The sequence below is a fragment of the Saccharopolyspora sp. 6V genome (assembly GCF_020176785.1).
GTDB classification, from domain to species: domain Bacteria; phylum Actinomycetota; class Actinomycetes; order Mycobacteriales; family Pseudonocardiaceae; genus Saccharopolyspora_C; species Saccharopolyspora_C gregorii.
In genome coordinates this window covers 1-55,150 of record NZ_JAIUKB010000105.1, presented here as the reverse complement: position 1 = coordinate 55,150, position 55,150 = coordinate 1, and the positions used below count along the sequence as shown (strand labels likewise).

Below are 55,150 nucleotides of genomic sequence, written 5' to 3'. Positions count from 1 at the left end.
GCCACCAGACACCTCCACAACGACAACAAGACCAACCTACGACCACCGTGCCACCAAGATCAGTTTTGTTACAAGTAGTAAGGCTGATTGCGACGATGCGCAGCGCGATCCGCAGGTGGCGTTGCTGAACGCGGCGAGCACGACGGACTGCGTGAGGAACTGAGGCGATCAAGGAGTACAGCAGGCCGGAGACCGAGCAGAGCTGGAACAGTGCACCGTGCATGACGCCGTCCCCGGCGGCGTTGCGCGGGGAGGCCTGAACCGCGGTGGGCGCGGTCAGCCAGATGAAACACAGCAGCATCAGTAGCGCGAACACGATGGCGCGATGCCAGCGCATTTCACGGTATGCCGTGCCGTGGCCGTGGCTGCTGTAGACGAAGAAGGCCAGCAGTGCGAGGAACGCGAGATTCATCCCGACGTTTTGCAACAGGCTGGGGAGGCCGACCTTGATCGCGTTGAGTCCGGCCTCGATTGGTGCTCGTCCGACGGTGAAGGCCAACGCCGCTGAGGCGAGGCCGCCGGTCACAGTCCGGAGCAATGGGTCATCAGGCGCTCTGAACAGCTGGAACGCCTTCACGGCGGTCGTTGTCCAGAGCAGCAGCGTGAAGACCAGCATTATCGCCAGCCTTGGTGGTGCGACAAGCTTGCGCTGATCCGCTGAACGGCGGGTTCCTCGCTCACCAACGGCGCTGTGGTGAGCACCGATCCCCATTCTTGAATGATCGTGGCGTGTAGTTCGGCCTCGCGTTCGTAGCGGTCGTCGTAGCAGGAGCGCCGCCTTCGGTGCTCGTCTTCTGCAACGTCCCAATCGAGTCCGGCGGGAGGATTTTGCCGAATCGCTGAAGTCGCGGGATCGAACACCTCGGCGTCGCTAGGGTGATCACCGAGGACGTGGCCGAGTTCATGCAGGATAATGTGATCTTGATGCCAAGCCACGTCTTCTTGCTGGAAGAAGATCGCGTCTCGATCCCGCAGTCGAAACCACAGCCCGAACGGGCCGGGAACCTCGATAGGGTACGGGTACAGCTCGATGGGACGACCTCGTGCCTCACCGAGTCGGTGGCAAAGTTCCCGGACGTCCAAGGGTGCGGATACGTCGAGCTCGCGCAAGAGGCGACGGCACTGCCATCTCAGCTGCCATTCCCGTCGGACTACTCCAAAAGGGGTAACCATAGGACCTCCTCTTGGCAGTGTAGAAGGGCCGGGCCAAAGCGCAAGAACATCGCGAGTGCAACCGGTACGGTTCCACCCGTGCAGCAGATCCTCACCGCACCCCGGCTGTTGACCGGGCGTCCTGATCGACATTTTTCGCCAGGAGCGCTGCTGATCGATGGCGGAACCATCGCCGCAGTGGGAACGCCCTCCGAGGTCGAGTACCAAGCTTCACCCAAGGCTGATCGATACGACTACCCGAATTCGACGATCCTTCCCGGCCTGATCAACTGCCACGTGCACCTGGCCTTCGATGCCAGCCCCGACCCAGTCGGAGCACTTCGAGCCGTGCCCGACGGCGAGCTACTCGAAGCCATGCACGAGCGGGCGCACCAGCATCTGCGTGCGGGTGTGACCACGGTCCGAGACCTGGGCGACCGGGGCGGGCTGTTGGTACGCCTCCGTGATGCGATCGCACGCGGTGAGACCGTCGGCCCCCGCATCTTGGTCTCCGGTGCACCGCTGACGCCGCGAGGAGGTCATTGCTGGTTCCTCGGTGGCGAAGTCGACTCCGATGCGGAGATCCGCGCGCGAGTTAGGCATGACGCTCAGGTCGGCTCAGACCTGATCAAGGTCATGGGCAACGGGGGGCAGATGACCCCCGGCGGTCCGGGCATGACCGACGCGCAGTTCACACCGGAACAGCTCCGCCTGATCATCAGCGCGGCCCGGTCAGTCGGTCTTCCGACAGCGATCCACGCTTACACCACCGGCACCATTGCTGCCGCCGTAGCAGCTGGAGTCGCCACCGTCGAACACTGCACCTTCCTCGGCGATGACGGAGCTGCCGCCCTCGACGATGACTTGGCCGACCGGATGGCGGCCGAAGGCATCGCTGCTTCACCGGCATTGCCGAGCGGGTGGCGACGCATGTGGGACATGCTCGGCCCAGAGCGCGCCGAGGCCATTGCCGACCGCCTGCGGTGGCTTCGGCATCACGAGGTGCCGCTGCTCTTCGGAAGCGATGCGGGGGTTCCGATCTCACAACACGGCGACCCCGTCAGCACGCTTGAGCTCTACGAGCACATCGGGGTGGCCCACGCTGACATCATCCAGCTCGCCACCACCACCAGCGCCCGTTTCCTCGGGCTCGGTGAGATCACCGGTGAACTTCGCCCCGGGCTCGATGCAGACGTCGTCGTGGTGGACGGTGACCCGCTTCGCGACGTGCAGTCACTGCGCCACCTGCGGCGTGTGCTGCGTGCAGGGCGCGAGCCTGACGGGAACAGCTGATGGTCAGTCGGCGTCGGTGGGCGGGTATTCGCGGAGGGCTTTTTCGGTGATGTCGAAGAAGCAGATCTGGCCGGGACCCAGCAACGTCGAGTGCTGAAGCTCGGCGGCTGCTTCGGCATGGAGGCGGGCGGGCGCTGCTTCGGTGGAGAGGTTCCACGGGTGGAACTCCGGATCCAGGGTGCCGGGCACGAGGAGTCCGCGGCGGACCAAGTCGACGGCGATCTCCGCCGCGCGCGTGTAGCCCTTCCGGGCCGGCACCGGTAGCGAGGATCAGGAGCTGACCGATGACGGTGATGTCGATGTAGTCGAGATCGCCTTCCGCGACGACGTCGGCGATCAGCTTGACACTGATCGAAGGCTCCGGCTCGTTCCTATCCTTCGTAGTTGTGCGTTCTGAACCAGCAGACGTCTCCCGGAAGGAACCGGCCCGTTTCCCTGAGCGCGTGATGAGCACCTTCTCGGATCCTGCGCTCGGCGGTGTCGCTGTCGACCGTCCAAGGGGTGAACTCGTAGTCGACCATATCACCGGGAATGATCACGCCGTCCTTCGTCAGCTGAACGGTTACCTCGATGGTGCGCTCAGCGAGGTCCTCCTCGGGTTCTTCGTCTTCCTGCACGAAGTAGTAGATATCGGCCAACTGGATCTCGTCGTCTTCCCCCGATTCTAGGATCCAGTGCAATAGTTGTTTCGAGTACATGTGGGTCTACTTCCTCGGTGGTTCGATGTGAATTTTCAGTGGGTTGTTCGAGGCGTCCCGGATGTCCAGCGTATTTCCCGTGGGGCCCTGGCTGGGTTTCAGGCGATATCCGATGGTACTTCCGTCGGGCATCTGTACTATTTTGTCGTATCCGGGTCGTTGAATCGGTCGTCCGCCGCGTGACAGGTCCGACCACACCTTGTCGAGGTCGTCAACGCTGTCGACGAGGCGGATGGGCATTTTCTTGTTGCGGTCCGGTTTACGTCCGATATCGGCGCCTTTGTTGGCGACGTGGTCGGTGATTCCTTTGCCGTTGTGGGTGGCTTTGGCGAGGATGCGGTCGGCGCGGCCGGTGGTGGTGACGCCTTTGAGGAGGGTGCCACCTTTTTTGATGGCGCCTGCGCCGCCGGCGAGGGTGAGTACGGCGTCGGGCAGGACGTGTCCGGCCCAGCGGGCTGGGTTGGTGTGGAACTGGTCCCAGCTGACGAGTTGTTTCGCGAAGGCGGTGGGGTTCGTGGCTGCGGCGGCGAGGGTGGCGGGGATTTGGTCGAGGTTGCCGAGGATGTCGCCGATGTCGGTGAACCAGTCGCCGATGCCGGCACCGACGTCGCCCAGCAGCTCGCCGGCTTGCCCCCACGCACCGGGTTTCCGGGGTGCGTCGGCGGCGAGGTCGAGGACGGTGGTGCGGGTGCGCTCGCCGGCCTCGGCAAGCTGGTCGCGGGCCCGGTCGAGGAGGTCTTGCGCGGCGGCACGTTTCTCCGCCCCCGGGTCGGTGAAGGGGATCGGTGCGACGGGGTTGCCTGTGGTGGCGGCGCGGTGCTGTTCGCGGGTGACGGCGTTGTCGTGGTCGGTGCGGGCCTGGGCGGTGGCGGCCTCGGCTTCGGTCCACAGGGCGAGGGCTTCGGCGGCTTGGGCTTGGGCCCATTCGAGGACTTCGACGTAGCCGGTGAGGACGTCGGCGTGGTCGCGGAAGGCGTCGGCGGCGTTGAGCCAGTCGAGGGGATGCCTGTCGAAGGCGTCGTGGAAGGCGTCGGCGGCGTCGCCTTTCCAATCGGTGGTGTCGAGGAGTTTCAGCGCGTCGCCCGCGCGGCCGAGTCCGGCGGCGTAGCGGTTGCACAGCGCGATCTCGCCGCGGACGGTCTCCGGGTTGCCGGGGATGAGGGCGTGGGGGTCGGTGGTCTCGCCGAGTTCGGGCACGGGTCATCGTCCTTGCTGGAACAGGTCGATGTTGATGTGCTCGGTTTCGGCATAGGTCTGGGCCGACTCGTGGAGCGATTCGCTGAGGCCGGTGGCGTCGCGCATGAGCCGGTGCAGGCCGTGGCTCCACGCGTCGGCGAATGCGCGGACGGCGAGGGCCAGGGGTTCGTGGCCGTAGTCGCGGCCGGTGTCGGCGGCGAGGTCGGTGACGTCGGCGGTGCCGAGGGTGCTCATGTCGTCGATGACCTGGTCGATGCCGGTCGAGGCGTCGATCAGCGCGGACAGGACGACTTCGACGTTCTCGCTCATGCTCTGCTCACTCCGAGTGCCGCGGCGGCCTGGTCGAGCAGGTGTGCCGGGAGCGGGAAGGTGTGCGGGGTGCCGGGATCGAGTAGGAGTCCGACCCCGGAAGGGGTGTGTTCGAGGTAGTCCGCGCCGGGCATCCCGATCGCCTCGCACTCGCCGTGCGCATGGGCCAGTCGTTCGCGGGTGCTGAACACCGATACCCACCTGCCGCGGTCGCCGAGGTCGGCCACGTGCAGCGTGGGCGCTTCCGGGCTGGTCCGAGCGTAGAGGTAGGAACGGCCCCACGCCTCGAACACCGCTCGCGCACCGACCTCGCCACGACGCGCCAACCCGGCGATCAGTACCAGTTCCGGCTCTGCCGACATCATGATCCCTTCCACTGCCGTCGGCCAGGTTACCGAGACCGACAGCGCCCCGGGCCCGTTCGTGCAAGAAGTCCGGAAAGAGGACGTGCCCCGCGCCGGTGATGCGGCGCGGGACACATCAGCGGCCCCGGGCGAACGCCTGCGCGGTGCCGAAGTACTAAGCGTTGGTTTCGGTGGTGAGGCCAAGTCCGGTTCGTAGTGCGTTGACGGCGAGGCGTCGGTGGGAGAGCTCGTTCTTCTCCTCGGGAGTCATCTCTGCGTAGGTGCGATCGTGGCCGTCGGGGACGAAGATCGAGTCGTAGCCGAACCCGTTGGTGCCTCGTGGTGTGCGAGTCAAGGCTCCGTGCAGGTTGCCGGTGAAGACCTGAACGCCGTGGGCGTCGGCGTAGCCGATCGCTGTGGTGACGGTGGCCGTGCGGTCAGTTTCCTCCGCGGCCATCGTGAGCAGGCCTTCGACGCCGCGGGCTTTGAGGAACCACACGATCAGAGCGCCCGGTAGCCCGTTCCAGGCAAGCAGCGTGAGGGCGGTGTCGTCGACCAGGACGGGGGCGCCGTGGGCGAGGTAGGCGTCATGGGCCTTGTGGCGGACGACTTCCTCGACATCGAGCGACTGAATTTCCAACAGATCTTCCTGGACTGGTGTGACCGGCATCCCGAGCAGCTCGGCGTACTCGGCGGCTTTGCCCGCGTTGCCGGTGATCAGCGACAGGTGGTCAATCATAGGGGTTCTCCTGGTGTCGTCTCGTGAATGTTCAGATAATGGAGATCGAAATGCGTGATTCGAATGAATTGGTGCTTCCGTGAGGATGGAAGGACGCTACCACGGGCGGTGATGGCGTCTCCTTTTCGTACTGGTGTCGCGAATTTCCACCAGAACACCGATATCTCGACCTCGCCGGAGTTGGTGGTAACGGTGAACGTGGGAGGGAAGGTGGCAGTGTAGGGGGCGTGAGTGACGATCCCGGTGATTGTCTCCTCGTCAAGTTCCGAGGTGGGGGTGGTGGCCACGTCGAACGAGAGGAGATGGGTCGGGTCTCGGAAGCGGATGGTGGTGACGATGTCGCGGGAGAGCTGCAATCCGGCCCATCGGCGCGCGATGATGGCCGCGAGGGAGTTGTGGGGGTTGCGGAAAACGGTGCTGTAGCGGCGTTGCTGGCGATGTTGCCGCTCCGGTGTGATGGTGGTGAATCCGAGTTTGCGGCGAATGTGAGGGAGGTGATCGGCGAGTGCGGGAACGGTCGTAGCGAGGTCGCCGTGGATGAGGTAGTCGACGTCTTTGCGAACCTTCCCTTCAGCGTTCAGATGCATTCCGAGCAGTGCGGACCCGAAAATGCCCACTGCCTCGTGTCCGAAGAGGCCCGCGAGCTCGTCGTGCAGTCGGGCCCAGACGGTGCCGTCGAGCGTGGCGTGGAGCTCGGGCGCGACGCGAAGAGGATCGTGGTGTTCGAAGATCTCGTCGCGGTCGATGAGTTCGTAGGTGTCGAGCACGTCATCGGGAAGCCGGGTGTCCTCCAAGAAGTTCTTCAGGTACCGGCGTCCTCGATAGAGCCGGTCGCCGTCCGAGGCCGGCGAGTACACGTTGTAGCCGAGGAAGTGAGTGGAGCTGTCGAGGTTGCCGAGTACGCGAACGATGCGGCCGTCGTGGAGCACGACGTGATCGCCGTCTAACAGCAGCAGGGGTTGTGCGGGCTGCATGTGAGGAGTCCTTCGGACGTGGTGACGGGAATACCGTGGGAACGGGCATCGGCGTGCAGCAGGTCCTGCAGCATCATCAGCACGGGCACGTGCTCAGCCCAGGCTTTTCGCTCAGACACGGCAGCCCGGGTGCGTTCCTTCGCTGCGATGCGCTGGCGTAGCTCGTCGGCGGAACCGACGGCCAGCACCGTCGCGTGCAAGGCCAGCTCGGGGTAAGCGGTACGCAGTTCCCCGATGAGGTCGCCGTGAAAATGCGCGCCTTCGAGGACGGCGTCGAAACCGTCCCGGGCTAGCTTCGCGACAACGGCATGTATGGCCGGGGCGACAGCGGCAACGTGCTCGCGGAATCCGGTGGCGATGTTGTCCCGAGTTGGTGGGCCGTGCCGTTGCCACGCGGTATGCGTCACCATCCGCAGTGCCGGTGCTTGCTGGGGCGGAGTCAGTAGCCGCTGGACCTCGCGGAGGTAGTCGGTGCCGATGACCGTGCGCAGCCCGTGGTGGGTGGCCACCGAAATGGCGGCCGTGGACTTGCCCGCGCAGGGGATTCCGTAGAGGATCCGCAGCGCGGCCCGGCGTTCAGCGTGGGCCATAGCGATGCTTCCTGCCCGTGTCCACGACGAGCTCCAGCTCGGCGGCGGTCAATCCCGAAAGAGCGAGGTTCGCGCGCAAGGTCGTGCCGAACAATGCGGGATCGTCGGTGTTGATCGTGACCGGCAGGCCCAGGTCGAGTGCCCGTTTGGCGGGGCTGGAAGAAGCCCAGTCGATGACGTTGAGCACCGTGTTGCTGACAGGGCACATGTCCAAGCAGACGTCGTGCTCGCGCAGCACTGCGATCACTTCGAGGTCGTCGAGCAGCAGCACGCCGTGGCCAATGCGGTCAGGCACCAGGCGCTTGAGCACGTAGCGCGACACGTCGTTGTCGAAGAGCTCGCCCAAGTGGACATTGATCTTCCACCCGTCGGCGCGCAGCTGACGCAGGACGGGCAGCAAGCGGTCGAACTTCGCCAAATCCGCAGGGAGCAAGTTGACGTCGACTCCGGCAAAGAGTTCAGCGGCAGGATCGCTCCCCTCCGCCAGCCCGGTGACGACCCGCTCGACCTCGTCGAGAGGTTTGGTGAAGTCGAGCCCTGCCACGAAGGACACCGACAGCTCGGCCTCCGACCGCGCCACGGCTTTCCGAAGGATCGCGATGGCGTCCACTGCACCGCGCAGGTCCCGCCACCGGCGCAGCGACGTACCGATGCGCACGTCGACGTGCTCGACCTGGTCGGCGACCATCTCCTCCACGAACGCGTCGGCGACCCGGTGGAACGTCTCGACGGTAAACAGGTCCGGTTCGCTTGCCGCGGTGTGCTTCACCGTCCGCCACAACATCAACAACCGCTCGGCCGGGCCGACCAGACCGAAGGCGGACGACGACGCGACCGCCCGCACCTCGCCCAGCGTGCCCGGCTTGTGCACAGCCAAAGCTCGCAACGCCGATTCGAAATGGCAATGCAATAACGAATACACCGGATCTCCTTCAAGGTGAGGTACGGGAGAGTGGTGACTGGCAAAATGATCAATCGAAAACGGTAATGCGGAGAACTTCGTCGGGGTGATCCGAAGTAAGCTTCCGGGCTGCATCCGCGTTGCCGGTCATTACAGCGATCACCGCATCGCGCACGACAGGCGCGAAGGCTTTCACCCCTGCTTGGGCGTCGTGTTTCGTTGCGGTGGGAATGAGATGTGTGTTGCGCAGGACGATGTCGTAACGGGATCGATCGGTGAACAGGTCGAACCGATGTCGACGTGAGAACGCATCCCGGTTGAACTCGTCTTTGGCTTTGACCAGATCGCGGCACTCCGCAAGATCCAGCTGGCGCTGGTGCTGCTGAGATACCAGGCATTTCCGGGCGCGCGACGGCAGATCCGACTCGATCCACACCCGCACCAGCGGGTCGGCGCCGATCCAGGCCAGCGCCCACGTATCCATGATCGTCCGACTTCGAAGCCCATGTTCGTGCAGAATCCGCCGCTCCAGGGCGTCATCGATTCCCCCGTCTTTTCGGTATTGATTGATCTCCTTCAACTTTGAGAACCACACCTGATCCCCGGGCTCCTCGATGCCCAGAATCTGCAGGAGAATATCGGTGGCTGAAACGTAACCGTAATCAAGGTCTTGCGCTAGCAGCTTTGCGTGCGTCGTCTTCCCTGCCGCAGTCAAACCTGCGAATGCGATATTGCATGAGAGTGACACGAAAAGATCCTCCCTTGTTAATGAATATCGTCTTCGGGTATGTAGGAACGCGGAACGACGAGGTGCTGCCAGCCGTGGTGTTGTCCTCGGGTGATGCGGACGAGCCGGTTGGCTTCGGCGGGGTGGAGCAGGTGCAGGGCGTCGTTGTGGGAGGCCCACCGGTATTCGGCGACTTCGGTGGGGTCGGGGTCGGGCACGGTGGTGCCGTGGAGGTGGGCTTCGAACAGGAAGTGGGCTTTGTTCTCGCCGGCCGACGACTCGGCTTCGGCCCATCCGGCCCACAGCAGTGTTCCGGGGGTGACGGTGAGGCGGAGTTCCTCGTAGACCTCGCGGGCCGCGGCGTGGGGTGGGGAGTCGGGGCCGTGGGGTGCGCAGCGTCCGCCGGGGAAGGAGAACTTCTCGTCGTCGGGTCCGCGGACGAGGAGGAGTTGGCCGTGGGTGTTGCGGATGAGGGCGGCGGCGCGGACCGGGAGGGTGGGGCGCGGTGTGCTGGTGGGGATCCAGTGGTGGAGTTCGTGGATGGCTGTGGCGAGGTCGGGGGCGGTGCGGTAGCGGTCGCCGGTGGCGACGCGGGGTGTGTCGGCGTGGTGGGGGTGGAGCAGGAGGGCGCGGCATCCTGCGAGCAGGGGTGCGTGGACGTCGTCGTGCAGCTTGTCGCCGACGTGAACGATCTCGGAGAGCTGCACGCCGTGTCCGCGGGCGATGTGTTCGAACAGGTCCGGGCCGGTGCCTTTGGCCATGCCGACCTGGTACGAGAAGTAGCTGTCGTCAAGCAGGGGACCGAGTTCGGCGTGGATGAGGTCGGCGTGGGCGGCGTCGGCGGCGGCGAGGTTCGAACACACCACGACCTGCACGCCGGGGAAGGCGTCGCGGAGCCCGGCCAGGAGCGCTCGTGCGGTGGGCTGGATCAGCAGGGGCCGAGGTGCGCGAAGGATGTCGCGGACGGTTCGGCTGGGCAGGGCGAGTTCGGTGGCGAGCCGTGGGATCAGCTCTGGGGTGGTGTGGGCGCGGGTGTGCAGGTGGGTGCGCACGATGTCGGCGACGGTGGCCGGGTCGTGGGGTGAAGCGGTGGCGAGGGCGGTGCCGAGGCTGGGACCTGCCACGGTGCCGAGCACGCCGCCGACGTCGAGGGTGACGAGCCGGATTCCGCGGTGCCGGGCGGTCATGGGATCAGTTCCAGGTACGGGCTTGCGGGACTGGTGGGGGCGGGCAGGGCGAGGTGGCGGTGAACGACGGGGATGTCGTGCCCGGACAGCAGGCGGGGGGCTACGGCGCGGTGGACCCAGTTGATGTCGATTCCGTGCTGTGGCCGGAGGTCGGCGGGCAGGGTGTCGACGGCGAACAGGTAGGTCAGTCGTGGGCCTGCCTCGGTGCGGTTCCAGGTGTGCGCGCAGAAGCGGGGTGTGCAGCGGGGCGCGAAGCCGAGGACGTCGTTGATCGTGGACAGGACGGTCTCGGTGGGGGTGTGGAGGGTCGTGATGACGTCGCGACCGGGTAGGCGCCAGGTGGGGGCGCCGTGTTCTCGGATCAGCAGCCAGTCGGCGCGTTCGGGGCGGGAGAGCAGTACGCAGGCCCGGATCCGTATTGCGGAGGGCATCTCGGGGTGAGCATGTTCTTCGTCGGGGGGTGTGGTCGGGCCGGTGGCCGGTTGGTGGGGAGAGACAGGCTTCGTCAGCAGGTGGGCGGGGTCGTCGGGTGTGCCGGGACGAACGCGTCCGGTCTCATACATCCAGACCGTGAGCTGGACTCGGGTCGTGGTTCCGGTGATGTTGCGCAGCTGCTCGAGCCAGTAGTTGACGGCGCCGAGGGTGCGGTGCACTCGTGTGGCGATGGTGTCGTTGGTCAGTCCGCACGCCGCGAGCCGGGCGAGGTCGACCAGGTCGTGGGGGAGGTCGGCGTGGAGGTTGAGCCCGACGCGCCGATCGGTGATCGTGCCGCCCTGGACAGGTGCGTACTGCGGAGACATGGTGGAGAGTGCGGCGCGGCCGGGTACGAGATGCTCGGTTTCGTACATCCAGATCACCAGTTCACAGCGGCCGCGGGCCCCGGTCTTGCGCAGCATGCGGGCCAGGTGCGTGTGAATGGTCTGTGTGCTGCGGGCGAGTGCGCTGGCGATGGCCGGGTCCGTCAGTCCGCAGGCGACGAGCTGGGCGACCTCGACCTCCACGGGCGAGAGTTCCGCCGCCAGCTTTAAACGCGCGAGGTGGTCCGGGTAGCGGTCGGTCACGGGTGTTCTCCGGGAAGGCGGGGTGTCCTGGGGTTTTCGGTAGCTGCCGTCGGTCGTGGCCGGTGAGAAGGAGTGAGCTGGTGCTCGCGGGTGGGGTGCTCGAGGCTGCGGGCGGTGCGCGCGAGCAGTGCGCGGGTGGCGATGAGGTGATCGCGCGCCACGGACAGGTGGTGGCTCGCCGTCCGGTCCACGGTTGCGGGTTGGGCAACTGGGCGGGGTGTTGCGGACAGGTGCGGCTGGCCGGGGAGGGCTCGGCCGGTTTCGTAGAGCCACACGATGAGGTGGATGCGAGACCGGGCGCTGACCTTGGAGTACACGCGTCGTAGGTGTGCTTTCACGATGTCGGTGGTGGTGCTCAGGCTGGTCGCGATGGCGTCGTTGGTGGGGGTGGTGGTCAGCCGGTGAGCGAGCTCGAGCTCTCGTGTCGACAGGGCGGCGTCGTAGTTGAGGCCGGTCCAGCGTTCGGGCACGGGAAGGGAGGACGTGGGGGCCCGGGAAGTGTCCGCGGTGGGGGAGTGGAAGTGGGCCAGTGCGGCGTCGATGTCGGCGCGGACGGTGTTGACCAGGTGCAGCAGCCGGGCCTGCTCCGGTGAGTGCCTGGCGAGCTCGGCGGCCGCGGCCTGGCGTGGCTGGGTGGGGAGTCCGGGCTGCAGGTGTCGTGTCTCGTAGAGCCAGACCACGAGCTGGTACCTGGTTGTGGCGCCCGCCTTGCGCATGGCGGCGCTCAGGTGGGTTTTGATCGTGTTCGCACTGCGGCCGAGCGTGTGGCCGATGCGTTCGTTGGTCAGTCCGCAGGCGACGAGCCGTGCCACGAGCAGTGGGGACGGAGTCAGCTCCGCGTCGAGGTTCAACGAGGCGTACCGGGACGTGGTCATCGGTGCCCTCCGACGAGTTCGGGGTTGGCCCTCACCCAGGCGCGTGCTCTGCGGGCGACCTCGTTGTCGTCGAGCCAGCCTTGGGCGACCGCGACGGTGGCGATGAGGGCATGGTCGTCGCGCGTGCCGCGCTGGTTCCCGCGGTGCACGGTGAATGCGTTGTCGGGACGGCCCCAGCGCACGGTGATGTGCGCTTGCGGGTGGTAGTGCCAGGCGCAGGGGAGTCCGTAGCGTGTGGTGGTCATGGTGAAAGCCGTTCTGCTCGTGGTGATGCGAGGAGTTCCTGGTAGTGCACCGACGGGTGTCGGCGGGGGTCGGCGAGGTCGGCCACGGCCACCAGGTCGTCGGGTGCCAGGAGGCTGACCGCGCCGCGGTGATGCACCCAGTCCCCGGCGATGTCCGGGGCGGCGGGGACGGCGAAGACGTAGGTCGGGGTGGCCGGGCCGCCGGGGAACGACGGCGGCACCCACAGGTGCACCCGCAGCACGAGGTCGCCTGCTTCGTCGAGTCCGGTTTCCTCCCGCAGGACGCGGCAGGCCGCCTCGGTCGGGGTTTCCCCGTCCCGAATGGCCCCGCCCGGTAACCGCCACTGCGCGCCCCGGGCAGGCAAAAGTAGCCACTCGTCCCCGCCTGCGCGGGTCAGCAGCGTGCACACCCGCGCGTGGATCAACGGCGGCGGATCAGGAGACATCAACATCACACTCGACAATGAGGAAAGAGAAGGAAAAACCCGTTTGCGGGGCACCCGGCCGCACGATCGAAAAACCGTCGGGGGATCGTGCGGCCGGGCTTTCCGGATGGCGCTCGGGGAAGCACGCCACCCAGCCCGCCCCCGGAACCCATCGAGGGGCTCATCAAGGTCCCGGGGGACACCCGCCGCCGGATGTTCGTCGGGGTACCGGCGGCGGGAGGAACTAGCGCTGCTGACCGGGAAACACCCGCTCACGACCACCAGGCGCGGTGTCGAGGCGTGCGGGTGCGGGACAGGTGGGGGCGATTCGATCGAGCAGCTTCGCCAGCCGTCGCAGGGACGCGGCTACGCGGATGCAGTCCTCGTCGGTCGCCTTAGCACCGAGCAGAGCGACGAACAGAGCATGAAGCCGCTGCAACACCTGCTGGCCCTGCTCGAGCACCGTCTCGATATCCGAAGCCGATGACGAAGACGTGGACAGCTCTGTCGCTGAAGACAACAGGAACACCTCGATTCGATCAAGAAAACCACGGGGGATGCGGCCACATCAGGCGGCCGAGGCGATACCCTGATTACCGGGCGTGGAGGTCCCTGGCAGGTACCAGCTGCCGGGGGCCTCCACGCCCGCATTGCTGCGCGGGCACGACGGCTTCGTCGTGGTGTGCGGGCGAATCCGGCGGATCTCGCCGGTCGGCGCGTCGACGCTGTGCCGCCCCGGAACCGGATTCCACGGCCCTGCCCGCACCGCGCGCGGGGGCGTGGGCTCGCTGATCACGGAGACCTCCGCGATGCGTCCGGAAAGCGTGTCCGGCACGAACGCCGCCGCCCACTCGGCGATACCCGAGACGAACGCGCACTCCAGGCACACCACGAACCCGCCCGCCCGCGGCGGATACAGCCCGGAGAACTCGGTCACAACCCCCGCAAGCGCGGCACACACCGCCCCGGCCCGGTGCCATTGCGAACCCCGCACCAACCGCACCCATACCGGGTCCGTCAGCGCAGCTACGCGAACATCGTCAACGCCGTCACCACCAGCGCCACGATGACCAGCACTAGCAAGATCACCACAGCTGACATCCCGTGATCCTTCCTTGCTCGTTGCCGCACACCGGCGTGTGAGAACTGTCGGTCTCGACCGGTGCCACCACCGGTGTCGTACCTGTCCCATCGATTTCTCCCTTCTTCGCGAGTTCGTGCCGCACAGCGGCTGATCGGAGTCCGTGGCCGTCCGCGTCAGGTGGGCGTTCAGGAGTCCCAGACGACGTCGCGCAGCTTCAGCCGCTGCGCGGTGGCTGAGCACTCACCGCACCGCTTGGTGATCGACCGCGTTCTCGGAACCCGGTCGTTCGGAGTCGGCAACGGCAGCGTCACCGCCGCACCGCGTGCCGTCTTGATCGTGCTGTTCACGCGGTGTGTGCCCGGTGGCGCGGTGACCACGTGCCGTGCCCTGCTGCCGCGCGGCACCACCCAGAACGCGGTCGACGGAGAAGCGAGCGCTTCGGCACCAGCTCCGTTCGCACGAGTCGGCGCTGTGCCGACGCTCGGGCGCCCCAGCTCTGCTGCGGCGAATGGATCAATCCTTGCCCCCATGCCCGGCCCTTCAGTCGCAAGTTCGATTCGCAATGTCGTCACGATAGCGTCGCAAGTTCGATCCGACAATGCGATCGAACGGGTGGTGTTGACGTGTCGGGCACGGCTCGCTGCGCTCGGCTGCTGATCGGGATGGGAGAATGATCGGCATGCCAACCCCGACGGTCAGGCGTCTGCAGCTCGGCAACGAGTTGCGGCACCTTCGCGAACGCGCAGGTCTAGAGCTCGCTGATGCCGGCGAAGTCATCGAGCGCACCTGGGCGACGGTGAGCAAGCTCGAGAACGGCATCACCGGTATCCGGCAGAAGCCGCTGCGGGAGTTGGTCGAGCACTACGCCGAGGTGATCGGTACGGGTGCTGACGGAGCTCCGGCTGACGGTGGAGAGCCGATCGATCCGGACGCGTTCTGCGAGCTGAACAAGGGCGCGGAGAACCGGGGCCGCTGGCGCGGCTACCGCTCGGCGCATCCTGCGCACTTCCGCATGGCGGTAGATCTCGAGACCGACGCGCAGTCGATGAACATCTACCAAACCGAGGTGATCCACGGTCTGCTGCAGACCGAGGAGTACATGCGGTCGATGTTCGAGAACGTTCGCTACGGGGACGTCGAGACCGAGAACCGCATCAAGGCGAGGCTTGAGCGGCAAGCGGTTCTGCACAAGCAAGACGCGGAGTTGACCGCGGTCTTGTCGGAGTCGGCGCTACGTCGCATGTACGGGAGCAGGGAGGTGATGGCCAGGCAGATGCGGCATCTCGCCGACGCCGCCGAGCTGCCGTCGGTGCACCTGCACGTGCTGCCGTTCGCGGCGATCCCGTCGCTGGCGTCGTCGTTCCCGTTCGTCCACTTCCGCGTGCCCTCGGTCAGCACGAACGCTCCGCCGCTGGAGTTCGTCTACGTCGAGCAGTTCAGCAACGGGGACTATCTCGACGGAAGCACCCATGTGAGTGCCTACAATCGGTTGTGGCAGGGGTTGCTCGGGGCGGCACTTGATCCGGTGGAGTCGAGGGCCTTCGTCCTCCGGGTGGCCGACGAGTTCGACTGATCCACCCCGAAGGAGCAGGCCATGCCCCCCACCGAGAGGTTCACCGGCTGGCGCAAGGCCACCGCGAGCGAACCCAACGGCAGCTGTGTCGAGGTCGCGACGGTTCCGGGGGTCACGGGCGTCCGGGACAGCAAGCTCGGCGAGGCGAGCCCGGTGTTGCCGTTCGCCGTCGCCAGCTGGACTTCGTTCCTGCGCAAGGTCAAAGACGGCGCCTTCGACCGCTGAGCGCAGCGATGGAGAACGCCCATCCGGAGCTTCCCGCCGGATGGGCGTTCTCATGTTCCCGACACGCCTCGGGGAGATCTCACGCCTCGGCGCCGCTACACGTTGAGCTTGGGCAGGTATTGGCGCTGCTGCGTAGGGATGTTCGCGAAGCGCCTCGTGCTGGTCGAGGTGATCGTTACTCTGTCGTCTCGAATGGATCTATCGCGGGAGGGGGATCGGGTGGCCCTGGACGGGGTGGGATTCCACGTCGAGCTGGGTGTCCTGGACGCGGCGGCTGGGTCGATCAGAGCGGCGGTGCGGGAACAGGATGGTCGTGAGCTCGGCGAGCTTCCCGGGGCTGCTGACGAGTACGGCGACGACGTTTTGGCCACTGCGATGAGCGAGTTCTGCGAGCACTGGAGCTCGGCGATCGACGACCTTGTCGCCGAGGGTGACGAGATGGCTGAAGCGTTGGCCGCGTCGGCTGCGTCGTATCGGGAAGCCGACGCGGCCGCGGTCGAGGTGTTGCGTCAGGACCCGGCGGTGGACGCGGTCGATGGCTGAGCTCGGTGAGACCACTCAGCCGCGCCTGCTGGTCCCGGGGTCGCCGGAGTCGATCGACGCGCAGGTGCGGGTGCTGGCTCGGCGGGCTGGTGAGGCCGTGGATGTCGCGGTCGCGCTTCGGGCGATCGATACCGGTGCGTGGGTGGGGAAAGCCGCTGAGGCGTTCCGCGCGCGGTTCGAGTACGAGCCGACGAAGTGGTACGACGCGGGCGATGCCCTGGAGACCGCCGCTCAGGTCCTCGACGTCCACGCGGGCGTGCTGCGCTACGCCCAGGGACAGGCCGCGGAGGCGATCGCGCTGTGGACCCGGGGCCAGCAGCAGACCGCTCGTGCTCGTGCCGCGCAGGAAGCCGCGCCGGCGTCGCCGGGCGAGGGGGCTTTTCAGGATCCCGGTGCTGCGACACGGGAAGCTGCACGGCAGATGCTGGCCCGGGCGCGCGAACAGCTGGAGCAGGTCGCGGCGGAGACGGCGCTGGCACTGCGCAGCTGCATCCCCGAAGAAGCCGAGAGCACCGTCTCCCAGATCGCCCACGGCGTCCTCGACGTCGCGGGTCTGGTCCCGGGGATCGGTGAAATCGCCGATCTGACCAATGCGGCGTGGTACGCCGCCCAGGGCAAGGGTCTCGAAGCGAAGCAGGCCTGTCGGCTGCGGCCGCGGTGCCGTTCCTCGGATGGGCTGCCGGAACGGGGAAGATCACCAAGGCCGTCGGCGAAGCCGCCGAGGCGGCCAAGGCCGCCGGGCACCTGCCCGCCCAGTTCGGCCGCGCGGTCCGCAAGGACTATCGCAAGACGTTCTTCGAGAACCATCCCGAGCTCGAAGGGAAGGTCGTCGTCCACCACGCGGTCGAGCAGGCATCGTCACGGCGTTACCCCGAAGCGGACCTGTCGATGGCCGAGATGCACTCGTACGACAACCTCCGCGGGATCCCGAAAGAAGAGAACAATTCACTGCACCTCTCAGAGATTCGCCACGAGTGGGACGAGTTCTACGAGCAGCATCCGACAGCGACGAAGGAGCAGTTGTTAGACTTTGCCACGCACGTTGACAACAAGTACGGGCATCGATTCACTCCACCGATGAGGTGACATGGCATTCCACAAGATCCGCGGCAACGCGGCAGGAGACCTCGGCGAGAACGTTGTGCTCGACACCTCTGTGCACCCGCCCGGAGTGGAACACCTGCACTTCGCCATCGACGCTTGGGCCGGCGCGGATCTCATCGGCCGGTTCCCGGTACTACTGGTGACCCGGCGGCTCGCGGACGCTCTCGAATCTTCCGGACTCGCAGCGTTCGAGCTTCGTGACGCGGAGATCACGTTCGAGCCCGAGGCCGATGAAGTGCGTGCGGAGCAGGGCATCGACGCTTTCCCGGAGTTTCAGTGGCTGGTCGTGACCGGGACGGCCGGACAGGATGATCTCGGCGTGACCGAACTGGCCCGGTTGGTCGTGTCCGACCGTGCCTTGGACGTGCTGCGGCAGTTCAATCTAGAGGGATGCAAGATCGAGAACTACCAGGACTGACCTGGCCGGTAAGGTAAAAGTTCCGATGGTGTTCCGGTTCGCGGTGGTCGCGGTGGTCAGCCACGAAATTGCCGTCCGCTACGAGACGCCGTTCACGCCGCTCAACCACTTCTCGCCGTAGAATGTCGACGACGACGGAAATTCCGTCGATTTCGACGCCGAGGCCGTCGATGACCAGCCCTGGTTGGAGATCGAAGCGCCCGTCGACGGGCTCTTCAGCCCTGAGCGGTTCTTTAGGGGGCGTGCACCTGCGTGAAGATCACCTGTACGTGGTGCTTCGGTTCAGGTTGGCCAGGTTCGAGCCGATGAAGTTCCCGATGGGTATGGAGCGTGAGGGAAGGGCGCAGTGCGTCGGCTCGCAGCACAAGTGTCGGCGGTGCAGCGCTGGAAACGGCCACGTCTGTTCACGGCGGCTACCGGTATGAGCGCGCCCCACGACGAAGCCGTCCCCGTGAGCGAGAGGGATCAACGGGCCTCGGCGGCGTCGCGGAAGCAGACGTTGGTGCTCATCGATGTCGAGAACGTGATCGGCGGCAAGGCTCCGCGGGACGACGTCATCCGTGCCCGGGTGAGTGCGCTACTCGCGGCGGTTCCGGGGGCGTCGGCGGTGGCGTTCTTCGCACGCCACGGTGATGCCGAAGACGAGAGGATGAGCAGGACCTTCCGCGATCTCGGCGTCACCACGGTTTTGGTGGACCGGGAACCTGACGCTGCGGACAACGCCATCCTCGCGCATGCCCGCACGTTGTCCGACCGCGGGCACGAGCGGTTCGTCGTCGCCTCCGCGGACGGAGCATTGGCGCGCATCGCGGATCTCGGTGCGTTGCGCGTGCTGGCCTGGAAGCACCAGCCGGTCGCCCGGCAGCTCCGCTCTGCCGCAACCGAGATCACCCTGCTCGATCGACCCGAAGCTGTGGCTTCGCCGAGGAAGCCATCGAATTCGGTGGCCTCGGATTCCCCAACCCGATCGTCGTCGCGGGGCTGGGTGTTGTGGCGTCGGCGCGCCCGGCGTCGGAGAGCGAAAGCGTTGCTGCCTGCGGGAACACCGAATCCACGCCGAGCGGTGTTCTGGGAGATTTTCGCGAACTGGCGGTACGGCGTTGAAGTCTGTTCGGTCTACTTCTCCTATTCGGCGGCAGCCCAGCTGATCCCCTCGACCGTTGGTCCGCTCATGATGGTGCTGCTCGTCGGTATGGGTGGTGCGGCTTTCCTGGGCTTCGTGATCGGGCGTTGGCGGCAACTCTGCGCGCGTGCCGAGCGCACCGTCGCGGTCATGCTGTGGAAGAGCCTGCTGGCGTGCTGCGCGGCCCAAGAGTCGCCGAGCTCGGCCGGGCTGCACCGTGCCCAGCGCCTGGCCGAGTCCGCCGCGCTCGTCGCCGAGAAAGACCTGGCGCGAGGAGGACGAGTCCTACGGCCGCACGAACAGGTGCTGGCCGGCCGGGTGGCTCGGCATGTGCGCACGGTGCTGCTGACCGACGCCACGCGCCCGCTCGCCGAACAGCTCCAGACGCTGGAACGCGAGCTGGTCCCGGTCACCACGTGCTTTCTGAACCGCAACTGGACCGCGGCGGCCTGCTTCGACACCGCACCCACTGCCGAATCGGCCGACGAGGAATCGGAATCACCTGCCCGGCTCCGACGGCGCCGCTACCTGCGGCGCGGTACCGGAGTGGGAGCCTTGGCCGCGGTCATCGCGCTGTCGTGGAGCAGCCAGCACGGCGAAGCGCTGTGGTCGCTGTCCGGACTGGCCGTGCTGGCGTTGGCAGCCACAGCTGCTTCGGCGTTCCACGAACCGCGCGAGGCGCTTTCGACGCTCCTTGGACGAAACTGATCTACATCGCTGACCCGCTGGCTGGCGGCAATCAGCAGAGGACTCGCGTCGCACGGCATTGCCTCGCTAAGACATCGGCAACCTCCGCGGCGCACCGCATGGGAGGAGCTTTGCCCGGGGTTTCCCTGACCGGCGGACGCTAGGAGGTAACAGGGTGCCTACAGGAGCTCTGTGCGGAGCGCAACGGCAGCGATATCACCGGTCTCGAGTCCAGGGCAGCTTCTCCTTCTGTCGTGCCCTGTTGTGAAGTTCTCGGGACCGCCAGGTTCGTTGTGGATCAAGCCTCGGACTGCCTCACTCGTCTGCCTGCTGGTCGACCGCCGCCTCGTAGAAGGCGTCTGCGAGTGCCACGATGACGGCGCTGATGCCGGGGCCGTCGCTGAAGAAGTAGTCGGCCATGGTGTTGTGGGCTTCCTGGTTCTCGACGACGGTTTCGGTGACCGCCGCCTGGAAGTCCTGTGATTCCATGAACTGCTTCTTCGAGTTCACCTTGGTTTGGTTGATCAACTCTGGGCGTGCGAGGAGTTGCTGTACGAGTCCCTGCACGAACTCCCGGATCTGGGACTGGGAGAACGACTCAGCGCCGAAGAGGTCGTTCATGGTGTTGATGACGACTTGAAGTGCAACGTACTTGGGTTCTTTCCGGGTTCCAGTACCTGCGGCGCTGATGCCCTTGAGTTCGCCGTCACCGGTCAGCGAGATGTCGACCGCGGTGGCCTTCGTGTGCTTGACCCCCACGAGGACCACGTCGGAGAGGTCGACTTCTGCGGCCCAGGAGGAGTCGGCGATGACTTTCTCCAGGAGTCGAAGGAAGATCGACAACATCTCCATGTATGGGTCGCCGTAGTCGACGATCTGGCTCATGAAGTCGTAGAGCCGGACGAGGGTGGAGACGTCCTTGCGGAACAGGTCGAGAGTGTTGAGGGTGACCTTGTCCTCGGCCTCCATCGCAGCGGCGTAGCGGCGGGCGAATTCGTTCTTGGCCGGGCTGATCGCAGCCGAGAGCGCGCTGTTGCCCTTGCGCTCCACCCAAAGCCGGGCAACCTCACGGACTTGCTCAGGCGTGTAGATTCCAGCCTGGTCGAGTTTGGTGGCGAGGTGGAAGACGACGTACGGGTCGGTCTCGGTCTCCAACGAGGCGTTGGTGAAGTACGGCTCGAACGCGGCCCGGATGTCCTCGGGCTTGTTCACGAAGTCGATGACGAACGTCTTGCGCTTCTGCTCCCCGCCTGCGGTGCGGTGGGTGCGGTTGAGCCGCGAGAGCGTCTGCACGGCAGTGATCCCGGAGAGCTTCTTGTCGACGTACATCGCCGAGAGCAGGGGTTGGTCGAAGCCTGTCTGGTACTTGTCGGCGACCAACATGATCTTGTACGTCGAGCCTTTGAACGCGGCGGCCAAGTCTGAGCCGGCGCCGGGGTTGAGGTTGGCTTCGGTGAACTCGTCGTCCTTGCTCGGCTGCGGACCCCAGTCGGTGACCCATTCCTCGTCGTCGGCCATCGTCACCGCGCCGGAAAAGGCGACCAGGGTGCGGTAGTGGTACGAGACGTCCTCGGCGGCCCGCTTGGCGATGTAGGCGTCGATCGCCTTCTTGTACTTCACCGCGGCCTTGCGCGAGTCGGTCACGACCATCGCCTTCGCCCGGCCTTCCAGCAGGTGGGCAACGTTGGCGTGGAAGTGCTCGACGATGATCCGCACCTTCTGGCTGATGTTGGTCGGGTGCAGCTTCACCCACCGCATCAGCCCCTTGCGTGCGGCGGACTCCTCCACTTCCTCGTCGCCATCGCCGCTCTCAGCTTGACCTGCGATCTTCAGTGCGGTGTCGTAGGTCTGATAGCCCCTGAGCACGTCGAGGATGTAGCCCTCTTCGATCGCCTGCCGCATCGAGTAGAGATGGAACTCGACCGGTTTCCCATCCAGGCCCTTGCGGCCGAAGAGCTCCAGCGTCTTGTTCTTCGGCGTCGCGGTGAACGCGAAGTAGGAGATGTTCGGCGAGTCCGCCCGCTCGGTCATCTCCGAGGCCAAGATCGTCTCGACGTCGACCGCACCGCCCTGCTCGATCTCCTCAGCCTCCTCGGCGGTCAGCACCGCCTTGAGCTTGGAGGAGATCTGGCCCGACTGCGAGGAGTGCGCCTCGTCCGCGATCACCGCGAACCGTTTGCCCTTCAGGCCCTTGTTCGCTCGGATCTCGTCGAGCGCGAACGGGAAGGTCTGCACTGTCACCGCGATGATCAGCTCACCGTTTTTCAACGCGGTCGCCAGCAGCCCGGACTTCGACTTCGCCCCCGCCTTGCGGACGTCCTCGGGGCTGATCGTGGTGACGATCTTCCCTGATCCGTCGATCTGCCGGATCGCTTCCTGGAGCTGCCCGTCGAGCACAGTGCGGTCCACGACCACGATCACCGAGTCGAAAACCTTCTTGTCGTCTACGTGCAGCCGCGCCAGCCTGTGCGCGGTCCAGGCGATGGTGTTGGTCTTCCCGGACCCCGCCGAGTGCTCGATCAGATAGCGATGCCCCACACCTTCCTCGCGCACCGCGGCCACGATGTTCGTCACCGCCTCCCACTGGTGAAACCGCGGGAAAAGCATGTGTGTACGTCGTACCGAGGTACCGGTGGTGACGTCCCACTCCTCCTTGGTCTCCACGATCATCAGCCGACCGATGATGTTGAGCCAGGCATGCTTCTCCCACACCCGCTCCCACAAGTACGCCGTCGCCGACCGCCCATCCGCGGCGGGAGGGTTCCCCGCGCCACTGTCACGGCCCATGTTGAACGGCAGAAAGTGCGTCTTCTCGCCTTCCAGCTTGGTGGTCATCGCGGCCAAGTCGTTGGACACCGCGAAGTGCACCAGCGCCCGATGCCCGAACGACAGCAACGGCTCCGGCCGCCCATTGGTCATCGGGTTGCGGTCCTTGCGGTACTGGTTGATCGCCTCATCGACGGACTGGGTGAAGTCGGTCTTCAACTCGACGGTGGCGACCGGGAGTCCGTTGACGAAGAACACCAGGTCGATGCTGCGCCGGTCAGCAGTGGAGAAATGCACCTGCCGCATCACCCGCACCCGCATCGCCGCGTACTGCTCATTGGTGGTCGCGTTCAGGCTGGTCTCGGGGCGGAACTGCGCCATCTTCAACCGGCCACCACCGATGTACTGGACCCCGTTGCGCAAGATGTTCAACATCCCACCGCCGTGTTCGAGGGGCTTGTCGAGCGCAGTAACCAGTACGTCGAGGAACTTCGCTTCCGACCCCGCCGCCCGCAGAGCCTTTGCGTACGGCGCTTGCTGGGTTTCCTGCAACCAGGAGAACAGGTCCTCGGGGAAAAGCGCCCGTTCCCGGTCGTACTGGGTGTCATCGGGAGAGAGGAGCCACCCGTGGACCCTCAGGTACTCGCAGATCTCGGACTCGAAGACAACCTCGTTGTGCTCGGCCATCACGCCGCCTCTCGCACGTCGATCTGCCCCGTCACCGCTGCCGTTATCAGCGCTGACCTACGTTCATGAGCAAGTTCGATGAACCGCTCCGTTTCGTCGACGAGTGTGTCGATTTTTGCGGTCTGTTCATCCAGGTAAGCGGCGATGCTCTTCTGCTCGGTGGGCGGCGGGAAGGGCATCTTGAACTTCCGGACCTGCCACTCGCTCACATGTGGCACGCTCACGCCCGTGAATAATGGATACAAGTAGTTGAAGAATGCGTCGGTCGACATCACGTAACGCATGTAACCGCGCCCAGCCTTGTCGTTGGATCGTATTCGCATTACGCGCTGGAGCAGCAGTGCTGGCAGGTCATCGTCCGATATCGCTGCAACGCGTACCCCACCTCCCACGAATGGGCGGTCCATGCCGAATACCAGATCTCCGGTTTCGAGGTCGAACTCACTCGGAACTGGTGCCGCCTCCATGTCCCAGTAGACGGTGTCGGTCCAGTTGACCCTGCCGGGTTTCACGTTCACCCCTCGAAGCAGGCGGACGTGATCCTCATTGGCGCTGAATCCATCGCTCGGAAACGCATAGCCAGCCAAAGTGTCACTCGCGAATCCGATTTGAACGACTCGCCAATGGGACGGTACCGGAGGAAGCCACAGCTCGGCGTTGCTCTTTGTGGGATAGCTCGCAAGTCCCGAGAAAACGGCTCGCTCGACAACAGCCTTCCGGCGCTCGCGGAGCATCTTGATCAAGCGTTGCTGCTCCTCGATGAGTGTGTCGATGCGGGCGGTCTCGCGGTCGAGGTAGTCGGCGATGGCGCGCTGCTCAGGAAGCGGTGGCCTCTGGAACCAGATGTCACCGACCTGCCTGGCGTTGAGATTCGATTGGGTGTTGCTCCGGACATCCCGGAGCAAATCGTCCCGCATGTCAAGGAGTACGTACCGAAGGAACCGCGAGTCGACCTTGTCGGGATCCGGCGTGATCCCGAGGAGGGCCTGATTCCAAGTGGCGCTGATATTGAGGAACGCCACCTCGCCGACACTCGCATACATCGCGAATAGCAGGGTGCCCGGCTGACCGTTGGGCATGCTCCGAGACTCGAGGGCATCCGAGGACAGCGACTTTGCCGTGGCTGAGACGTACTCGCGGCGGCTCATATCGGCGATGGAAACGAAAGGAGTTCCGCTCGGATTATCACCCTCAAGCCAGAATCCGTCCTCCTCTGTAGAGGGCGTGGCGCCGGCGACCATGACCGTGTCCCATTTGATTCGCCCGCGCTCCCAATAGGAAGGCACTGCGGTCATCCTTCGACCTCCCGCAGCAGGTCGAGGATTTTCGCGACCTGTTTTTCCAGGTCGGCGTCGATCTCGGAGAGAGGGCGGGGTGGAACGTACTTGTAGAAATGGCGGGTGAAGGGGATTTCGTATCCGGTTTTGACTTTGGTCCAGTCGATCCAGGCGTCGGGTACGTGCGGTTTCACTTCCGCGTCGAAGTACGATTGGACGACTTCGCGCTTGCCTGCGGTGCCCGAGGTCGAGTCACTATAGGTGAACGGAACGTTCTCGGTATCGCGTTTCTTGGTGTCCGGTTTGGGCTTGCCCTTGCGGTCGATGACCGGCTTGCCGTTTTCGTCCACCTGCGGCCGTTCGACGGTGATGGTCCAGTACCCGAACTCGTCGTTGCGCAGCACCTTGGAGTGGTCCGGGTCGGCGTCGGTGAACTCGTTGTACAGCTTGACTACCTCGTTGCGGTCGGCCTCGCTGAGTTCGCGGTTCTTGGCGCCAAGGCTCTTGCGCATCTTGGTCCAAAACGAGGTGCCGTCGATGAGCTGGACCACGCCCGTGCGGTCGGGGTGTTTGGTGTTGTCGAGGATCCAGATGTAGGTGGCGATGCCGGTGTTGAAGAACATGTTCGTCGGGAGTGCGACGATTGCATCGACGAGGTCGTTCTCCAGTAGCCATTTGCGGATGTTGGAGGGGCCGGATTCGGCGGCGCCGTTGAACAGCGGGGAGCCGTTCATCACGATCCCGGCTCGGCCGCCGCCGTCTTCGGGTGCTCGCATCTTGTGCACCAGGTGGAGCAGGAAGAGCATCTGCCCGTCCGAGGTCGACGGGAGTCCTGGGGCGAACCGGCCGTAGGGGCCTGCTTCGTCGCGTTCCTTCGTGACGGCCTTCGCGTACTGTTTCCAGTCGACGCCGTAGGGCGGGTTGGACATGCAGAAGTCGAACTGGCGGCCTGCGAACGCATCGTCGGTGAGCGTGTTGCCGAAGGCGATGTTGGTCGCGTCGTGGCCCTTGGCCAGCAGGTCGGACTTGCAGATCGCGTACGACTGTGGGTTGTACTCCTGCCCGAACAGGCTCAGGCGCGCGTCGGGGTTGTGTGCGAGCAGATGTTCTTCGGCCAAGGCGAGCATGCCGCCGGTGCCCGCGGTGGGGTCGTACAGGGTGCGGACGATGTCCGCTTCGGTCAGGTCGGCGTCTTTCTCGGCGAAGAGCAGGTCGACCAGCAGGCGGATCGCGTCGCGCGGGGTGAAGTGGTCGCCTGAGGTTTCGTTCGCGGCCTCGTTGAACTTGCGGATGATGTACTCGAACGCATCGCCCATGTCGGCGTTGGAGACGACGTCCGGGTGCAGGTCGACGGCCTTAAAGGACGTGACGACCTCGCGCAGGAGCCCTGCCTTCTCCAAGGCGAGGATCTCCTTCTTGAAGTCGAAGTACTCGAACACGTCAACATCGGAGGAGAACCGGTCGATGTAGTCGACCAGGTTGTCGGCCAGCCCGTCAGCATCCTCGAGGAGGTTGGCGAAGGAGTAGTTCGAGGTGTTGTAGAACGGCCTGCCGGTCGCCTTCTTGACCTCGACCTTGAGCCGGGTCGGGTTCTCGTACTTCGCCGCCAGCTCCCGGACCTTCTCCCGGTCCGGCTCGAGGATGCAGTCAAGGCGCCGCAGGATCGTGAGCGGGAGGACCACGTTGCCGTACTGGTTGGGGCGGTAGGGGCCCCGAAGCTGGTCGGCGATCGACCAGATGAAACTACCGAGGGTGCTCACAAGGCTCCTTACGAACGATCACTCGACGACGGACCCGGACGCTCAGCGCGAGCCCGTACGCACCATCCCATCAGGCGGTGCGCGGTCTCCAGCGACTGGTACGTCACAAGAACATCATTCCGTATCACGACACGGTGCGTACCAACAACCACATCTCGGAAGGACGGGCGCGGCATGTCACCCTGCACGGACGGTTTCTTCGGCGACGGTTGGTTCGGCGTCCGTCGGCCGTGTCAAGAGTCCTTCCTCGAGACAGCCCGAGGGATGACTCGAAGCCCAAGCGGTCGCATGAATCAGCCACGCGGCCGTGCTTCCGCGCTCGGGCGCTCCTTCGTCGATCCGAACCGCGACGCCGGTCGATCGACAGATCATCAAAGACCAGGTGCCTGCCTGTTCCCGGTGAGCCGAATGCCGGGCTGGGAGGCAAGGTTTGGGAGGCAAGGTTTGGGAGGAAATTGGGAGGCGCCAAGTACGCCGGACCGCGCCGAACGGGTTCGGGTGACTCCGAACGGCACCGTCCTGACCTGCTGGAGTCGTGTTTGTGCAGGTCAGGACGGTGCCGAGGGCTACCTTGACACGGTAGAGGTCGCTCGAGTTCGTTGGCCGACCGAATCGGTGGTCCTGCGGGCCGACGCGTTCGTTCTTGTGCGGGTGGCCTGACGGGAACCACTTCCACGTGCGCGGGGCCGACCCGGCGCCCGGCTGTAGAGGGCCCGCGGTGTGGGAGCCATTCCTGCGTGCGCGGGGGCCGACCGCCCGCGATGCTACGAGAGGCGCCCAGGGCGGTTGGCTGCGCCGCGCCGCGGCTTGGGTACGGCAGCAGAGTGCGGGAGGGGGTCATGGTCCGCTCGGTCGGACGATGCACGGGCAGTGGGTGTCTCGGCAGACTCTCGGGCATGACCGACATGTTCTGCTGGCAGCCCCCTGAGCCGCGGGAGTTGCCCACGCTGCGCGAGAGGATGGCCGCGCAAATGCGGTCGCCGTTGGAACAGCGGATGCTCGTCGATCTCCTTACCACCGGGCAGGGCACGCTGTCGCCGAATACGGGTGATCGCGGACGCGACGCTGCGATCATGTTGCGGGAGGAACACGATCGGCTTCGTGGTGCGCAGCTGTTTTACGTTTCTGCGGAGATGACGCGGCTCGCGCAGGCCGCGGCACGGTCGTTGACTGCTGCCTCGACCCATCCCGATGATCTACCGGCGGCGGCGGGGTTCATGGTGTTCGCCGAACCGTTCGCCGTCTATGAGCCGGATCGGATCCCGAGTGGGGAGCAGACCGAGCAGTGCGTGATTGTGGCGGTCTCCTGGGGGCCGAACGGTGCGCTGCGGGCCGATCAGGGAATGTGGCTGACGTTCTGGTCGGCGACCGATTACGACGCTGAAACCCGCTACGTCCAGCGCCAGCTCGGCTGTTCCGAGGAGGAGGCGACGCAGATGGTGCGGCGGGCTCGCGCCCCGTTGACGTGGGACAACGAAGCGGTCTGTCACTACGGTGCGACCACCCTGGGGCTGCTGTCGAATGCCACGCCCGGCCGCGCCGGGTGGACCGAGGAGCTGGAGGCTGGACCGTCGTGGGAGCAGATGTCGGGCACGACCGCGGCGTGGACGCTGATCGTGCGCTCGGCATGGCTGCTGATGACCCAGGACGGCATCACCGACACCACCGACGAACCCATGCCGCGCCAGCAACGACGACGCGCCGAGAGGGAGGGCTACAACGCCGCACCGGTGCGGGTCGTGCATCTGCGGCATCGGGAGAACAGCCCGACCGCCGCCGAACCGGGGGAGCGTGCTTATCACGTGCGCTGGGTGGTGCGCGGGCACTGGCGAAACCAGTGGTACCCGAGCCGCGGCGAGCACCGCCCGGTCTGGATCAACCCGCACATCAAGGGCCCCGCGGGTAGCCCGCTGCATGAGACCACCACCGTGCACATGCTCGACTGAACCCTGCACCCGCTGTGTGGAAACGGCGTTTCCAACCGAGGGCGGCTTGCAGGGGGCGCTGTGTCGGAGCGTCGTTGCCGTTCCTGCGCGCGGGCCGCAGCTTACGACCTCGTGCGGGGTGGTGACGAATGTGCGCTCTTCTCGCCACTCGATCGGCCAGCCCTGCGAGCGGCATCGCCGGGTCCACCAGGGCGCGCTGCGCGGTGGGCGCGCGGCCGCACGCGTCATCGTGGACGTGCCGCTCGTCGGCGATCCGTTAGGCGACGACCCGGTTGCCGACGAAGCGCTGTGACGTAAGCATCGCCGAGGGAGTCAGCGGGCCGAGCCGGGCGGGGCCCGCTCGCTCGACGTGCACGGGGACCGGCCGGTACCTGGTGCCAGCCTGCTTATCGGGCTGCTTCTCCTGTTCGCGCACGGGTACCTGCTTCTCGATCCTGACTTCGGTGGAGAACCCCTCCCATGTTTCGCGCTCGGTGCGGTGCGGCCGATCGCAGCGAACGGTGTTTCCAGCACAGTCCTGTGCCTCCCGGTGTCGTGCTCCGTGCTCGTGAGCGTGGCCACAAATCGTGTTCGTTGTGGAGCCCGAACGGATCGATGACGACCAGGGTATTTCGCCCTGGAGTTCGCCGCCGGTGTCCGACCCGTACCTGTGCCGGTGGGGTGAACCGTGCTGCGAATTTCGGCCTCGTAGGCGCACGCGAGAGCAGGCGCCGAGCCCTCAAGGTGGGATGGGGAGCGGCGCGGAACACCATCTGGCCGTGCACGTCGTGAGAGGAACGAGCTTAGGTGGAGTAGTGATGTCCGATCAGCAGCCGGGCGCGTCCGATGCGGGAGGCGCCCCATTCGCAGAGCCCCCGGACCGCCGTTCGATCGCCTCCTACACGCGCTACGCAGACGCCGAGCAAGCCGTCGACTACCTGTCCGACCAGGACTTCCCGGTGGAGCGGGTCGCCATCGTGGGGCATGACGTTCAGTTCGTCGAACAGGTCATCGGCAAGCTCAGCTACGGCAGGTCGGCCTTGCACGGAGCCGGTGGCGGCGCGCTGACCGGCGTGCTGATCGGGTGGATCTTCGGGCTCTTCAGCTGGATCCAGCCGCTGCTGGCCAGCTTCACCCTCGCGATCTACGGACTCGTCTTCGGCGCGATCGTCGGGGCCATGATCGGTCTGCTGATGTACGCGGCGCAGGGCGGCAGGCGGGATTTCTCCGCAGTGCAGATCATGCAGCCCACCCGGTACGAGGTCCTCGTCGACGCCGAGGTCGCCGGGGAGGCGAGCAGGCTGCTCCAGCAACACCAGAAACCGCAGGCGAGCGGTGCCGTCGACTGACCACCGCGCCCGCATTCGTTGGCAGGAGAACGTCATGGCCAAAGCAGTCGGTATCGATCTCGGCACCACCAACTCCGTGATCGCCGCTTGGGAGGGCGGTGAACCCTCGGTCATCCCGAACGCCGAGGGCTCGCGGACGACGCCGTCCGTCGTCGCGTTCACCGACTCCGGTGAGCGCCTCGTGGGCCAGCTGGCACGCAGGCAGGCGATCCTCAACCCGAAGGGCACGATTTACTCGGCGAAGCGCTTCATCGGTCGCCGCTTCGAGGAGGTCACCGACGAAATAGACGCGGTCGGCTTCGACGTCGTCGAGGGCGACAACGGTGTCGCGCGCTTCGAAGTCCGGGGCAAGCAGTACGCGCCGGAGGAGATCAGCGCGCAGGTCCTGCGCAAGCTCGCCGACGACGCGGGCAAGTCCCTGGGCGAGAAGGTCACCGAGGCCGTCATCACCGTGCCCGCCTACTTCAACGACGCCCAGCGCACCGCCACCAAGGACGCTGGGCGCATCGCGGGTTTGGAGGTCCTGCGGATCATCAACGAGCCGACCGCAGCTGCACTGGCCTACGGGCTGGACAAGCGTGGGCACGAGACCGTGCTGGTCTTCGACCTCGGTGGCGGTACCTTCGACGTCAGCCTCCTCGACGTGGGCGACGGCGTCGTGGAGGTCCGCTCCACCGCCGGTGATGGCCACCTCGGCGGCGACGATTTCGACCGCAGGCTCGTCGACCACCTCGCCGACGAGTTCCAGCGCGACAACGGCATCGACCTGCGCAACGACCCACAGGCGCTGCAACGGCTCTTCGAGGCTGCGGAGAAGGCCAAGGTCGAGCTCAGCTCGGTGTCGCAGACCCAGGTGAGCCTGCCGTTCATCACCGCCGACGCCGCCGGTCCCAAGCACCTGCAGTCCACGATCATGCGTTCGACATTCGAGCAGCTGACCTCCGACCTGGTCGAGCGGTGCCTGGACCCGGTCAAGCGCGCGATGGGCGATGCCAAGGTCACCGAGAACGACATCGACGAGGTCATCCTGGTCGGCGGTTCCACCCGGATCCCAGTCGTGCAGGCGCTCGTGCGCAAGCTCACCGGGGGCAAAGACCCGAACATGAGCGTGAACCCGGACGAGGTCGTCGCGCTGGGCGCAGCGGTGCAGGCCGGTGTGCTCAAGGGTGACGTCCAGGACGTCCTGCTGCTCGACGTCACACCGCTATCACTCGGGGTGGAGACCCGCGGCGGCGTCATGACCAAGCTCATCGAGCGCAACACCACGATCCCGGCACGGCGCACCGAGGTTTTCTCCACCGCTGAGGACAACCAGTCCGCGGTGGACATCGTAGTGCTGCAGGGCGAACGCGAGCGGGCCGCCGACAACCGGGTGCTCGGCCGGTTTCGGCTGGAGAACATTCGGCCGGCTCCGCGCGGCGAACCGCAGGTCGAGGTCACCTTCGACGTCGATGCCAACGGCATCCTCAGCGTCACCGCGAAGGACAAGGACACCGGCGCCCAGCAGAGCATCACCATCAGCGACAGCTCCAACCTCGACAAGGGCGAGGTGGAGCGGATGGTCTCCGAAGCCGAGCGCAACCGCGACGAGGACCAGCAGCTGCGCGCCGCCGTGGAGACCCGCAACGAACTCGATTCGGCCGCCTACCAGGTGGAGAAGCGGCTGCAGGAGCTCGGCGACGCGGCACCGGTGAACGAGCGGGCTCGGGCCGAGATGCTGGTCAACGAGGCGCGCGAGGCAGTCCGCGACGAGGCGTCGCCGGAGCGGGCCCGGCCGCTGACCGACGACCTGCGCCAGATCTACCAGGGACTGTCAACCTACGGTGCCGGTGCCGGTGCCGCGAGCGCGACCAGCGATGCGACGGGCGGCTCCGAAGAAGGTGGCGGCGATGACGACGTCGTGGACGCCGACTTCGAACGGACGTGAGGCCCGGCATGACAACATCACCGCACGAACACGACACCGAATCCGACGAGCAGGCACAGCAGGCCGAGCAGCCGGAGGAAGCTGAAGCGGTCAGGCCCAACGCCGCCGAGCTGGAGGACCGCCTCCGGCGCGCCTTGGCCGACTTGGACAACGCGCGCAAGCGTCACGTGCGCGAGCTGGGACTGGTGCGCGCCGAGGAGCGAGCGAAAGCCACCGCGGCGTGGCTGCCGGTGCTGGACAACCTCGAACTGGCGCTCGAGCACGCCGAGGCCGACCCCGAGTCCATCGTCGACGGCGTGCGGGCCGTCCGGGACCAGGCGGTGGACCTCCTGGCCCGGCTCGGCTACCCGCGCCAGGAGGAGGTCGGCGTCCCGTTCGACCCGAGCCGCCACGAGGTGGTCGACGTCGTGTCCGACTCCGATGCTGAACCCGGCATCGTCGTCGGCGTCCGGCGTCCCGGCTACGGCGAGCCGGATAACCAGCTGCGGCCCACCGCGGTCAGCGTCACGAGGCAGTCGGGGTGAGCGCCATGGCGCGCGACTACTACGAGGTGCTGGGGGTGTCCCGCGGCGCGAGCCAGGACGAGATCCAGCAGGCCTACCGCAAGCTGGCACGTCGCCACCACCCCGACGTGAACTCCGCCCCGGAGGCCGAGGAGCGGTTCAAGGAGATCAACGAGGCCTACGATGTGCTGTCGGATCCGGACCTCCGCAAGCGCTACGACCGCTTCGGCCCGGACTTCCGGTCCGTTCCGGAAGATTGGGAGGAACGTGTCGGCGCGGGTGCCGGCACCGGCCCTGGAGGCACCTGGCGCACCCGTGGCACTGGTGGGAGCCGGAACGTGCACTTCACCACGGGTGGGGGAGAGGTCGACTTCGAGGACCTGTTCGGCAGTATCTTCGGCGCCCGCGGCGCGGCCGGTCCCATTCCCGGGGCCGACCAGGAAGCCGAGTTGGAGCTGACCGTCGAGGAGGCCTACCGCGGCGGCACCCGCACGATCACGTTGTCCGGCCCCGAGGGAACCAGGGAGTACCGGGTGACCGTGCCGCGCGGCGCCGTCGATGGCCAGCGCATCCGGCTGGCCGGGCAGGGCGGCCGGGGCAGCGGCGATGGCCCCTCCGGTGACCTCTACCTGCGCGTCCGGATCGCCCCGCACCCCCGCTACCGATTGTCGGGTCGCGATATCCACGTCGACCTGCCAGTCACGCCCTGGGAAGCGGCGTTGGGCGCCACCGTCCCGCTCACTACGCCAGGTGGGGAGACGAAGGTGACCGTCCCGGCGGGCTCCTCCAGCGGCCGACGGCTGCGGCTGCGCGGCGAAGGCATGCCCCACCCGCGCGGCACCCCCGGCGATCTCTACGCCGAGCTGCGCGTGATGGTGCCGACGACACCGACCGCACGCGAGCGGGAGCTGTTCGAGCAGCTGGCCACCGAATCCACTTTCGACCCCCGGAGGTGATCATGAGCAATCCGTCTCGGCAACGGGGTCCAGGCGGGCCCGGCTACGCGCTCGCCCGTCCGCACCGGCTCAGCCTGGACACCACCGCAGCACAGGCCGGAATGCACCCCGACCTGGTCCGGCGGTTCGTGGCCCTGAGCCTGCTGGAAGCGTCCTACGACGCCGACGGGACGCCGTGGTTCGTCGAGAGCGCGCCCCTGGTACTCGCCCGTATTCAGCGGCTGCGGGCCGGGCTCTCGCTCAACTACGCAGCGATCGGGCTGGTGCTGGACCTGCTCGACCGAATCGACCGGATGGAAACCGCACTCCGATCCCGCCCCACCGCCCGAGGCGGGACAGGAGGTGATCCACGATGGACATGAACCGGCTGACCCAGAAGTCGCAGGAGGCGCTGCAGGCGGCGCAGACCATCGCGACCGAGCACGGCCACACCGAAGTGGACGGCGAGCACTTGCTGCTGGCGCTACTCGACCAGTCCGAGGGAATCGTGCCGCGCGTGGTCGAACGGGTCGGCGCCGATCCCGGCGTCCTGCGTGACGACGTCGAGAAGGACCTCTCGCAACTGCCCAAGGTCACCGGTCCGGGCGCGCAGCCCGGGCAGGTCTACGTCAGCCAGCGGTCGTCCAGACTGCTCGACGCCGCCGAGCGGGAGTCCAGGCGGCTCAAGGACGAGTACGTTTCGGTGGAGCACCTGCTGCTGGCAATGGCCGAGGAAGGCTCGTCGAGCAGGGCGGGTCGGCGGCTGTCCGAGCACGGCATCACCCGCGAGTCGTTCCTGAACGCGCTGACCGAGATCCGAGGCAGCCAGCGGGTCACCTCAGCCACGCCGGAGAACTCCTACGAAGCTCTGGAGAAGTACGGCCGCGACCTCGTCAACGAGGCCCGCAAGGGCACCCTCGACCCGGTGATCGGCCGTGACGCCGAGATCCGGCGGGTCGTCCAGATCCTGAGCCGCAAGTCGAAGAACAATCCGGTGCTCATCGGTGATCCCGGCGTCGGGAAGACCGCGATCGTGGAGGGCCTGGCGCAGCGCATCGTGCACGGCGACGTGCCGGAAGGGCTGCGGGACAAGACCGTGTTCGCCCTCGACATGGGTGCGCTGGTGGCCGGTGCCAAGTATCGCGGTGAGTTCGAGGAACGGCTCAAGGCCGTGCTCGGCGAGGTGAAGGCCGCCGAGGGCCGCATCCTGTTGTTCGTTGACGAGCTGCACACCGTGGTCGGCGCCGGCGCCGCCGAGGGCGCGATGGACGCGGGCAACATGCTCAAACCGATGCTCGCCCGCGGCGAGCTCCACATGATCGGCGCGACCACGCTAGACGAGTACCGCAAGCGAATCGAGACCGACGCGGCACTGGAACGGCGGTTCCAGATCGTGCTGGTCGACGAACCGTCGGTCGAGGACAGCGTCTCGATCTTGCGGGGGCTGCGGGAACGCCTGGAGGTCTTTCACGGCGTCAAGATCCAGGACGGCGCGCTGGTCGCGGCGGCGACGCTGAGCCACCGCTACATCAGTGACCGGTTCCTGCCCGACAAGGCCATCGACCTCGTCGACGAGGCCTGCGCCCGGCTGCGCACCGAGATCGACTCCATGCCCGCCGAACTCGACGAGCTCACCCGCCGGGTTACGCGGCTGGAGATCGAGGAGGCCGCGCTGTCCAAGGAGACCGATCCGGCCAGCATGTCCAGGCTGGACGAGCTGCGCAAGGAACTTGCCGACCTGCGCACCGAGACCGACGCCAAGCACGCGCAATGGGAGGCCGAGCGGCGCGCGATCCGGCGCGTGCAGGAGCTGCGCCAGGATCTCGAGCAACTGCGCCGCGAGGCCGACGACGCCGAGCGCAACTACGACCTCAACCGCGCAGCCGAGCTGCGCTACGGCCGGATCACCGAGCTGGAGCGCAGGCTCGGGGCCGAGGAAGAGCAGCTTGCTTCCAAGCAGGGCGAGCACCAGCTGTTGCGGGAGGTCGTCACAGCAGAAGAGATCGCTGAGATCGTGGCTGCTTGGACGGGCATCCCCGTCGCCCGGCTCCAAGAGGGCGAGCGGGAGAAACTGCTGCGCCTCGACGAGATCTTGCGGGAGCGGGTCATCGGCCAGGACGAGGCCGTCCAGCTCGTCGCCGACGCGATCATCCGCGCTCGCTCGGGCATCCGCGCCCCCTACAGGCCCATCGGCTCGTTCGTGTTCCTCGGCCCGACCGGTGTCGGCAAGACCGAGCTGGCGAAGACGCTGGCCGCCACCTTGTTCGACACCGAGGAGAACATGGTCCGCCTGGACATGAGTGAGTACCAGGAACGGCACACCGTCAGTCGGCTCATGGGCGCCCCGCCCGGCTACGTCGGCTACGAGGAAGGGGGACAGCTCACCGAGGCGGTGCGGCGCAAGCCGTACTCGGTGGTGCTCTTCGACGAGATCGAGAAAGCGCACCCGGAGGTCTTCAACACCCTGCTGCAAGTGCTCGACGACGGCCGGATCACCGACGCCCAGGGGCGCACCGTCGACTTCCGCAACACCGTCATCATCATGACCTCCAACATCGGATCGGAGTACTTGCTCGACGGCGTCGAGGAGGGCGAGATCAAGCCCGACGCGCGGGAGCGGGTCCTGGACGACCTGCGCCGGCACTTCCGCCCCGAGTTCCTCAACCGGATCGACGACATCGTGCTCTTCCGCCCGCTATCGCTGCCCCAGATCGAGAAGATCGTGCAGCTGCAGTTCGAGGACCTGCGGGCCCGCCTCTCCGAGCGGCGCACCACGCTGCGGGTCACCGAGGAGGCCCGGCGGCTCATCGCCGAGCAGGGATTCGACCCCATTTACGGCGCCCGCCCGCTGCGCCGCTTCATCGCCCACGAAGTGGAGACCAGGATCGGGCGGGCGTTGCTGCGCGGCGACTTCCAGGAAGGCGGCACCGTGGTCGTCTCGGCCCGGGACGGCGAGCTACGAGTGGAGTACGAGGCTGACGCCCTGCACGCGCAAGCCGCCTGAAACCCGCCTGACGAGAACCGGGGAGTCCACTCCGGACCTCCCCGGTTCTCTCGGCCGAACTCCTAGAGCAGGAGGTGGAACAGCTCGAACGCCCGCTCCCACTCCTCGGTCGCCGGGTTCTTCACCGCCGGGTCGACGATCTTGAAGGAGCGGGCGAGCGCCACGCTGATCCCGCCTGCGACCAGCGGCAGTCGCTCCAGCACCTCCTCGCCCAGCTCCACCTCCAGTACCGGCCGGGCGGTGATGTGCTCGAGGAGGGGCTTGACCTCGATCTCCTCCTCCACCTTCTGGAAGGCGTGAACGCACTCCTGCAGACCCTTGGTCACCGGGAGGTCAGCCACGCTCATCACGTCACGACCGTTGGCCTTGGCCGCGTTGCGGCCGATGATGCACAGGTCGTAGATCTTGTCGTTGACGAAGTCGTTGTAGCGCTTGAGGTCGTTCTTGTCGACGTTCAGCCCGGTCGTCGAGCGGAAGAACCGCTGGAACTTGCTCACACCCATGACCGCCATGTCCATCACCTCTCTTCTGGAACGCACGAACAGATCACCGGCTCACACCGAGGCCGGAAACGAGCACGGACCATCCGCGCGTCCCGCGACAGGGCTGCGACGGTCTCGGTGACTCTTTCGGGGTGGTATCCCGCCACCTGACACCTCCGTGCGGGCCTTCCTCTCGGATACCAGGGCCAGGTCGCGGTGGTGGCCTACCAGTCTGCGATGACCACGTTGGCACCCCGGCCCGACGTTCGGTCGAGCATCTCCTCCACGCGCTGGCCACCGGCGTGGTCGTTCTCCGGCCCCGGACCACCCGAGCCCCAGTCCGACACGTCGCTGACCTCGACCTCGGCCGGAGCGCGCGCCAGCACACCTTGGATTCCGAGCAGACCTACCGCGTCCCCGCTGAGCACCGCCAGAGCCGCACTTCGGCCGCGGGTGCAGCAGGTCACCGGGTCGGGTTGGCCGCCCCCGGGCCCGATGTCGAGGACCCGGCCCGCGGTTCCGTGGCCGAGCGCGTGCGGCGACGGCGCATCGGTCAGTCCGATCCACCGGTCGACGATCAGATCTGTAGCGTCCACCTCGACAAGGACGTTTAACGGGTGCGCCACGGCAGGGCCAGGTGCGTCTTCGACCTCTGGCTGCGCACCGCTGCGCCGCAGGCGAACCGCCTTCATTCTGCTACCTCCCGGCAAGGTCGGCAAAGCCCGCCTACCGCTCCGGCGGTGCCGCAGGCCATCCTCGCGCCTGCTGTTCCGGAGCGGCTTCGGCTTGGGGCGGTGAATTCCCGGCCGCTTCTCAACCCGCCAGGGCGATGTGGTCGGTCAGGAGTGCTGGAGCATGAGTTCCTCCAGGTCGATTTCGTGCAGGATCGGGCGCAGGATTTCGTCGTCCAGCCGGTGTTCGTCGCGTATCTGGACCAGTGCCGCCCGCTCAGCGGCGAGCATCTCCGCGCGCAGCCGCCAGTAGACCGCGGACGGACTGTCGCCGAGTTCGTCCGCGCTCCGCCCCAGCCGCTCCCACGCCTGGTGGCGCTGCGCCTGCGGGCGGCACGGCGCAGGTCCTCGGCGATCTCCTCGGGCGGCTGGGTCTCGGCCAGTAGCACCTCCAGCCGTTCGAGGCCCACCCGCGCTGCCTCGCGCAGGGCTTGCGCCTGCACCAGTGCGTCCCCCTCAGGTTCATCCCCGGTGGCCCGCAGCCGACGGATGAGCCAGGGGAGGGTCAGGCCGTGCAGCAGGAGCGTTGCCAGGGTGACGAAGAAGGCCAGGAACATCAGCTCTGCCCGGAACGGGAACGGTGCCCCCGCGACCGTGACGGCCGGGATCGCGAACGCGGCGGTCAGCGAGACGACGCCCCGCATGCCGGACCAGGACACGATGACCGCGTACTGCGACGGCATGGGGTCGTGCCCGCCGAACAGCCGCTCGGGGACGTACATGACCCCGAAGACCCACGCCGCCCGGGCCAGCACGGCCACGGCAGTCAACACGATACCGGCGACGACCAATCGTTCGAGGTCCTGTGAGACCCCGTCCACCACGGTGCGCAGCTGCAGCCCGATGAGCGCGAACACGACCGCTTCCAGCAGCGTGGTCACGGCTCGCCACACCGCTTGGTCCTGCACGCGGGTGGCTGCACTGCCCTGGTGCGAGCGGTGGCTGAGGAACAGCCCCGCGACCACCACCGCCAAGACTCCCGAAGCGTGCGCCTGCTCGGCCACCAGGTAGGTCGCGTACGGCACGAGTAGTCCGACGGCACTTTCCAGCGTCCCGTCCTCGAGAATCAGGCGCGCGGTGCACGACCCAGCCAGCGACGGCACCGATCGCCAGCCCGCCCGCGGCCCCCAGCACGAACACGCCGACACCTTCCAACAGCGAGGAACCGGTCCCCACGGCGGCTGCCACGGCTACCCGGTAGGCGGTGAGCGCGGTGGCGTCGTTGACCAGGCTCTCCCCGTTGAGGACCGTCATGATCCGACGCGGCAGGCCCAGCCTGCGGCCGATCGCCGTGGCGGCGACCGCGTCCGGTGGCGCCACCACCGCGCCGAGCACGAACGCGGCGCTGAGCGGGATCCCCGGCACCGCCCACCACGCCACCGCACCGACGACGGCCGTCGCGAACAGCACGAGTCCGACCGCTAGCAGCGCGATCGGGCGCAGGTGGGCGCGGATGCCGACGTAGGAGCTGCTCAGCGCGGCCGAGTACAGCAGGGGCGGTAGGACCAACACCAGCATCACATCGGGGTCCAGCCGGTAGTCCGGCAGTCCCGGGACGAACGACGCCACCAGCCCGGCCAGGACCAGGGCCATCGGCTCGGAAAGTCTGAACCGCCGGGCCAGGGCAGTGATGCTCAGCGCCCCGATCGCCAGCGCTATCAGCTCGGGCAGCTCGGGCATGATGACCTCCACGGGAGTCCGGGGCGCGAGGACCGCTCAGCGCTCGAACCTGGCGTAGGCCGCCCGCACGCTCTGCTCGGCAAAGGCGCGGTCCTGTCAGCTGCGCACCTCGGCGCACTTGCCCGGCTCGATGGCCTTGTACACCGCGAAGAAGCGCCCGATCTCAGCCACCGAGCGCCAGGGCCGGTCGGGCACGTCGGCGATGTGTTCCTGGCGGGTACGCACAACAGCTTCGCGTGTGCCCCGTTCTGGTCGCGTATCCGGAAAACGCCCACCACGGGTCCCGCGACTTGGCCGTTCGGGAGGTGTTACTGGTGACGAGTACGAGCGGGTCCAGCGGTTCGCCGTCCTCGGCACAGGTGTGGGGGACGAAACCGTAGTCCGCAGGGTACTGCGTGGCGGTGAGCAACGTGCTGCCCAGCCGGATCCGGCAACGCTCGTGATTCATTCGTACTTGTTCCGGGACCGGCGTCTCCACCACGACGTCGGGATCCATACCGCACCTCCGAACGCGATCGCCGCACTCGCGGAATCCTCCGCCTGTCAGAGGAGGACATCCGCGGCGGGCCCGCAAGCCACCGGGACCTCGACCAGCCAGGGGTGGAGGTCCCCCGCGACGCCGTCGATCAGTCGGAAGCTGATGGAAGCCTTGTCGATCGCAACGCCGGTGGGCAGTGGAGAGCTCGTCCACGTAGGCGCCGGGAAGGGGGCGTAGTCGCCCGCCGCTGACCTCGGCCGGGCGTAGGTCTTTCTGCGGAGCCTTCCACCAGTTCGTTGACACGGGTGGGTCGATCCAACTCGTGACGTCGGTGCCTGCGGGCCCGCCGTGCGGTGTGCGTTGTACTTGATCTCGCCGCGCGGCGGTGGGTTGAGCGACGGGGTGATGACCACTTCGTCGGCCTGCCCACCCCCGGCGGCCTTCGTTGCGGGTCACCACGGCTCGCGATCGTGCGAAGATCGGCGTGTAGCCGCCTGTTCGGTCGGCCTGCCCTCGGAAGTGACCGAATCGCATGACCGGTCATCAGCGGTCTTTTGGGTCGCATCTGGATGTCCTGACGTCCCCCGTTCAGATTCCGCACGCGGGCGGCACCTGACGGTCGCCGCGGATTCGCTCCGGTTCGATGAGGCCACGTTCCCGCGAGCGCAGGGGCGGGCGCGTCCGCTCCCGTGGCCGAAAGTTCGGTGCGATCGAACCTGGCGATGCGATCGACCGCGCGTGCCAAGCGAATCTTCCGATTCCGCCGTACCGTTGACGGCGCAGAGCATGTCGCTAGGGGAATTCGTATGAAGATCTCGCACACCTCCCCGAAGCCGCACACTGGCCAACAAGAGGCAGTGCTCAGCTCCGAGCTCCACCGGATGTTGGAACGGTCGAGGGCGATGTTCGAGAGCCGGGATGAGAAGGGCATTCTTCGCTTAGCCATGTCGTCGGTTCCCGAGCTGGGCGCCTTCCATGCGTCCGCCGCGTTCCTGTTGAGTTCCGGGGAGCTGGTGGCCGTTCCGTCTGCCGGGCACGAGGCTTCGAGCGTCCTCGCCGACCAGCTCGCGGCGCTGCGGGGTGAGGACGGCCCGGTCCTGGGGTCGGAGGCGAACTGGGCCTGGGCCTTCGGCCTGCGGAGCCCGGACGGGCTCACCGGCTACCTCGTGCTCACCGGTGAGCACGAGCCGGCGCCCTCCGAGCTGTCCCTGTTCCACGTCCTCGCCCAGCACACGGCTGCGGCCCTGGCCAACGCGTCGTTCCTGTACGAGCGAGACCACGCCCGGCAGCTGAGCCGGCTCAGCGAGGACCTGGCGACGATGAACCAGCATCTCAAGACCACGGTCGACGACTTGCAGCGTCGCGCGACCATCCACGAGACCTTCACCCGGATCACGGCCACCAATGGCGATACGGCCGACATCGCCGCCGCCCTGCACACGCTCACCGGCAGGCCGGTCGCGATCGAGGACCGGTTCGGCAACCTGCTGTCGTGGGCGGGCCCGGCCGAGTCGCACCCCTACTCCGCGCCCTATGGGCGGCGGGAGGAGACGCTGCGGCAGGCGTCGGCCCGCAACGGGGTGGCCCGCAACCGGGACCGGTTGGTCATCCTCGCCCAGCCCCGGCACGAGATCCTCGGGGTGATCGCGCTGATCGATCCGGAGCCGACCGTTGACCCGCACGTCGCCTATGCGATGGAGCATGCAGCGATGGCGCTCGCCCTGGTGCTCACCCACGCCCGCAACCTCGCCGAAACCGAGCTTCGGCTGCGCCGGGACCTCGTCGAGGATCTTGTTGCCGGCGTCGAGGACGACAGCGTGTTCGCCCGTTCCGAGGCGGTCGGCCACAACCTCCACGGGCCGCACTACGCGCTCGCGGTCCAGTGGCGTGACGCGAGCGCCGATGACGTGGTCGCCTCGGCCGTTCAGCGCGCCGCGAAAAAGCTCGGTATGTCGGGCCTGGTGTCCCGGCGTTCGGGCGCCGTGGTCCTGTTCAACAGCGGCCGCCCAGACGGCAAGGGCTTCTACCACGCGCTCGCGGGTGAGCTGGGCGATGAGTGCGGGGCGATCGGGGTGGGTGGTCGCTGTGACGCCCCGGCCGAATTCGCCAGGTCGTACCGGGAGGCGTTGCGTGCCTTGCGGATCCGCCAGGAGTCGCGGGAGCGTTGCGGCACCACCTTCTTCGACGAGATCGGCCTCTACCGCATCCTCGGCCAGGGGGAGGGCGGAGCGAACGTCGAGACGTTCGTGCGAGAGTGGATCGGTCGGCTCCTCGACTACGACCGCACCCATCGTGCCGACCTGGTGAACACGCTGTCGCACTACCTGGATCGCGGGGGGAACTACAACGCCACCGCCATGGCGCTGGTGATCCACCGGAGCACGCTGCGCTACCGGCTCCGGCGGATCCGGGAGATCTCCGGCATCGACCTGAGCGACGTCGACAACCGCCTCAACATGCACGTGGCGACCCGCGCCTGGCGGGTTCTAGACACCCCGTCCTGAGCCAGTCAGCGCAACGACTGCACGCCGATACCCTGCTCGGCCCGCTTGCGCAGCCGCGGCGCCACCTGGCGCGCGAGAACCTCATCCCGGTTGAGCAGCGGGAGCGTCGGCACGGCCTGGATCCCGACATCCGGCATGGACCGGCCTGCAGCGGTGCCCAGAAGTCGACCAGCACGAACAGTGACGACTCCTCGGCGATTTCGAGGAAGTCTCGGTCGCCGACGTCGACCACTCTGCTCAGACGCGGCTCAGCTCCGGTGGCGCAGGCGCGCGCGGGTAGCCCGGAGCCTGCGGCGCAGTGTTCGGAACGTGGGCCGACGCAAGTGCACGTGGGCGGGCGGGGTTGGGGACAACGCCGCCTTGTGCGCCCCGCCGGCGGGGTCGACCTCGGCGAGGATGCGGGAGATGTCGGCCAGCACGCTGCCGATGACGAGCCAACTCATGGTCGTCGAACCGGCGGTTTCCCCGCGTTGCGTCGCGAGTTCCTGGCTGAGCGCGGCCAGCTTCGCCCGCGCATGTTCGATGTCGCGTACCAGTTGCCCGCGCAGCCCTTCCTCGTCCGGTGCGTCCGGGTCGTCGACGATCAGGGCCTGCGCCCAGGTCTCCACCGCCCGCCCGGTGCTGGTCACCAGCTCGCCGACCCGCGCGGTGACGGCGGGATCCCACTCGGCGCCGGAGCGGCCCTCTCCTACGTCGACGAGGGCTCGGGCGATTCCGCTGGCCTGGTCAACGATGTGGTCGGCGGCGTCGGCCCCCGCGCGTGCCCGCTCCAGCAGCGCCGCTGGCTCGGGCTTGCGTGCGGGGCTGACGAACACGCTGTGGCGCGGGTTGTAGCGCAGGCTCTCGGAGGCGTGGTCGAGTTGCTCGCGGATGTCGGCGATCTCGTGGTGGAGGTCCCGCGCCGTCCACAGCAGCTCCCGGGTCCGGCCGGGCTCGAACACGAGCTCCTCGTAGGCGAGACGCTGTCCGATGTCGATCAGCAGTCCCGCGGTCTTGTGCGCCATCGTGGCGATCGAGTCGCGCGCAACGTGCACGTGCACTGGCGGCGCGACCAGCACGTTGACCAGCACCCCTACCAGTGCGCCAACAACAGTCTCGAAGATCCGCTCCTGCGCGTAGCCGGTCGCGGTGCCCCCGATGGCCAACACCAGCAGCGCGCTGACGGCGACCTGGTTGGTCTGCCCGCCGAGCCGGAACATCCGCCCCACCAGCAACGCCAGCAGCAGCACGAAGGTCAGACTCCAGGCGTTGAGGCCGAGCCACTGCCCCAGCACCAGGGCGAGCAGTACGCCGAGCACGACCCCCACGACTCGGCGGAAACCGGACTGCATCGTCTGGTACACGGTGGCCTGCACGACGAGCACCGCGGCCAGCGGCGCTAGCACCGGGCTCGGCACGCCGGTCAGCCGCGCGGCCACCACCCACGCAATTCCCGCCGCACCGGCGGTCTTGAGCATCAGGAGCTGATCGCCTTCCGCTTGTGAGCCCACGACCGCCCGGCCGACGAGTGCCCTCGTCCGCGCGAGGCCGGCCCGCCACCTGCCCGGCAGGGCATCCGGGTTGTCCGGGTCGGAAGTGCGACGCATCGACACCGGCTCCTCTCGTCCGGGGTCACCAGGGACCCGAGCCCCGGCCGCCGCCGTCCGCGGTTCGGAATCGTGCAATGCCGGTGGGCGGCGGGTAGGCCGCGAGCAGCCGCATCACTTCGCCGCGAGCGGACTGTGGGCGGTCTTCATGGTCGTCCTGCTGACCGGGCAGCAGCAACCGACACGCCACTGTTGCCGCCGGTCGAGACGATCCCGCCAATGCGCGCGACGACAACCCGCCGGAGCATCGGGTCGTGGAACGCACCTTCGCGCTACTGCACCAGTTCCGACTCCTGGCCATCGCTGGGAACGCCGCACCGACCTCCACCACGGCTTCCTCACCCTCGCCACGACAGGGACGACGCCTTCGTCGTAGAGCGGCTGGCCGTCGACCGGCTCGCCGCGGGGGGATGCGGTCCGGGCCGGTGCCTCCCGCGGGATCCGCACGGTCGTGCTCGTACCCGGTCTGATCCGGGCCCCGGCGAACACGGTCACGCGTCGCTGATCTATCGATCCGTCGCCGGGACCGGTGCCGCCTGCTACGTCGGGGAGGCCTCAACACCTGCCGAAGCCGTCGCGGCCGACCTCGGCTGCACCACACGCAGCCTCGATCCCACCGCAGCGGCCTAGGCGTGGGCGAGTTCGACGCGTTGGTCCTCGGCGCGTCCAGACGGCTCCGCGCGCCGCGCTCGCGCCGCGAGCTCGGCTGGATCCCATGTCACACCGACATGCTCACCATGATCGGCTCGCTCCGGTTGTGGGCGCTGGTCTGGCCACGGAAAGGACCTCCCATGACCACCACCTGGCCTCTGACCGGGTTCACCGTCCGTTCCGTGTCCACCGACGACACCACCCTCTCCGTCGCGGTAGGCGGCGGACCGGCACTCGTGCTGCTCCACGGCGGGCTGCAGACCGGACGGGCTTGGCGACACGTCGTGCTGGCGCTGGCGCGTACCCACACCGTCGTTGTTCCCGATCTGCGCGGCACCGGCGTGAACGCCCGGCCGGGCGCCGGCTACGACAAGCAGAACAGGCCCGGGACCTGCGCGGCCTGCTCGAGGCGCTCGACCTCCCGCGGTCCGCCGTCGTGGTCGGCCACGACATCGGAGCCATGGTCGCCTTCGCCGGGGCACTCCAGTTCCCCCGCGAGGTGTCCGCGCTCGTCCTGCTCGCCGCGCTGCTGAGAGGCCTCGGGCTGGAGGAGGCGATGAACGTGGCCGACGGCGGCATGTGGCACTTCGGGTTCTTCATGGCACCCGATGTGCCGGAGATGCTCCTCGACGGGCCCGAACTCGAATTCGCGACCACCACCTTCGGGGCGATGAGCACGTCGGGCACCTTCACCGATGACGACCTGCGCACCTACGCCGAGGCATACCGCGGCCGGGACCGGCTGCGCGGCGGCTTCGCCCACTACCGCACCCTGCTGACGGTCGGCACAACCGCGAACTTCTCGCCGACCGGTCACTGCCGATGCCGGTCCTGGCCGTCGCCGCCGGGCTCCACGATGCCGGCGCGGATCCGGCCGTGCCGTTGCGGGCGCATGCCGACGACGTCGTCGGCGTCAGCGCACCGTCGGGCCACTTCGCCGACGAGGAAGCCCCGCAGTGGCTGGTTCGGGCCGTCGAGGAGATCTCCGCACGCCGCGCACAGCGAGGTACCTCGCTGTGGGCGAGTCCCGGGAGCAGGGGTCCGGCTCGGTGCGCGCGAGCCGCCGGTCGTCGGCGAGCGCGGCGTGATCACGAGCGGCTTCCCCGACCGGACACGGCGCCGGGCGGCGGCGTCGAATCGTCGAGCGGGAGGATCAGCCGGACTTCACAGCCCGCCGTCGGCAGTGGGGCTGTCGGTCGTTCCGATAGCGAGGATCGTCAGGATGGTGCCCGTGATCGAGGTAGAACCGCCCGGCCATGGTCATCGCCACCCGCCACACGCCGTCGCGTTTGCTGATCGTGATCAACCCGCGGTCGCGAACGGCGTTGGCAGAGTGCCGGAGCCGTAAGCGCTCGGGTCCGCCGAGATCCTCGGAGGCGTCGACTCGCTTCAGGAGGTCGAGCTGCTTTTCGTTGAGGGGGTCCCGCCGCCGTATGGCGAAATATCAGCGGCAGGAATCAGGCAAGAACCGAACGCGAACTTCGACGGGGGTGTACGTCCCTTGAGCGGTCGCGCTGCGCGTCTTCTTGGCATGGTGAGCACGGCGATAACGTCCCCATGCCACTGGCGGGGACGCGCGGTGACCCACCTGCGTCGGAGGGTGAGGTCTCGCACCCTCGCTTGCGGTCCGCCGTGCTCGCACCGTCGGCAGGACACCGCGTTCCGTGGTGGTTACCACTGATCCTGCTGCTGAGAGTCGTGCTGCCCTGAAAGCCGATCTGTTCCGCCCGCCGGTGGGTGATGCGGCCGAATTCTTCGGATCTCGGGTTCTACCGCACCGTGGATGGGTTTCACCTGTCGTTGCGCGAGGGGGCATCCTGGCGGGCGTGCTGACGAATTCTGACGAGCAGAGCGCGGGCCTCTCCGTGGCCCGGGTGGTGGAACTGCTCGATGCCGTTGCCGGTGAGCCCGAGGATGACGCGGCCAGCGTGTTCGAGCGGCTGAGCTCGGAGCTGCCGGCAGGAGAAGCGGCGGGGTTGGTGGATCGCCTTCGTGACCTCCGGTCGCTGCTGGCGCGCTGGCGTCGCCGTGGGCAGGAGTTGTCGGCCTTGTTCTCCAGCGCGCGGGAGCTCGCTGAGCTGCGCGACACCGATGCGTTGCTGCACCGCCTGGTCGAACGAGCGCACGCCCTGATGAGCACGGATGTCACCTACTTGTCGGAGTTCTACGAGGGCAGCGACGAGCTTCGGGTCCGGTCGACCTTGGGGTCCGTGGCACCGTCGTTCCGCGACTTGCGCGTGCCGCCGGGGATGGGGTTGGCGAGCAAGGTGGTGCGCACGCGGTGTCCGCAGTGGACCTCTGTTTACCAGGCGAACCATTCGGTCCCGCACGAGCAGGAGATCGACGCTGCCGTAGCGGCAGAGGGACTCGTTTCGCTGCTGGGCGTGCCGCTGGTGGCGGGGGATCGGGTGCTCGGGGTTCTGTTCGCGGCGAATCGCAGCAAGCACGAGTTCGTTCCGGACGAGATCGCTCTGTTGAGCGCGTTCGCCGATCATGCAGCGGTCGTGCTCCAGACGGCGCGGCTGTTGGAGCAGGAGCGGATCGCAGCGCAGGAGGCGGAGCGGGCCAATTCCGTCCTGGCGAGCAACGTCACCGCGATGGAACGTGCCAGCGCGGTCCACGAAGATCTCACGGCCGTCGTGCTGACGGGCGGTAGCGCGAAAGGGGTGGCGGAGACGCTGGGGAAGGCGTTGGAGCGCCCCGTGCTGGTTCTGGACCGCGACCTCGTGCCCGTTGCGCAGGAGCCGGACGACGGCGGAGCGGAGTACTCCGTTGCTGACGGAGACCTGCTGCCAGCCGTGCGGGAAGCGATCGACGCGAGCAGGCTGTCCGGGCGGTGCGTCTTCGTCGCAGGCATTCCGCCGCGTCCGGAGGTGGCCGTCGCCGTCGTGGCGGGGGAGACCTTCCTCGGAGCGGTGGTGGTCGGGTACGGCGACCTCGAACTGCGCGAGGTCGAGCAGCGCACGATCGAGCGTGCCGCGCAGATCGTAGCCCTCGTGGCCGTCAAGCAAGAAGCGATCGCGGCGGTGGAGGACCGAGTTCGGGGGGAACTGGTCGCGGACGTCCTTCGCGGGGACCAGCACCGTTGGCAGGATCTCCTGCTCAGGGCACGGGCGCGGGACGTGCGGCTCGAAGGGTTGCGCGCAGTGGTCGCGGTGGCGGTTCCCGTGGACGGCCGGAGATCCGCCACCGAGGTGCTGCGGAGGTCGGCTGCAGGCGGGCTGGTCGGGGAACGAGATGGTCTGCTGGTGCTCCTGTCTCCCCTCGAAGATCCCCTGCTGGCGGCGCGCGAAGCATGGAATGCCGTCCAGGGCGGCCAGCCAGGCCCGGTGCTGGCGGTCGCCGGTCCGCCTGCCGCGTCGCCGGAGGAATTGGGGCGGTGTTTCGAAGCCGCGCGGCGATGCGTCGAGGTCGTGCGGAGTGTGGGCACGTCGGAAGGGATCGTCGACTCACGGGCGTACGAGCCGTACATGGCGATGTTCGGTGCCGGGAGCAAGGACCTGTCCGGTTTCATCGACTCGACCATCGGACTTGTGCTGCGGTGGGACGAGGAGCGCGGCACCGAGCTGTTCAAGACGCTGTGCGCCTTCGTCGACTCGCACGCCAGCCCGAGTCGTGCGGCGCGCGTCCTGCACGTCCACGTCAACACGGTGACGCAGCGGCTCGAACGGATCGGTGCGTTGCTGGGGGCGTCGTGGCGTGAGCCGGAGTCGCTGTTCCGTATCTCGGTGGCGACCCGCCTGCATGCCTTGGCCCGGCACATCGAGGGGTGAATTCGCCGGCCTCGGGCGCCGCCGGGCTGATTCCACCGGTCGCGAACTGGACGAGGTTTCCAGCGCGCACGCGGTGGGATCACGTCCGACGGGCCGATCCTCCACGGTTTCCTGGAGGAGCTGCACGAATCACACATGGTCGCCGAGTCGAATACGTGCGATCGACCCGTGTTGCTCAGGTCACGGCCTGCCTACTGTTGCTGCCAACCGGCGGTCGTGCTGCACCGAGTGGTCCAACATCCGCTCCTGCCGCCGGTAGAAGCGGTCCGAGCGACGCGGCTCGGGTGATGTGGAGGTATCGGTGACCACGCAGAGCAGAATTCCTGGTTTCCGGGATGGATCTCCGGGCGACAGGCGGGTTTCGGCGGCTCGGAACGCGGGTGTCCCGCTTGCTGCCCTCGAAGTGCTCACCTCGGGCGGGCTGACCGTCGAGCAGGCCGACGGCATGATCGAGAACGTGCTCGGAACGTTCGGCATGCCGATCGGAGTGGCCACGAACTTCACCGTCAACGGTGCCGACGTCCTGGTCCCGATGGTCACGGAGGAGCCTTCGGTCGTCGCCGCGGCCAGCAATGCCGCCCGGATCGCACGAGAACGGGGCGGCTTCCACACCAGCAGCTCCGAGCCGATCATGCAGGCGCAGCTGCAGCTGCTGGACGTGGCGGACCCCGACGGCGCGCGGGTGCGGCTGCTGGAGGCCGCTGATGAACTGATCGGCCTGGCGAACGATCAAGATCCGCGACTCGTCTCCGTCGGCGGCGGGGTGCGCGACCTCGCGGTGCGCACGGTCGAGGCGCGCGCCGGTCGTTACGTCGTCGTCCACCTGGTCGTCGATGTGCGCGACGCGATGGGTGCGAACGCCGTGAACACCATGGCGGAGGCCCTCGCCGATCGGGTCGGGGAGATCGGCGGTGGTCGCGTGCTGTTGCGCATCCTGACCAACAAGGCCGATCTGAGGTTGGCGCGGGCGCGGGCGGTGTTCGCGGCCGATTCGCTGGGAGGTGCGGAGGTCGTCGGTGACATCGTGCACGCCGCCGCGCTCGCCGAAGCCGATCCCTATCGCGCCGCCACGCACAACAAGGGGATCATGAACGGGATCACCGCCGTCGTGCTGGCGACCGGCAACGACACCCGCGCGGTCGAGGCAGGAGCGCACTCCCACGCGATCGGGGCGGACGGCAGGTACACCGCCTTGTCGCACTTCGAGGTAGACCGCGACGGCGACCTCGTCGGCACGCTCGAACTCCCGATGCCGGTCGGCCTGGTCGGCGGAGCGACCAAGGTCCACCCGGCGGCGCAGACCGCGGTGCGGCTGCTCGGGGTGTCCAGCGCGTCCGAGCTGGCCGAGGTCATCACGGCGGTGGGCCTGGCGCAGAACTTCGCGGCACTGCGCGCATTGGCGACCGAGGGGATCCAGCGCGGCCACATGTCGCTGCACGCCCGCAACATCGCCGTGTCGGCCGGTGCCACGGCAGACGAGATCCCTGAAGTCGTGCGCCGGCTGGTCGCCGATCGGGCCATCCGGACCGACCGGGCCGAGCAGGTGCTCGCCGAACTCCGAGCACGGGGCAGCTGACCCGGCCGTACGGCGGATCACGAGCAACACACGTCAAAGGAGACGTAGCGACTATGACCCTGCACGTGGGAATCGATGTAGGCGGCACGTTCACGGACGCGGTCGCCGTTCACGACGGTCGTGCCGTGCGCGGCAAGGCATTCTCGACGCCGGACGTCACGACGGGCATCCTCAACGCCCTCGCCGGCCTCGAAGACCTCCTCGGCGTCGGGGAGGGGGCGTTCTACTCGCGGATCGATCGATTCGTCCTCGGCAACACGATCGTCACCAACGCCGTCGATGAGCAGAAGTACTCGGCCGTCGGGCTGCTGACCACGCAGGGCTTCCGCGACACGCTGCGCATCGCCCGCTCCGCGCGCGACGACGAGCGGGATCCGCACCGCATGGCACCGCCGCCGGAGATCGTCGAGCGCAACCGCATCGTCGAGGTACCGGAGCGCATCGACTCCTCCGGCGACGTCCTCGTGCCGCTCGCCGAGGACGCCTTGGGCCGGGCCGTCGAGCGCGTCCTGGCGGCGGGGGCCGAATCCTTGGCGGTGTGCCTGCTGTGGTCGTTCCGCAATCCGCGGCACGAGCAGCAGATCGGCGAGTACCTGGAGGCCCGCCACCCGGAGCTGCCGTACACGTTGTCCAGCTCGCTGACACCGGTGTACCGCGAGTACGAACGGATGGTGACCACCACGCTCGACGCGGCCGTCAAGCCGATCGTGGCGCAGCACTTCGACCAGCTCGCCGCCGAACTCGCCGCGCGCGGTCTGCGCACGCGAGTGCAGATCATGCAGGTGCACGGCGGTTTCCTCTCGGTGGAGGAGACCAGCAAGGCGCCGATCGCGATGTTCAACTCCGGTCCGGTGGGCGGCGTGACCGGCGCTCGGCTGCTCGGCCAGCACTTGGGGCGGCAGCGGGTGCTCACCGCGGACATGGGCGGCACGAGCCTGGACGCCGCGGCGATCATCGACGACGAGTTCCGCGTGCTGCCGCGTGCCGAGATCGGTGGCCTGCCCACCAGCCTCACCGCGGTCGACATCGAGACGATCGGTGCGGGTGGGGGAAGCCTGGCGTGGATCGACGGTCGCGGTGTCATGCGGGTCGGGCCGCGCAGCGCCGGTTCGGTCCCGGGGCCGGCTTGCTACGGCAAGGGCGGTGACCGGCCCGCCGTCACCGACGCGGCACTCGTGATGGGCCTGCTCAATCCCGACTACTACCTGGGCGGCACCGTCCGCCTCCACGAGGACGAGGCTCGCGCCGCGGTGCACCGCCACCTCGCCGAGCCGCTGGCGCTGGACACCGACGTCGCGGCGCACGGCGTGTACCGCCTCGCGGTGTCGCAGATGGCCAACGCGGTCCGGAAGATCACGGTCAACCGCGGCCACGACCCTCGTGAGTTCACGCTCGTCGGATTCGGTGGGGCGTGCGGGTTGTTCGCGGCCGCGATCGCCGCCGAGATCGGGGTGAGCGAGGTGGTCGTCCCGCGCAACGCCGCCGTGTTCTCCGCCTACGGGCTGATGCACGCCGACTCGGTCTTCTCCGCCGTGCAGACCACGCCGTGGACGTTCGCGGAGCCGGCGGCGGACCTGGAGAAGGAGTTCTCGGCGCTGGAGTCGCGAGCCCAGGAGTGGTTCGAGACCGAAGGAGTTCCCGAGCAGCACCGGGAGTTGTACCGCGAGGCGGACATGAAGTTCATGGGCCAGATATTCGAGGTCACGACGCGGCTGCCGAGCAAGAGTTTCGGCGAGCAGGACAAGGACCTGCTGCGCGGGCGATTCATCGAGGACTACGAGGCGGAATTCGGCGCGGGCACGGCCTGGACCGAGGCCGAGGTCCTGCTGATCAATTCTCGCGTCAAGGCGATCGGGCGCACCGAAGCTCAGCAGATCACCGACAACGGCGGCGACGAACGGCACGCCGTCTCCCACCGGGAGTACGTCGACCCCGCGACCGGGCGACGGCGGAACGCCGAAGTGCACCGCGGGTTCAGCGCGTTGGGCAAGGCGCAGGGACCCTGCCTGCTCGAAGAGCGGGACACCACCGTGTACGTGCCCGAGGGAGCGGTGGTGGAAGTCGTCGACGGCGGCCACTTCCTGATCCGCCTGAACGCCGCGTGAGACCACTCGTCAGCCCCACCAACGTTGCACGGAGACGGCAATGACCACGAACTCCACGTACATCCCCGCAGGCTTCGACCCCGTCACCCTCGAGGTGCTCCGGATGCGGCTGGACTCCATCGTCGAGGAGATGGGCAGCGCGATGATCCGGTCCTCCGGATCACCGGTGATCACCGAATCCGGCGACTTCAACACCGCGCTGTTCGACCCCGAGGGACGGATCTACTCCTATTCGGACTTCGTCCAGTTCCACATCGGATCCGGCAGCGTGGCCGTGCAGAACCTCGTCGCGGAGATCGAGGGCGAACCGCTGCACCCCGGGGACGCGTTCATCTGCAACGACCCGCACACCGCCGGTTCGGCGCACCCGCCGGACACCAACGTCATCTCCCCGATCTTCTACGGCGACGAGCTCATCGGCTGGGCGCAGTCGCAGGCGCACCTGGTGGATGTCGGCGGGATGACCCCAGGAGGCTTCGCGCCCGGAGCCTACGACTGCTACAGCGAAGCGCTGCGGCTGCCGCCCGGAGTGAAGGTCTTCGAGCGCGGCAAACCCGTCGAGTGGGTGCGCCGCGTGCTGCTGAACAACGTCCGGGTTCCGACGCTGTTCTGGAACGACGTGCGCAGCCTGGTCGCCAGCAACAACACCGGCATCCGCAGGCTGTGCGGCACGGTCGAGGAGTTCGGGCTCGCGGAGTTCCGCGAGCACACGCGGGTCAACTTCGAGATCGCCGAGCGCGTGGTGCGCGAGCGGATCGCGCTGCTCACCGACGGCGTGTACGAGGCCGACGAGTGGACCGAGCACAACGGCCACGTCAACGAGCTCTACCGCGTGCACTGCACGATGACCAAGTCCGGTGACCAGATCACGATGGATTTCGCCGGTTCCAGCCCGCAGACCGACGGCTTCATCAACCTCAGCTACGGAACGTTGGTGGGCAGCGTCGCCAGCGCGCTGGTGCCGATCCTGGCTTGGGACGTGCCGTTCAACGAGGGCGTCATGACCGCGTGCACCGTGCTCGCCGAACGCGGTTCCCTGGTCAACCCGCTGCCACCGGCGCCGATCAGCAACGGGCACCTCACCACCGGTGCCCGGGTCAGCCGGCTTGTCACCAAGCTGCTCAACGAGGCGGCCCGGACCAGCGACAGCGAGCTGATCCGGGCCCGGACGCAAGGAGTCTGGGCGGATTCCTGGACCGGCGGCATCTCTGCGGGCAGCCGCGACGACGGCGAGTTCTTCGTGCTGTTCAACATGGACGGCGGCGGCATGGGAACCGGGGCGCAGCCGGTGACCGACGGCCTCGACTGCGGCGGGATGATGACCCAGGTCAACAACGCGCTGCCGGACGTCGAGATGAACGAGATGCTCTACCCGGTGCTGTACTTGTGGAAGCGCCTCAACCTCGACAGCGCCGGGCACGGCGCTCATCGAGGTGGGCACGGCCACGAGTTCGCTTGGAAGCTGCACGGGGCGCGAGAAGTGACCCAGACCGTGTTCGCGCCCAACGCGCAGGTGGTCGCGGACGGCTTCGGCGGCGGGTTCGCGGGAGGGGGCAGCGGACACGCGGTGTGGCGCGGCACCAACATCAACGACCTGCTCGGCGGCGGGACCGTCCCGACGGACGGCGAGCTGACCGCCGATAGGAGAGATCTGTTGGAGATCAACCAGCAGGACGTCACGATCGGTTCCGACGACGTGTTCGTCCAGTGGGTGGCCGGCGGCGGAGGTTACGGCGATCCCCTGTTGCGCGATCCGGAGCTGGTCGCCCGAGATGTGGCCGACGGGTACCTGACCGCGGCTGCCGCGTCGCGGGTGTACGGAGTGGAGTTCACCGGCGGCGGCGTTGATCGCGGTGCGACCGAGCACCGGCGCACCGCGCTGCGTACCGAGCGGCTCGGCGGAGCGGTTCCGGTGCAGCCGGTGTCCGCGGGCGCGACCGCCGAGAGCTCCGCCCCGCGACGTGACGCCGCGGGCTGGTACTGCCCGGCGAGCGGTGCACGGCTGGGCACTGGTGCGGACTGGCGACCCGGGGCCCTGATCCGCACCGGCATCGCATCGGAGCGGTTGTCCGAACTCGGTGTGCGGGTGCGAGCGCGGGAGTCCGAACCCGCCGTGTGGATCGACGAGCTGATCAGTCCAGCGTGCGGCACGTTGCTCGAGACCCGGATCCGGGTGGCGCCGCGCGAGGAAGGGAAGACGCGATGAGCGAAGTTCCAGCGAGTTCCGACAGCGCGACGACCTCACGGGGTCCGCTCGCGGGCGTGGTCGTCCTAGACGTGACGCGGGTGGTGGCCGGGCCGTTCTGCTCGATGATCCTGGCGGATCTCGGCGCCACCGTCATCAAGATCGAACGCCCCGGCGATCCGGATTACGCGCGGGACTTCCCGCCCTTCCTCGAATCGGAGAACGGCGATCGGTTCAGCGCATTCTTCGCCCAGTACAACCGGAACAAGCTCGGACTCACCCTTGATCTCGCCGTCCCGGAGGGCAAGGAGCTGCTGAAGCGGCTTGTCGAGCGCGCCGACGTGCTCGTCGAGAACTTCCGCCCCGGCACGATGGACAAACTCGGCCTCGGCTACGAGCAACTGCGGCAGGCCAACGCCCGGCTCGTCTACACCGCGATCTCGGGCTTCGGCCAGACGGGCCCGTACCGGCGCCGACCGGCGTTCGACAACAGTGCGCAGGCCGCCGGCGGACTCTGGTCGATGAACGGGAACCCGGATCAGCCCCCGACGCGGGTGGGGACCATCATCGGCGACCTGGCGGCGACCATGTACGCCGTGATCGGAACTCTGGCGGCGCTCCGGCACGCCGAGCGGACCGGAGAGGGCCAGCTCGTCGACGTGGCCCAGCAGGACTCGGTGCTCTCGTTGACCGAGAACGCCGTTGTCTCCTACACGGTCGATGGCACGATCGCGAAACCCTTGGGCAATGCCCACCCGTTCGTCCGGCCCTACGAGCTCTACCCCTGCAAGGACGGGTACGTGTTCTTCGGCGGTTACACGGACAAGTTCTGGAGGCTCACCTGCGCCATGTTCGGCGAGCACGACGTGGCCGAGGACCCCGAGATCGACACCATGGCCAAGCGCTTCGATCCGGAGGTCTACGAGCGTCGGGTCCGGCCATTGCTGCACCGGTGGATGGCGGGGCGAACGCGAGCGGAACTGGAGGAGCTCGCGGGCGATCAGGTACCGCTCACCGCGATCAAGGACATCGGTGATGTCGTGAACGATCCGCACATCAAGGAACGCGACATGATCGTCGATGTCGAGTACCCCGATTTCGGCACGCTCCAGATGTTCGGCCAGCCCGTGCACCTCGGCGCCACTCCGGCCGATCCGCGGGGTCTCGCGCCCAAGCTCGGTGAGCACAACGACCTGCTGCTGCGGGGTTTGGCGGGGTTGTCCGAGGACGAGATCGCGGTGTTGCGCAGTTCGGGGGCGGTGTGAGTGGGCATCACCTTGGAACGCGAGGGCCCCGTGGCGGTCGTCCGGTTCGACCGTCCCGACAAGCTCAATGCCCTGACGCTGGCGATGTACGACGAACTGGCCGAGGCGTTCGCGGAAGTGCGCGACGACGATTCCATCGCGGCGGCGGTGCTGACGGGTCGCGGCGACCGTGCCTTCTGCGTCGGGGCGGACCTGGAGGAGTCCATCCCCGCCTTGGCCGAGGGCCGGTTCGACATCTCCCGCTGGGACGGCGCGCACCAGAAGCACACCGATGTGTTCAAGCCCGTCATCGGGGCGGTCAACGGGCTGTGCCTGGGGGGCGGTTTCGAGATCCTGCTCTCCACTGATCTGCGAATCGCCAGTGAACAAGCCGAATTCCAACTCCCGGAGCCCCGCGTCGGCGTGGTGCCCGCAGGGGGAACGCTCGTTCGCTTGACGAGGCAGATCCCGCACGCGTGGGCGATGCGGCTCCTGCTGCTCGCGGAACGCCTCAGCGCCCGCGAAGCGCTGCGGTACGGGCTGTTGAA

Annotated in this window: 50 protein-coding genes and 5 pseudogenes; 24 read left to right on the top strand and 31 right to left on the bottom strand. The window is 67.4% G+C overall.

What is annotated here, in order from left to right; all coding sequences use genetic code 11:
* Both LCD35_RS20445 and LCD35_RS20440 read right to left on the bottom strand, forming a co-directional pair.
* Positions 1 to 616 (bottom strand): annotated as a pseudogene (locus tag LCD35_RS20445) (hypothetical protein); the annotation flags it as partial.
* Positions 616 to 1,173 (bottom strand): hypothetical protein, encoded by a 558-nt coding sequence (locus tag LCD35_RS20440; protein WP_374108117.1) that lies wholly within the window; start codon positions 1,171 to 1,173, stop codon positions 616 to 618. The gene LCD35_RS20440 and the pseudogene LCD35_RS20445, both read right to left, overlap by 1 nt.
* Positions 1,174 to 1,251: 78 nt before the next feature.
* On the opposite strand from LCD35_RS20440, the gene LCD35_RS20435 reads away from it, so the two are divergent.
* On the top strand, positions 1,252 to 2,445 hold the full coding sequence (locus LCD35_RS20435) for an amidohydrolase family protein (protein ID WP_225044681.1): 1,194 nt from the start codon (positions 1,252 to 1,254) through the stop codon (positions 2,443 to 2,445).
* Between the two features lie 3 nt (positions 2,446 to 2,448).
* Here LCD35_RS20435 and LCD35_RS20430 read toward each other — a convergent pair whose 3' ends face one another.
* The 18 genes from LCD35_RS20430 to LCD35_RS20345 all read right to left on the bottom strand — a co-directional run bounded on the left by LCD35_RS20430 (position 2,449) and on the right by LCD35_RS20345 (position 14,148).
* Positions 2,449 to 2,703: a hypothetical protein gene (locus LCD35_RS20430; RefSeq protein ID WP_225044680.1), complete on the bottom strand. Its 255-nt coding sequence runs from the start codon at positions 2,701 to 2,703 to the stop codon at positions 2,449 to 2,451.
* Between the two features lie 113 nt (positions 2,704 to 2,816).
* The gene (locus LCD35_RS20425) at positions 2,817 to 3,143 is read right to left on the bottom strand and encodes a hypothetical protein (protein WP_225044679.1); all 327 of its coding nucleotides are present in this window, start codon (positions 3,141 to 3,143) and stop codon (positions 2,817 to 2,819) included.
* Between the two features lie 6 nt (positions 3,144 to 3,149).
* Positions 3,150 to 4,340, bottom strand: a complete 1,191-nt coding sequence (locus tag LCD35_RS20420; protein ID WP_225044678.1) for a putative T7SS-secreted protein — start codon at positions 4,338 to 4,340, stop codon at positions 3,150 to 3,152.
* 3 nt (positions 4,341 to 4,343) lie between these two features.
* Positions 4,344 to 4,649: a type VII secretion target gene (locus tag LCD35_RS20415; protein WP_224962135.1), complete on the bottom strand. Its 306-nt coding sequence runs from the start codon at positions 4,647 to 4,649 to the stop codon at positions 4,344 to 4,346.
* Positions 4,646 to 5,014 carry an SseB family protein gene (locus LCD35_RS20410; protein ID WP_225044677.1) on the bottom strand — a complete coding sequence of 123 codons (369 nt, stop codon included), beginning with the start codon at positions 5,012 to 5,014 and terminating at the stop codon, positions 4,646 to 4,648. The genes LCD35_RS20415 and LCD35_RS20410 overlap by 4 nt, the downstream gene beginning before the upstream one ends.
* Before the next feature lie 154 nt (positions 5,015 to 5,168).
* Entirely contained in the window at positions 5,169 to 5,732 is a 564-nt protein-coding gene (locus LCD35_RS20405; protein WP_225044676.1) for a non-canonical purine NTP pyrophosphatase, read from the bottom strand.
* Positions 5,729 to 6,706 carry a hypothetical protein gene (locus LCD35_RS20400; protein WP_225044675.1) on the bottom strand — a complete coding sequence of 326 codons (978 nt, stop codon included), beginning with the start codon at positions 6,704 to 6,706 and terminating at the stop codon, positions 5,729 to 5,731. The genes LCD35_RS20405 and LCD35_RS20400 overlap by 4 nt, the downstream gene beginning before the upstream one ends.
* Entirely contained in the window at positions 6,676 to 7,296 is a 621-nt protein-coding gene (locus tag LCD35_RS20395; protein ID WP_225044674.1) for an AAA family ATPase, read from the bottom strand. Before LCD35_RS20395 ends, LCD35_RS20400 begins: the two co-directional genes overlap by 31 nt.
* Positions 7,283 to 8,218 carry a hypothetical protein gene (locus LCD35_RS20390; protein ID WP_225044673.1) on the bottom strand — a complete coding sequence of 312 codons (936 nt, stop codon included), beginning with the start codon at positions 8,216 to 8,218 and terminating at the stop codon, positions 7,283 to 7,285. Before LCD35_RS20390 ends, LCD35_RS20395 begins: the two co-directional genes overlap by 14 nt.
* A gap of 49 nt (positions 8,219 to 8,267) precedes the next feature.
* Positions 8,268 to 8,945 (bottom strand): cytidylate kinase family protein, encoded by a 678-nt coding sequence (locus LCD35_RS20385; RefSeq protein WP_225044672.1) that lies wholly within the window; start codon positions 8,943 to 8,945, stop codon positions 8,268 to 8,270.
* Between the two features lie 17 nt (positions 8,946 to 8,962).
* Positions 8,963 to 10,111, bottom strand: a complete 1,149-nt coding sequence (locus LCD35_RS20380) for an NUDIX domain-containing protein (RefSeq protein ID WP_225044671.1) — start codon at positions 10,109 to 10,111, stop codon at positions 8,963 to 8,965.
* Complete coding sequence (locus LCD35_RS20375) at positions 10,108 to 11,172, bottom strand: LuxR C-terminal-related transcriptional regulator (RefSeq protein WP_225044670.1); 1,065 nt, start codon at positions 11,170 to 11,172, stop codon at positions 10,108 to 10,110. Before LCD35_RS20375 ends, LCD35_RS20380 begins: the two co-directional genes overlap by 4 nt.
* Positions 11,169 to 12,047 (bottom strand): LuxR C-terminal-related transcriptional regulator, encoded by an 879-nt coding sequence (locus LCD35_RS20370; RefSeq protein ID WP_224960767.1) that lies wholly within the window; start codon positions 12,045 to 12,047, stop codon positions 11,169 to 11,171. Before LCD35_RS20370 ends, LCD35_RS20375 begins: the two co-directional genes overlap by 4 nt.
* Positions 12,044 to 12,292, bottom strand: a complete 249-nt coding sequence (locus tag LCD35_RS20365; protein WP_224960768.1) for a hypothetical protein — start codon at positions 12,290 to 12,292, stop codon at positions 12,044 to 12,046. The genes LCD35_RS20370 and LCD35_RS20365 overlap by 4 nt, the downstream gene beginning before the upstream one ends.
* On the bottom strand, positions 12,289 to 12,738 hold the full coding sequence (locus tag LCD35_RS20360) for an NUDIX domain-containing protein (protein ID WP_224960769.1): 450 nt from the start codon (positions 12,736 to 12,738) through the stop codon (positions 12,289 to 12,291). The genes LCD35_RS20365 and LCD35_RS20360 overlap by 4 nt, the downstream gene beginning before the upstream one ends.
* A gap of 223 nt (positions 12,739 to 12,961) precedes the next feature.
* Positions 12,962 to 13,246 (bottom strand): hypothetical protein, encoded by a 285-nt coding sequence (locus tag LCD35_RS20355; protein ID WP_225044669.1) that lies wholly within the window; start codon positions 13,244 to 13,246, stop codon positions 12,962 to 12,964.
* Between the two features lie 39 nt (positions 13,247 to 13,285).
* On the bottom strand, positions 13,286 to 13,654 hold the full coding sequence (locus LCD35_RS20350) for a hypothetical protein (protein WP_225044668.1): 369 nt from the start codon (positions 13,652 to 13,654) through the stop codon (positions 13,286 to 13,288).
* Between the two features lie 332 nt (positions 13,655 to 13,986).
* Positions 13,987 to 14,148, bottom strand: coding sequence for a hypothetical protein (locus LCD35_RS20345; RefSeq protein WP_224960775.1), 162 nt, complete (start codon positions 14,146 to 14,148; stop codon positions 13,987 to 13,989).
* 323 nt (positions 14,149 to 14,471) lie between these two features.
* Between LCD35_RS20345 and LCD35_RS20340 the strand changes: the two genes are divergently transcribed.
* From LCD35_RS20340 to LCD35_RS20315, 7 genes and pseudogenes are all read left to right on the top strand, one after another.
* Positions 14,472 to 15,374: a helix-turn-helix transcriptional regulator gene (locus LCD35_RS20340; protein ID WP_224960776.1), complete on the top strand. Its 903-nt coding sequence runs from the start codon at positions 14,472 to 14,474 to the stop codon at positions 15,372 to 15,374.
* A gap of 21 nt (positions 15,375 to 15,395) precedes the next feature.
* Positions 15,396 to 15,599 (top strand): DUF397 domain-containing protein, encoded by a 204-nt coding sequence (locus LCD35_RS20335; RefSeq protein ID WP_224960778.1) that lies wholly within the window; start codon positions 15,396 to 15,398, stop codon positions 15,597 to 15,599.
* A gap of 138 nt (positions 15,600 to 15,737) precedes the next feature.
* Positions 15,738 to 16,142 (top strand): hypothetical protein, encoded by a 405-nt coding sequence (locus tag LCD35_RS20330; protein ID WP_224960781.1) that lies wholly within the window; start codon positions 15,738 to 15,740, stop codon positions 16,140 to 16,142.
* A pseudogene (locus tag LCD35_RS30780) lies at positions 16,135 to 16,569 on the top strand (putative T7SS-secreted protein); the annotation flags it as partial. The gene LCD35_RS20330 and the pseudogene LCD35_RS30780, both read left to right, overlap by 8 nt.
* Positions 16,570 to 16,799: 230 nt before the next feature.
* Complete coding sequence (locus tag LCD35_RS20325; protein WP_224960783.1) at positions 16,800 to 17,228, top strand: hypothetical protein; 429 nt, start codon at positions 16,800 to 16,802, stop codon at positions 17,226 to 17,228.
* Position 17,229: 1 nt separating this feature from the next.
* A complete protein-coding gene (locus LCD35_RS20320) occupies positions 17,230 to 17,664 on the top strand; it encodes a hypothetical protein (RefSeq protein ID WP_224960785.1) in 435 nt (144 codons plus the stop codon).
* Between the two features lie 502 nt (positions 17,665 to 18,166).
* Positions 18,167 to 19,495: a hypothetical protein gene (locus LCD35_RS20315; protein WP_225044667.1), complete on the top strand. Its 1,329-nt coding sequence runs from the start codon at positions 18,167 to 18,169 to the stop codon at positions 19,493 to 19,495.
* Between the two features lie 294 nt (positions 19,496 to 19,789).
* On the opposite strand, the gene LCD35_RS20310 is transcribed toward LCD35_RS20315, so the two are convergent.
* Genes LCD35_RS20310 through LCD35_RS20300 form a run of 3 tightly spaced genes read right to left on the bottom strand, consistent with a single transcriptional unit; the run spans position 19,790 to position 25,964 of the window.
* Positions 19,790 to 22,927, bottom strand: coding sequence for a type I restriction endonuclease subunit R (locus tag LCD35_RS20310; protein WP_225044666.1), 3,138 nt, complete (start codon positions 22,925 to 22,927; stop codon positions 19,790 to 19,792).
* Positions 22,927 to 24,222 (bottom strand): restriction endonuclease subunit S, encoded by a 1,296-nt coding sequence (locus tag LCD35_RS20305; RefSeq protein WP_225044665.1) that lies wholly within the window; start codon positions 24,220 to 24,222, stop codon positions 22,927 to 22,929. The genes LCD35_RS20310 and LCD35_RS20305 overlap by 1 nt, the downstream gene beginning before the upstream one ends.
* Positions 24,219 to 25,964: a class I SAM-dependent DNA methyltransferase gene (locus LCD35_RS20300; RefSeq protein WP_225044664.1), complete on the bottom strand. Its 1,746-nt coding sequence runs from the start codon at positions 25,962 to 25,964 to the stop codon at positions 24,219 to 24,221. The genes LCD35_RS20305 and LCD35_RS20300 overlap by 4 nt, the downstream gene beginning before the upstream one ends.
* An 896-nt stretch (positions 25,965 to 26,860) precedes the next feature.
* Here LCD35_RS20300 and LCD35_RS20295 point away from each other — a divergent pair.
* The 8 genes from LCD35_RS20295 to clpB all read left to right on the top strand — a co-directional run bounded on the left by LCD35_RS20295 (position 26,861) and on the right by clpB (position 35,607).
* The gene (locus tag LCD35_RS20295) at positions 26,861 to 27,910 is read left to right on the top strand and encodes a hypothetical protein (RefSeq protein WP_225044663.1); all 1,050 of its coding nucleotides are present in this window, start codon (positions 26,861 to 26,863) and stop codon (positions 27,908 to 27,910) included.
* Between the two features lie 118 nt (positions 27,911 to 28,028).
* A complete protein-coding gene (locus LCD35_RS20290; protein WP_225044662.1) occupies positions 28,029 to 28,202 on the top strand; it encodes a hypothetical protein in 174 nt (57 codons plus the stop codon).
* A 505-nt stretch (positions 28,203 to 28,707) separates the two neighbouring features.
* Entirely contained in the window at positions 28,708 to 29,238 is a 531-nt protein-coding gene (locus tag LCD35_RS20285) for a general stress protein (protein WP_224957893.1), read from the top strand.
* 34 nt (positions 29,239 to 29,272) lie between these two features.
* Positions 29,273 to 31,165, top strand: coding sequence for a molecular chaperone DnaK (gene dnaK, locus LCD35_RS20280; RefSeq protein ID WP_225044661.1), 1,893 nt, complete (start codon positions 29,273 to 29,275; stop codon positions 31,163 to 31,165).
* Between the two features lie 8 nt (positions 31,166 to 31,173).
* Positions 31,174 to 31,689, top strand: a complete 516-nt coding sequence (locus LCD35_RS20275) for a nucleotide exchange factor GrpE (RefSeq protein ID WP_224957890.1) — start codon at positions 31,174 to 31,176, stop codon at positions 31,687 to 31,689.
* A 5-nt stretch (positions 31,690 to 31,694) separates the two neighbouring features.
* Positions 31,695 to 32,624 (top strand): DnaJ C-terminal domain-containing protein, encoded by a 930-nt coding sequence (locus LCD35_RS20270; RefSeq protein WP_224957887.1) that lies wholly within the window; start codon positions 31,695 to 31,697, stop codon positions 32,622 to 32,624.
* A 2-nt stretch (positions 32,625 to 32,626) separates the two neighbouring features.
* Entirely contained in the window at positions 32,627 to 32,986 is a 360-nt protein-coding gene (locus tag LCD35_RS20265) for a chaperone modulator CbpM (protein ID WP_224957885.1), read from the top strand.
* Entirely contained in the window at positions 32,977 to 35,607 is a 2,631-nt protein-coding gene (gene clpB / locus LCD35_RS20260; protein WP_225044660.1) for an ATP-dependent chaperone ClpB, read from the top strand. Before LCD35_RS20265 ends, clpB begins: the two co-directional genes overlap by 10 nt.
* Positions 35,608 to 35,669: 62 nt before the next feature.
* Here the strand turns inward: clpB and LCD35_RS20255 are convergent, their stop codons facing one another.
* The 6 genes and pseudogenes from LCD35_RS20255 to LCD35_RS30775 form a co-directional block, all read right to left on the bottom strand.
* A complete protein-coding gene (locus LCD35_RS20255) occupies positions 35,670 to 36,119 on the bottom strand; it encodes a DUF1931 family protein (protein ID WP_225044659.1) in 450 nt (149 codons plus the stop codon).
* Positions 36,120 to 36,313: 194 nt separating this feature from the next.
* On the bottom strand, positions 36,314 to 36,685 hold the full coding sequence (locus LCD35_RS20250) for a hypothetical protein (RefSeq protein WP_224967549.1): 372 nt from the start codon (positions 36,683 to 36,685) through the stop codon (positions 36,314 to 36,316).
* A gap of 92 nt (positions 36,686 to 36,777) precedes the next feature.
* Positions 36,778 to 37,923, bottom strand: coding sequence for a cation:proton antiporter (locus LCD35_RS20245; protein ID WP_308016931.1), 1,146 nt, complete (start codon positions 37,921 to 37,923; stop codon positions 36,778 to 36,780).
* A gap of 31 nt (positions 37,924 to 37,954) precedes the next feature.
* A pseudogene (locus LCD35_RS30060) lies at positions 37,955 to 38,413 on the bottom strand (cation:proton antiporter); the annotation flags it as partial.
* 183 nt (positions 38,414 to 38,596) lie between these two features.
* Complete coding sequence (locus LCD35_RS30055; RefSeq protein ID WP_255615272.1) at positions 38,597 to 38,725, bottom strand: hypothetical protein; 129 nt, start codon at positions 38,723 to 38,725, stop codon at positions 38,597 to 38,599.
* Positions 38,664 to 38,996, bottom strand: coding sequence for an inorganic diphosphatase (locus LCD35_RS30775; protein ID WP_224957877.1), 333 nt, complete (start codon positions 38,994 to 38,996; stop codon positions 38,664 to 38,666). Before LCD35_RS30775 ends, LCD35_RS30055 begins: the two co-directional genes overlap by 62 nt.
* An 884-nt stretch (positions 38,997 to 39,880) precedes the next feature.
* On the opposite strand from LCD35_RS30775, the gene LCD35_RS20235 reads away from it, so the two are divergent.
* Positions 39,881 to 41,482: a CdaR family transcriptional regulator gene (locus tag LCD35_RS20235; protein WP_224977537.1), complete on the top strand. Its 1,602-nt coding sequence runs from the start codon at positions 39,881 to 39,883 to the stop codon at positions 41,480 to 41,482.
* A gap of 5 nt (positions 41,483 to 41,487) precedes the next feature.
* Here the strand turns inward: LCD35_RS20235 and LCD35_RS30050 are convergent, their stop codons facing one another.
* Entirely contained in the window at positions 41,488 to 41,619 is a 132-nt protein-coding gene (locus tag LCD35_RS30050; protein ID WP_255615271.1) for a hypothetical protein, read from the bottom strand.
* Between the two features lie 111 nt (positions 41,620 to 41,730).
* Positions 41,731 to 43,068 (bottom strand): aromatic acid exporter family protein, encoded by a 1,338-nt coding sequence (locus LCD35_RS20230; protein WP_224957873.1) that lies wholly within the window; start codon positions 43,066 to 43,068, stop codon positions 41,731 to 41,733.
* Between the two features lie 728 nt (positions 43,069 to 43,796).
* Between LCD35_RS20230 and LCD35_RS20225 the strand changes: the two are divergent.
* From LCD35_RS20225 to LCD35_RS20195, 7 genes and pseudogenes are all read left to right on the top strand, one after another.
* A pseudogene (locus LCD35_RS20225) lies at positions 43,797 to 45,067 on the top strand (alpha/beta fold hydrolase).
* Positions 45,068 to 45,545: 478 nt separating this feature from the next.
* Entirely contained in the window at positions 45,546 to 47,492 is a 1,947-nt protein-coding gene (locus tag LCD35_RS20220; protein ID WP_224957869.1) for a helix-turn-helix domain-containing protein, read from the top strand.
* A gap of 277 nt (positions 47,493 to 47,769) precedes the next feature.
* Positions 47,770 to 49,068: pseudogene (locus tag LCD35_RS20215) on the top strand (hydroxymethylglutaryl-CoA reductase, degradative); the annotation flags it as partial.
* 53 nt (positions 49,069 to 49,121) lie between these two features.
* A complete protein-coding gene (locus tag LCD35_RS20210) occupies positions 49,122 to 51,173 on the top strand; it encodes a hydantoinase/oxoprolinase family protein (RefSeq protein ID WP_225044657.1) in 2,052 nt (683 codons plus the stop codon).
* Positions 51,174 to 51,213: 40 nt separating this feature from the next.
* On the top strand, positions 51,214 to 53,379 hold the full coding sequence (locus tag LCD35_RS20205) for a hydantoinase B/oxoprolinase family protein (protein ID WP_224957866.1): 2,166 nt from the start codon (positions 51,214 to 51,216) through the stop codon (positions 53,377 to 53,379).
* Complete coding sequence (locus LCD35_RS20200) at positions 53,376 to 54,623, top strand: CaiB/BaiF CoA-transferase family protein (protein WP_224968341.1); 1,248 nt, start codon at positions 53,376 to 53,378, stop codon at positions 54,621 to 54,623. The genes LCD35_RS20205 and LCD35_RS20200 overlap by 4 nt, the downstream gene beginning before the upstream one ends.
* Positions 54,624 to 55,150: enoyl-CoA hydratase/isomerase family protein (locus tag LCD35_RS20195; RefSeq protein ID WP_225044656.1), on the top strand; the 527-nt coding region annotated here is incomplete at its 3' end.

What these genes read in the sequence shown, in the direction of transcription:
- LCD35_RS20395 (WP_225044674.1), bottom strand. Translation starts at nt 7,296, where the DNA reads ATGGCCCACGCTGAACGCCGGGCCGCGCTGCGGATCCTCTACGGAATC.
- LCD35_RS20295 (WP_225044663.1), top strand. Translation starts at nt 26,861, where the DNA reads ATGACCGACATGTTCTGCTGGCAGCCCCCTGAGCCGCGGGAGTTGCCC.
- LCD35_RS20360 (WP_224960769.1), bottom strand. Translation starts at nt 12,738, where the DNA reads ATGTCTCCTGATCCGCCGCCGTTGATCCACGCGCGGGTGTGCACGCTG.
- LCD35_RS20310 (WP_225044666.1), bottom strand. Translation starts at nt 22,927, where the DNA reads ATGGCCGAGCACAACGAGGTTGTCTTCGAGTCCGAGATCTGCGAGTAC.
- LCD35_RS20400 (WP_225044675.1), bottom strand. Translation starts at nt 6,706, where the DNA reads ATGCAGCCCGCACAACCCCTGCTGCTGTTAGACGGCGATCACGTCGTG.
- LCD35_RS20205 (WP_224957866.1), top strand. Translation starts at nt 51,214, where the DNA reads ATGACCACGAACTCCACGTACATCCCCGCAGGCTTCGACCCCGTCACC.
- clpB (WP_225044660.1), top strand. Translation starts at nt 32,977, where the DNA reads ATGGACATGAACCGGCTGACCCAGAAGTCGCAGGAGGCGCTGCAGGCG.
- LCD35_RS20255 (WP_225044659.1), bottom strand. Translation starts at nt 36,119, where the DNA reads ATGGCGGTCATGGGTGTGAGCAAGTTCCAGCGGTTCTTCCGCTCGACG.
- LCD35_RS20320 (WP_224960785.1), top strand. Translation starts at nt 17,230, where the DNA reads ATGGCATTCCACAAGATCCGCGGCAACGCGGCAGGAGACCTCGGCGAG.
- LCD35_RS20365 (WP_224960768.1), bottom strand. Translation starts at nt 12,292, where the DNA reads ATGACCACCACACGCTACGGACTCCCCTGCGCCTGGCACTACCACCCG.
- LCD35_RS20405 (WP_225044676.1), bottom strand. Translation starts at nt 5,732, where the DNA reads ATGATTGACCACCTGTCGCTGATCACCGGCAACGCGGGCAAAGCCGCC.
- LCD35_RS20335 (WP_224960778.1), top strand. Translation starts at nt 15,396, where the DNA reads ATGCCCCCCACCGAGAGGTTCACCGGCTGGCGCAAGGCCACCGCGAGC.
- LCD35_RS20235 (WP_224977537.1), top strand. Translation starts at nt 39,881, where the DNA reads ATGTTCGAGAGCCGGGATGAGAAGGGCATTCTTCGCTTAGCCATGTCG.
- LCD35_RS30775 (WP_224957877.1), bottom strand. Translation starts at nt 38,996, where the DNA reads ATGGATCCCGACGTCGTGGTGGAGACGCCGGTCCCGGAACAAGTACGA.
- LCD35_RS20285 (WP_224957893.1), top strand. Translation starts at nt 28,708, where the DNA reads ATGTCCGATCAGCAGCCGGGCGCGTCCGATGCGGGAGGCGCCCCATTC.
- LCD35_RS20425 (WP_225044679.1), bottom strand. Translation starts at nt 3,143, where the DNA reads ATGTACTCGAAACAACTATTGCACTGGATCCTAGAATCGGGGGAAGAC.
- LCD35_RS20380 (WP_225044671.1), bottom strand. Translation starts at nt 10,111, where the DNA reads ATGACCGCCCGGCACCGCGGAATCCGGCTCGTCACCCTCGACGTCGGC.
- LCD35_RS20305 (WP_225044665.1), bottom strand. Translation starts at nt 24,222, where the DNA reads ATGACCGCAGTGCCTTCCTATTGGGAGCGCGGGCGAATCAAATGGGAC.
- LCD35_RS20210 (WP_225044657.1), top strand. Translation starts at nt 49,122, where the DNA reads ATGACCCTGCACGTGGGAATCGATGTAGGCGGCACGTTCACGGACGCG.
- LCD35_RS20415 (WP_224962135.1), bottom strand. Translation starts at nt 4,649, where the DNA reads ATGAGCGAGAACGTCGAAGTCGTCCTGTCCGCGCTGATCGACGCCTCG.
- LCD35_RS20410 (WP_225044677.1), bottom strand. Translation starts at nt 5,014, where the DNA reads ATGATGTCGGCAGAGCCGGAACTGGTACTGATCGCCGGGTTGGCGCGT.
- LCD35_RS20270 (WP_224957887.1), top strand. Translation starts at nt 31,695, where the DNA reads ATGGCGCGCGACTACTACGAGGTGCTGGGGGTGTCCCGCGGCGCGAGC.
- LCD35_RS20230 (WP_224957873.1), bottom strand. Translation starts at nt 43,068, where the DNA reads ATGCGTCGCACTTCCGACCCGGACAACCCGGATGCCCTGCCGGGCAGG.
- LCD35_RS30050 (WP_255615271.1), bottom strand. Translation starts at nt 41,619, where the DNA reads ATGCCGGATGTCGGGATCCAGGCCGTGCCGACGCTCCCGCTGCTCAAC.
- LCD35_RS20330 (WP_224960781.1), top strand. Translation starts at nt 15,738, where the DNA reads ATGTTCGCGAAGCGCCTCGTGCTGGTCGAGGTGATCGTTACTCTGTCG.
- LCD35_RS20340 (WP_224960776.1), top strand. Translation starts at nt 14,472, where the DNA reads ATGATCGGCATGCCAACCCCGACGGTCAGGCGTCTGCAGCTCGGCAAC.
- LCD35_RS20265 (WP_224957885.1), top strand. Translation starts at nt 32,627, where the DNA reads ATGAGCAATCCGTCTCGGCAACGGGGTCCAGGCGGGCCCGGCTACGCG.
- LCD35_RS20370 (WP_224960767.1), bottom strand. Translation starts at nt 12,047, where the DNA reads ATGACCACGTCCCGGTACGCCTCGTTGAACCTCGACGCGGAGCTGACT.
- LCD35_RS20440 (WP_374108117.1), bottom strand. Translation starts at nt 1,173, where the DNA reads ATGGTTACCCCTTTTGGAGTAGTCCGACGGGAATGGCAGCTGAGATGG.
- dnaK (WP_225044661.1), top strand. Translation starts at nt 29,273, where the DNA reads ATGGCCAAAGCAGTCGGTATCGATCTCGGCACCACCAACTCCGTGATC.
- LCD35_RS20200 (WP_224968341.1), top strand. Translation starts at nt 53,376, where the DNA reads ATGAGCGAAGTTCCAGCGAGTTCCGACAGCGCGACGACCTCACGGGGT.
- LCD35_RS20275 (WP_224957890.1), top strand. Translation starts at nt 31,174, where the DNA reads ATGACAACATCACCGCACGAACACGACACCGAATCCGACGAGCAGGCA.